A 57671-nucleotide genomic window follows, 5' to 3' on the forward strand; every position below is an offset into this window, starting at 1 on the left:
AGTTCTCAAGGAACGGTCGCTTCCTTTGTACTCACCCTCTCGGGCTTTCCTCCGGGCGCTTCCCTTCGGTCTTGCGTTTCCGACTCTATCAGATCTTTTCTCGATCCGATTTCCTCGGTGCTTTCCAGGTTTCCGCTTCCGCGTTTCCCTTTCCGGCGACTCCGACTTTATCAGAAGTTCTGAGTCGGAATTCCACCCGGTCCGGGGACACAGGTGTCCAGCACGTGAAGTACTGGGGTTCCCGACCGGGCGGAGTCGTAAACGTACTGGAGCGGAGCACCTCGATGCAAATCGAGGGCTCCGCTCCAGGTTCGCGCCCAAGAGGGGCCGTACGACCGGGTCTTGGGCCGGTCAGACCTCCACGACGACCGGGAGGATCATCGGCCTGCGCCGATAGGTGTCCGAGACCCACTTGCCCAGGGTCCGGCGGATCAGTTGCTGCAGCTGGTGCGGTTCCACGACGCCGTCCTGGGCCGACCGCTCCAGCACTTCGGTGATCTTCGGGACGACGTCCGCGAAGGCCGAGTCCTCGATGCCGGAACCGCGGGCGTGGACGTGCGGGCCGCCCGTGATCTTGCCGGTGGAGGAGTCCACCACCACGAAGACCGAGATGATGCCCTCGTCGCCGAGGATCTTGCGGTCCTTCAGGGCCGGCTCGCCGACATCGCCGACCGAGAGGCCGTCGACGTACACATAGCCGGCCTGAACCTTGCCGGAGATCTTCGCCTTGCCCTCGACGAGGTCGACCACGACGCCGTCCTCCGCGATGACGATGCGGTCGTGCGGAACGCCCGTGAGGGCGCCGAGTTCGGCGTTGGCCCGCAGGTGGCGCCATTCGCCGTGCACCGGCATCAGGTTCTTCGGGCGGCAGATGTTGTAGAAGTACAGCAGCTCGCCCGCGGACGCGTGGCCGGAAACATGCACCTTGGCATTGCCCTTGTGGACGACGTTCGCGCCCCATCGGGTCAGGCCGTTGATGACGCGGTAGACCGCGTTCTCGTTTCCGGGGATGAGGGACGAGGCCAGGATGACCGTGTCGCCGTCGACGATGCGGATCTGGTGGTCGCGGTTGGCCATGCGGGACAGGGCCGCCATCGGTTCGCCCTGGGAGCCCGTGCAGACCAGGACCACCTCGCTGTCCGGCAGGTCGTCGAGCGTCTTGACGTCCACCACCAGGCCCGGCGGGACCTTGAGGTAGCCCAGGTCCCGGGCGATGCCCATGTTGCGGACCATGGAGCGGCCGACGAACGCGACCCGGCGGCCGTACTCGTGCGCCGCGTCCAGGATCTGCTGGATGCGGTGGACGTGGCTGGCGAAGCTCGCCACGATGATCCGCTTGCGGGCACTGGCGAAGACCTGGCGCAGGACGTTGGAGATGTCCCGCTCGTGCGGGGTGAAGCCGGGGACCTCGGCGTTCGTGGAGTCGCTGAGGAGGAGGTCGATGCCTTCCTCGCTCAGCCGTGCGAACGCGTGCAGGTCCGTCAGCCGGTTGTCCAGCGGCAGCTGGTCCATCTTGAAGTCGCCCGTGTGGACCACCATGCCGGCGGGCGTGCGGATGGCCACGGCCAGGGCGTCGGGAATGGAGTGGTTGACGGCGACGAACTCGCAGTCGAAGGGGCCGATGCGCTCGCGGTTCCCCTCGGCCACTTCGAGGGTGTAGGGCCGGATGCGGTGCTCCTGGAGCTTCGCCTCGATCAGGGCGAGGGTCAGCTTGGAGCCGATCAGCGGGATGTCCGGCTTCTCGCGGAGCAGGAAGGGGACGCCACCGATGTGGTCCTCGTGGCCGTGGGTCAGGACGATGCCCTCGACGTCGTCGAGGCGGTCCCGGACGGACGAGAAGTCCGGCAGGATCAGGTCGATTCCGGGCTGCTCCTCCTCGGGGAAGAGCACTCCGCAGTCGACGATCAGTAGGCGGCCGCCGTACTCGAAGACCGTCATGTTTCGGCCGATCTCGCCGAGACCGCCGAGCGGGGTGACCCTCAGGCCGCCTTCGGGGAGCGGCGGGGGCGGGCCCAGTTCAGGATGCGGATGACTCAAAAGACTCTCCTCACCACACGCGCCACGTACCGGTGGGGCACGTGGCGCGCATGACGTTCGTGCAGAAGCAGTTGTCGTTGTGGGGTGCAGGCACCGGTGTCCTGCCTATTCAGTTGTGAAGTCTGGTGTTAGAGCTGTACCCCGCCGGCGGCAAGATCGATCTTGAGCTGGGCGATCTCCTCGGGCGTGCACTCGACCATGGGTGCGCGCAGCGGCCCGGCGGGCAGACCCTGGAGGGCGAGCGCGGCCTTCGTCGTCATGACGCCCTGGGTGCGGAACATGCCCGTGTAGACGGGGAGCAGCTTCTGGTGGATCTCGGTGGCCTTCTGGACGTCGCCGGAGGTGAAGGCCTCGACCAGGGCCCGCAGGTCCGGCGTGACCAGGTGGCCGACGACCGAGACGAAGCCGACCGCGCCCACGGAGAGCAGCGGCAGGTTGAGCATGTCGTCGCCGGAGTACCAGGCCAGGCCCGACTGGGCGATGGCCCAGCTGGCGCGGCCGAGGTCGCCCTTGGCGTCCTTGTTGGCGACGATTCTCGGGTGCTCGGCGAGGCGGACGAGCGTCTCCGTGTTGATGGGGACACCGCTGCGGCCCGGGATGTCGTACAGCATGACCGGCAGTCCGGCGGCGTCGGCGACGGCCGTGAAGTGCCGGTACAGGCCCTCCTGCGGGGGCTTGTTGTAGTACGGCGTGACGACCAGGAGGCCGTGTGCGCCCACCCGCTCGGCGGCGCGCGCCAGCTCGATGCTGTGGTGGGTGTCGTTGGTTCCGACGCCGGCCACGATGTGGGCCCGGTCGCCGACGGCTTCCAGTACGGCCCGTACGAGGTCCGATTTCTCCGCGTCGCTGGTGGTGGGCGACTCGCCGGTGGTGCCGTTGATGATCAGGCCGTCGTTGCCTGCGTCCACCAGGTGGGTGGCGAGCCGCTGCGCGCCGTCGAGGTCAAGTGCGCCGTCCGCCGTGAAGGGCGTGACCATGGCGGTGAGGACCCGCCCGAAGGGGGTCTGCGGAGTGGAGGTCGGAGCCATGGGTAACACGCTACTCGCTGCTCAATGCGTGGTCTGCCCTTGGGGTGCCGGGAAAGTCAGGACAAATATGGAGCCCGGCACTGCCTGCTCGGGGGTTCAGGCAGTGCCGGGTCCGTTTGATCAGGCTAGATGAACTTCCACAAATGCCGCAATACGGACACTTCACGAGGCTGACCCGTACATGCGTGCCCGACCGCGAAACCGGTGCGCGTTACGGGGCGACGCGGCCGTTGGCGTTGAAGGCGGCGTACGTCAGCGGCATGAGCTCGGCCCACGCGGCCTCCATCTTCTCGCCCACCATCTCGATCTCCCGCTGCGGGAAGGACGGCACCTTGGCGAGTTCGTGCTGGGTGCGCAGGCCGAGGAAGTGCATCAGCGAGCGGGCGTTGCAGGTGGCGTACATCGAGGAGAACAGGCCCACCGGGAGGACCGCACGGGCCACCTCGCGGGCGACGCCGGCGGCGAGCATCTCCTGGTACGCGTCGTACGCGTGGACGTACGAGTCCTCCATGACGCGGCCGACCAGCTCCTGCTGGGCCTGGGTGCCCTCGACGAAGACGTACTTGCCCGGGCGGCCCTCCTGGACCAGCTTGCGGGACTCGTCCGGGACGTAGAAGACCGGCTGGAGCTCGCGGTAACGGCCGCTCTCCTCGTTGTACGACCAGCCCACCCGGTGCCGCATGAACTCGCGGAAGACGAAGATCGGGGCGCTGATGAAGAACGTCATCGAGTTGTGCTCGAAGGGGCTGCCGTGCCGGTCCCGCATCAAGTAGTTGATCAGGCCCTTGGAACGCTCCGGGTCCTTGTTCAGCTCGTCCAGGGACTGCTCGCCGACGGTCGAGACGCGGGCGGCGAACAGCACGTCGGCGTCCGACGCGGTGTGCTTGACCAGCTCGACGGTGACGTCGCTGCGGAAGCTCGGCTTGAGGTCGTCGGCGGGGGTGTCGGTCACGGCTCGGAGGGTCCTTCCATCACTTCTCTCGGGCGGCGCCCACTCTACGGCGCGGCTCTGACATCAGGGCGTTCGGTACCGGGACCCGACAGATTCGTCGAACTTCGGAAAACTTCTGTGAATTCGGGGCAAGCGGGCACCTTTTGTGACTCTCGCTCGTCTGTAGTGGTGACACCCACCCACTCGTTCGACCCCCGAAGGGAGACGCGCCCCGATGTTCCGTCGGCGCGAGCCCGTTCCGTTCGCCTTCGTCTCCGAAGCCGACAGGTTCCGCAGCAATGTCACTCCCCCGCCCCGTCAGCGGTCGTCCGTCGGACAGATCGCCGGCCGGTGGCTGCTGGGGCTCACCATCGTCGCCGGGCTCGTCGGCTCCCTGGTCCTCGGGATGCCGGCCCTGTCCACGCCCTCCGTGACGCAGACCCAGCAGTCACAGGCGTCCCAGGGGCACTGACCCTTCCGGACCCCCAAGGGTGGTGAGCGCGGACCCGGCCGGATAGCCTCACCGGGCACAGCCCATGCATGGAATGAGTGAGGACCAGCCGTGCCCCTGCCCTTCCTGACGGCCGACCGCACGTTCGAAGCAACCGACGACACGGCCCTGCCGCACGACGACCGCTCGCGCTGGCGCCGCCCCTACCGGCCCGGTCCCTGGCGCGTGGGCGGGGCTGCGCTGTGCCTGCTGCTCGCCTCGTTCGTGCTGTTCGCGGCGGTGCTGATCGCCCTGACCGGCTCGCCGTCCTCCGCCGGCGTCGTCTTCGGGCTCGCGCTGGCCGTGATCGCCAGTGCGCTGCGGCTGCTGCGCATGGGCGTGTGGGTGAGCATCCGCGGGCTGCGTCAGGTGAGCTTCCTCGTCACGCGTACGGTCACCTGGAACCGGGTGACCGCGGTGCGCACGGTGCAGCAGCCGGTGCGCTGGGTGGGGCTGCCGCGCACGGTGCAGGGGCAGGCGCTGATCGTCGCGCGCAAGGACCGCGCGGCCCAGGAGACGCCGCCGCTGATGACCACGCACGGTCTCGACTTCGTGGGGCGCGCCTCGGCCTTCGACCGGGCCTCGGACGCCGTGGAGGCGTGGGCGGCGGAGTGCGCGCGGCGCTGACGCCGCAGACGAACGGGAAGGGGCCGGTCCGCGGCGATGCGGGCCGGCCCCTTCGTCGTGCTCCGGAGGCCTTCCGCACGGGCGTGCGCGGCCTTCACGCGGGCAGGTGTGCCGCTCCTCGCGCACGCGTGCGTGCGGCCTTCTCGTAGGCCCGCGTACGGCCCTTCCCGCGGGCATACGGCCGGGCGTACGGTCAGGCGTGGCTCAGGCCTGGACGGGCTTGCCGTCGTGCAGGGCGATCGCCCGCTGCATCGCCTTGCGGGCGCGCGGGGTGTCGCGGGCGTCGTGGTAGGCGACGGCGAGGCGGAACCAGCTGCGCCAGTCGTCCGGGGACGCCTCCGTCTCGGCCTTGCGCTTGGCGAACACCTCGTCGGCCGAGTCTCGGTCGATACGGCCGCCCGGGGTCCGCTTCAGCTCGTCGACGGGCAGTGCGCCCTCGGCGTCGAGTTCGGCGGCCAGCGCGTTGGCCCTGCGGACGAACTGGGTGTTCTTCCACAGGAACCACAGGCCGATGACCGGCAGGATCAGCACCGCCACGCCGAAGGTGACGGTCAGGAGCGTGCCGGACTGGATGAGCATGACGCCGCGGCTGCCGACCAGGACGAAGTAGAAGAGCAGGACGGCGGCCGTGACGGCGTAGGAGAGCTTCGCGCGCATGTCTGGGATTCCCCGGGTCAGCCGAGGTCCAGGAAGTGCTCCAGGCCGAAGGTCAGGCCCGGGGTCGACACCACGCGTCGCACGCCGAGCAGGATGCCCGGCATGAAGCTGCTGTGGTGCAGGGAGTCGTGACGGATGGTGAGGGTCTCGCCCTCGCCGCCGAGCAGCACCTCCTGGTGGGCGAGCAGCCCGCGCAGGCGTACGGCGTGCACCGGGACCCCGTCGACGTCGGCGCCGCGGGCTCCCTCCAGGGCGGTGACGGTGGCGTCCGGCGCCGGGGCGCTGCCGGCGGCGCGGCGGGCCGCGGCGATGAGCTGGGCGGTGCGCGTGGCGGTCCCCGAGGGGGCGTCGACCTTGTTGGGGTGGTGCAGCTCGACGACCTCGACCGACTCGAAGTACGGCGCGGCGATCTGCGCGAACTTCATGGTGAGGACGGCGCCGATGGAGAAGTTCGGCGCGATGAGCACGCCGGTCTCCGGGGACTGGTCGAGCCAGCCCGTCAGCTGCGCGAGGCGCTCCTCGGTCCAGCCGGTCGTCCCGACGACGGCGTGGATGCCGTGGCGCACGCAGAAGTCGAGGTTGCCCATGACCGAGGCCGGCGTGGTCAGTTCGACCGCGACCTGGGCCCCGGCGTCCGCCAGCGTCTCCAGCTTGTCGCCCCGGCCGAGGGCGGCGACCAGTTCCAGGTCCTCGGCGGCCTGGACGGCCCGTACCGCCTCGGACCCGATCCGGCCCTGGGCACCGAGGACCGCCACGCGCAGCTTGCTCATCTGTTGCTTCCTTACCGGAGGGGTTTAGGCGACGGCGTCGTGCAGCCGCGAGGCCTGCTTGTCCTTGAGTGGGCCGATGACCGACAGCGACGGGCGCTGTCCCAGGATGTCGCGAGCGACGGACCGGACCTCGTCCGGGGTCACCGCGGCTATCCGGGCCAGCATGTCGTCGACGGACATCTGCTCGCCCCAGCACAGCTCGCTCTTGCCGATACGGTTCATCAGCGCGCCCGTGTCCTCAAGACCCAGGACCGTGGAGCCCTGCAGCTGCCCTATGGCGCGGCCGATCTCGTCGTCGGACAGACCGTTCCCGGCGACGTGGTCGAGCTCGTCGCGGCAGATCTTCAGTACGTCGTGCACCTGGCTGGGGCGGCAGCCCGCGTACACGCCGAACAGGCCGCAGTCGGCGAAGCCGGAGGTGTACGAGTACACGCTGTAGGCCAGGCCGCGCTTCTCACGGACCTCCTGGAACAGGCGGGAGGACATGCCGCCGCCGAGGGCCGTGTTCAGCACGCCGAGCGCCCAGCGGCGGTCGTCCGTGCGGGCTAGGCCGGGCATGCCGAGGACGACGTGGGCCTGCTCGGTCTTGCGGCCCAGCAGCTCGACGCGGCCCGCGGTGCGGATGGTGCGCCGGCCGTCGCGCGGGGCGATGGGCGAGGCGTCCGCGCTCTTGAAGGCGCCCGCCTTCTCGAAGGCCGCGCGGACCTGTCGTACGACCTTGTTGTGGTCGATGTTGCCGGCGCAGGCGACCACGAGGTGCGTCGGGTCGTAGTGCTTCTTGTAGAAGCGGCGGATGCGGTCGGCCGTCAGGGCGTTGACCGTGTCGACGGTGCCGAGGACCGGGCGGCCGAGGGCGTTGTCGCCGAACATGGTGTGCGCGAACAGGTCGTGCACGCAGTCGCCCGGGTCGTCCTCGGTCATCGCGATCTCTTCGAGGATCGCGCCGCGCTCGACGTTGACGTCCTCTTCGAGGATCAGCGAGCCGGTCAGCATGTCGCAGACGACGTCGATGGCGAGCGGCAGGTCGGTGTCGAGCACGCGCGCGTAGTAGCACGTGTACTCCTTCGCCGTGAACGCGTTCATCTCGCCGCCGACCGCGTCGATGGCGGAGGAGATGTCCAGGGCGGACCTGCGAGTGGTCCCCTTGAAGAGCAGGTGCTCCAGGTAGTGCGTGGCACCGTTCAGGGCGGGCGTCTCGTCGCGGGAGCCGACGTGCGCCCAGATACCGAAGGTCGCCGAGCGCACGGAGGGCAGCGTCTCGGTGACGATGCGCAGGCCGCCCGGGAGGGTGGTCTTGCGGACCGTACCGATGCCGCCGGTGCCCTTGACGAGGGTTTGGGTACGGGCGACGGCCCGCGCCTCCGAAGAGGTGCGGGCCGTCGCCTTGGAGCTACGGGACGTCACTTGTCGGCGTCGTCCTTCTGCTCGTCGGCGGAGCCGGACTCTTCCTCGCCCTCGATCACCGGAACGAGGGACAGCTTGCCGCGGGAGTCGATCTCGGCGATCTCGACCTGGACCTTCTGGCCCACACCGAGGACGTCCTCGACGTTCTCCACGCGCTTGCCGCCGGCCAGCTTGCGGATCTGCGAGATGTGCAGCAGACCGTCCTTGCCGGGCATCAGGGAGACGAACGCGCCGAAGGTGGTCGTCTTCACGACCGTGCCCAGGTAGCGCTCCCCGACCTCGGGCATCGTCGGGTTGGCGATGCTGTTGATCGTGGCGCGGGCGGCCTCGGCGGCCGGGCCGTCGGAGGCGCCGATGTAGATGGTGCCGTCGTCCTCGATCGTGATCTCGGCGCCGGTGTCCTCCTGGATCTGGTTGATCATCTTGCCCTTGGGGCCGATGACCTCACCGATCTTGTCTACCGGGATCTTGACGGTGATGATCCGCGGAGCGTTCGGAGACATCTCGTCCGGACGGTCGATGGCCTCCATCATCACGTCCAGGATGTGCAGGCGGGCGTCACGGGCCTGCTTGAGGGCCGCGGCCAGGACGGAGGCCGGGATGCCGTCCAGCTTGGTGTCGAGCTGGAGGGCGGTCACGAACTCCTTGGTGCCGGCGACCTTGAAGTCCATGTCGCCGAAGGCGTCCTCCGCACCGAGGATGTCGGTGAGGGCGACGTAGTGCGTCTCGCCGTTGACCTCCTGGGAGATCAGGCCCATGGCGATACCGGCGACCGGGGCCTTCAGGGGCACACCGGCGTTCAGCAGCGACATGGTGGAGGCGCAGACCGAGCCCATGGACGTCGAACCGTTGGAACCGAGGGCCTCGGACACCTGACGGATCGCGTAGGGGAACTCCTCGCGCGTCGGCAGCACCGGCACGATGGCGCGCTCGGCGAGGGCGCCGTGGCCGATCTCGCGGCGCTTGGGGGAGCCGACGCGGCCGGTCTCACCGACGGAGTACGGCGGGAAGTTGTAGTTGTGCATGTAGCGCTTGCGGGTCACCGGGGAAAGGGTGTCCAGCTGCTGCTCCATGCGGAGCATGTTGAGGGTGGTGACGCCCAGGATCTGGGTCTCGCCACGCTCGAACAGGGCCGAACCGTGAACCCGCGGGATGGCCTCGACCTCGGCGGCGAGCGTACGGATGTCCGTCACGCCACGGCCGTCGATGCGCTTCTTCTCGTTGATCACGCGCTCGCGGACCAACTGCTTGGTGAGCGAGCGGTACGCGGCGGAGATCTCCTTCTCGCGGCCCTCGAACTCCGGCAGGAGCTTCTCGGCGGCGAGCGCCTTGACGCGGTCCAGCTCGGCCTCGCGGTCCTGCTTGCCCGCGATGGTCAGCGCGGAGGTGAGCTCCGGGCGGACGGCGGCGGACAGCGCCTCCAGGATGTCGTCCTGGTAGTCGAGGAAGACCGGGAACTCGCCGGTCGGCTTGGCGGCCTTCGACGCGAGGTCGGCCTGGGCCTTGCAGAGGACCTTGATGAAGGGCTTCGCGGCGTCCAGACCGGCGGCGACGACCTCCTCGGTCGGCGCCTCGGCGCCGCCCGCGACCAGCTGGATGGTCTTGTCGGTGGCCTCGGCCTCGACCATCATGATCGCGACGTCGCCGTCCTCCAGGACGCGGCCGGCGACCACCATGTCGAAGACGGCGTCCTCGAGCTCGGTGTGCGTCGGGAAGGCGACCCACTGGCCGCGGATCAGCGCGACGCGGACGCCGCCGATCGGGCCGGAGAAGGGCAGGCCGGCCAGCTGCGTGGACGCGGACGCGGCGTTGATCGCCACGACGTCGTACAGGTGGTCGGGGTTGAGGGCCATGATCGTCGCGACGACCTGGATCTCGTTGCGCAGGCCCTTCTTGAAGGACGGGCGCAGCGGGCGGTCGATGAGGCGGCAGGTGAGGACGGCGTCCTCGGAGGGCCGGCCCTCACGGCGGAAGAAGCTGCCGGGGATCTTGCCGGCGGCGTACATCCGCTCCTCGACGTCCACCGTGAGCGGGAAGAAGTCGAGCTGGTCCTTGGGGTTCTTGGAGGCGGTGGTGGCCGACAGCACCATCGTGTCGTCGTCCAGGTACGCCACGGCGGAACCGGCGGCCTGCTTGGCCAGGCGGCCCGTCTCGAAGCGGATGGTACGGGTGCCGAAGGCGCCATTGTCGATGACGGCCTCGGCGTAGTGGGTCTCGTTCTCCACTAGCGTTTTCTCCTCGTCTTCGTCCCGTCGCTGCCCGTGTGGCAGGGGGACTGTTGCGGAGAAGCGCGCCGGGCTGTGCGGGCCGGTCTTCGATCGAAGCACCCGGGGCTCGCTTCCCCCCGGGGGCCACTACCGAGGACCGGCGGCGGCGAGGTGCACTTCTCCTGTTCGTTGTCGTGCTGTGTCGTGCGTAATGCGTTGTGCTACCACACTACAAAGCGTGAGTGACACTCCGCACGTTTCCGCACGTACGGCAAAGGGAGCGGCCCCCGATGATCTCGGGAACCGCTCCCTTCACGGCGTGTTACTTGGCGCCCGCCGCACCGCGGCGGATGCCGAGACGGTCGACCAGCGTACGGAAGCGCTGGATGTCCTTCTTGGCCAGGTACTGCAGCAGCCGGCGGCGCTGACCGACCAGGATCAGCAGACCACGGCGGGAGTGGTGGTCGTGCTTGTGGGTCTTGAGGTGCTCCGTCAGGTCGGAGATCCGACGCGAGAGCATGGCGACCTGGACCTCGGGGGAGCCGGTGTCGCCCTCCTTGGTACCGAACTCGGAGATGATCTGCTTCTTCGTAGCGGCGTCGAGCGACACGCGTTACTCCTCGTAGTCTGATGTGGCCACCGAGTGCCCCCGGTCTTTGTCTCGGGGGAGCTTCCGTTACTCGGGAGGCGGGGATCCGCTGAGCGCGGCCTCCAGGGGGTGAGCCCCGGGGGTGCGTACACGAACGGCCGTCACTCAGGGTACCAGTGCGGACGGGGGGCTCCGTCCCCGGCCCCGAGCGGCCCCGCATACCAGGTGTGGCGTGGCGGCGTGCGCTCAACCGTGAAGGACGGGCGGGAGCGTTTCGTGGGCCACTAGTGTGACCGGGTACAGCGTTCGGACGTCCGGAAGGGGTCGCTGCGGCATGGCGGAGACGGCTGAGGAGATCAAGGCGCGCAAGGAGCGCGAGCGGGACGAGCTCTACGCCCTCGACATCTCCGGCGTCGAATGGCACTGCGCGCCGGGTACGGAGGAGCACGAGGAGCGGGTCGAGATCGCGTACCTCCCCGAGGGGGCCGTGGCCATGCGCTCGTCCCTCGACCCCGGCACCGTGCTGCGCTACACCGAAGCCGAGTGGCGGGCCTTCGTCCTGGGGGCGCGGGACGGGGAGTTCGATCTGGAGCCCGCTCCGCCGCACGGCAGCCCCGCCTCCGAGTAGCCCTCGGCACCGCGGGGCGCTCAGTGCTTCAGTCCCGCGCTGCCCACTCCGATCACGGACAGCACCGAGTCCGTCGGGTACTTGTCGTCCCGGACCAGCTCGCGGCGCGCGAAGAAGGCGTGCCCCTTCTCGACCACCATCTCCGTCCGCTCCGGGTCGCTGAGTTCGTACTCGTCGTCCTCCGGGAGCTGGAAGAGGAGGTACGGGGTCTCCTTGTCGGTGCGCGGGTTCCAGCTCACGACGGCGGCCGGGTCGACGGAGCTGCCACTGCGCCGGTAGACGAGCAGCTCGTCGCCGCTCATGCGCAGCGGGACGACCATCTGGGACTCCCGGCCGTCGAACTTCCCCGCCGACTTGCCCTCCTTCAGGTCGAACGCCACGATCCAGTCCGAGGGCTGGTCGTTGGCGATGTTCTCCTTGCTCATGACGAAGACCTGTGTGCGGCCCACGACCAGGCCGTCGCAGTTGTCGACCACACCGAAGAATGGCGAGAAGTAGTACCGCCGGCCGCACTTGGGGTCGTAGCCGTCCATCGAGATCGTGGCGCGGCGCTCTCCGGAGGCGGGGTCGAGGGTGATCAGGTCGGTCACCTCGCTGTCGCCCGCCTCGACGGCGAGGACCGGTGGGTCGGAGGAGGGCAGGTAGACGCCCTCGACACCGCGGGCCAGCCGGTACGTCCACTGCGCCTTGCCGGTGCGGGTGTTCAGCTTCTCCACCCGGTAGGTGGCGTTGGTGGACTCGCCGCAGGCCACCAGGACGAGCAGCGCGCGGCCGCCGGCGAAGCCCTTGTCCTCGCACTGGGACAGGGTCGTGCTGTTCCACAGCCGCCGGCCGCTCTTCATGTCGTACGCCACCGAGCCCCGGCCCCAGGCGACGGCCACGACGCCCTTGGTCAGGGTGAGGTTGGTGTTGGAGACGTAGGCGAAGTCGGCGGCGGGCATCTTCTTCTGCCAGAGCTTCTCGCCGGTGTCGACGTCGAAGAACACCACCTCGTCGCAGACGCCCTCCTTGGCGGAGCCCTTGGCGTGCGCGGGCTGGACGACCACGGCGGTACGGCCGTCGGCGGTGACGTCCCTGCTGGTGGCGCAGATGTGGCCGTCGAGCTTGAGGGTCCAGGCCGTCTCGTCGTACTTGGGCTCGATCTTGTAGCCCTCGATACGGTTGGCGACGCCCCGCGCGAGGATCTTGCCGGTGGCCCAGGTGCCGGGCGCGTAACGCGGCTTCGCCTCCGTGTTCTTGGAGAGCTTCTCCTCGTCGTGCTCCACGACGACCCAGCCCTCGGGCGAGACGGGGGGCCGCTCGACGGTCGTGCGTATCTCGTCCGGGGCCTGGACGGCCGCCGGTACCGCCTTGTGCGTGGTTCCGCCGTCCTGGAGGTACCACACCGACCCGGCGACCAGGCCGAGGACGACGGCCACCGCGGCGGTCGTCACGCCCAGTACGCGTCTGCGGCGTCTCGTCCGTGTCTTGTCCGCCGCCAGCGCGGACTCGGTGTAGACGGACGGTGGCGGGCCGAAGCTCACGCTGACGGATCCTTTCGATGACGGTGACGTGGATCGAGCGCGGGGAGAAACCTGTGCCCTCGCCGGTTCAGGCCGCGCGTGCACGCCTCTTCGCGAACGTGCAGATGTTGTGTGCGTCCCGTCGTGTCGCCATGCGTGTCCGACTCTCCCCGTAACCACAGGCGGGGAGGTGCGCTCCCGCCTGCGATGTCAGACCGGCCACCTACTATGCATGGTGTCGGGGGAGACGACCGAAGCGGGTCGGGTACCGGGACCTTCCAGGGGTCTGAACGGGCCCTCCGTTGCGGTGAGTCGGCAGCAAACGGGGGGAGGCACCGCGTCATGACATCGGGAACGCGGACGCGCACGGCGGACCGCGCCATGACCGCTTTGTACGCCAATGGTTCGCCAAGAGGCCACCTGTGTACGTCACTTCTGGGCACGGTGTGCGCAGGTGGGCGGATGCTGAGAGGTGGACGGGCCTGCCGGGGCGCGGCTACTGGTGATTAGGCTGGTACCGGGCGCGATGCCAGAGACCCGTGGAACGGGCGTCGGCGGCCCGGGGGGAGAGCCGGTGGGTCGATTGCTCGGACTGCTTGGACTGCCTCGAACGACTACGGACGACTGAGAACGACACGAACTGGTCGCCCCGGCACGGCTTGAGGGGGCTCGACCACACCAGGAGGAACTGTGAGCAGCGATCGGGACGGGATCCGCGGGGGCTGGGCCACACCCGGCGATGACCAGCCCGACGCGGAGTCCGCCATCGAGACGACCGGCGAGTTCACCATCGACTACGCCCCGCCCGCCTGGTACACGCAGAACGCGTCCGGCGGTTCGGGAGCGTCGGGGGGCTCCGACCAAGGGGCGGGCGCGAGCGGGGCGTCGGGACCGGCGTCCGGTACGTCGGCTCCGCCTGCCGGTGCGGCACCTTCGCCCGCCGGTACGTCTCCTTCCGCGTTTCCGGGACCGGGGGTTTCTCCGTTCCCTCCGGGTGCTCCCATTCCGGGCCTGACGCCTCCTCCGCACGCGACGCGGGCGGCCGGGGCCCCGGGGGCGCCTGTTCCCGGTGCTCCGGCTCCGGGGGCTCCGTTCACGCCGCCTCCGCCCGCGCCGACGCCCGGTGCGCCCTTCACTCCGCCGGCTCCTACGGCCCCTGCGCCGGGGGCGCCTTTCACGCCGGCCGCGCCTCCGACCGCGGGGCCTGGTGCTCCGTTCACTCCTCCCGCTCCCCCGGCTGCCGGTCCCGGGGCGCCGTTCGCTCCCCCCGCCCCTCAGGCTGCCGGTCCCGGGGCGCCGTTCGCTCCCCCCGCCCCTCAGGCTGCCGGCCCTGGCGCTCCGTTCACGCCGCCCGCGCCGCCGAGCGGGAGCCCCGTCGCGGTGCCGAAGCTGCCGGTGGGGAGCGGGTTCGAACCGCAGGGACCGACGGCGGAACCTGCCGCGGCCGAGTCCGGTGCGGCCGCGTCGCCCGCGGCCGTGCCGAACATGCCGATGGGCGGGGCCCAGTCGCCGTGGGCCGCGTCGGCTCCGGCCGCTCCGACGACCCCGCCGGCTGCCGCCCCCGCTCCGTCCGTGCCTGAGCCCGAGTTCGGGAGCGGGGACCTGGAGAGCGGCGCGACCATGCGGTTCTCCGCGGCCGCCCTGAAGCGGGAGATCGCCGAGGTCGCCGAGCGCACGGCTGCCGCCGAGGGCGAGGCCGCCGAGGCTCCGGCTGCCACGGAGGCGGCTGAGGAGAGCGACGGGGCGGATGTGATCGAGCTCCGTAGTGTTGCCACGGCTGTTGACGACACGGATGACGATGACGACGACAGCGCCGCCGCCCACGTGAATGGGGCGGCGGAGGTGAGCGAGCTTGGGGACGCTCCTGAGCTGTCGGTGACGGATGAGGACACCGAGTCGGGGGAGACGGAGGCCGAGGCTGGGGCTGAGGCCGAGAAGGTCGCGCCGGAGAGCGTGGCGTCGAGTGACGACGCCGGGGACGCGGACGGCGAGCCTTCGGAGGCTGTGCGGGCGGACGCCGTGGTGGACGCCGACTCCGGCTCCGGCTCCGGCACTGTGGAGGCGGAAGCGGAGGCGGAGGCCACGTTCGAGTCCGCCGAGATCGAGCCGGTGGACGGACCGTCTGCCCAGGACGACTCCGTTCGGGTGAACGCCGAGGCTGCGGCTGACGCGGACGCCGGGGACGAGGACGAGGACGAGGTGACGTCGGAGGCCGAGGAGGCCCCGGCGGCCGAGGCCGTCGCAGACGCCACGCCCCAGGACGCCGCCCCTGCCGACGTGAAGCCCGAGGACGCGGAGCCCTCCGACGCCGTACCGCAGGACAGCGTGCCCCAGGACGCCGTGTCGGCCGCGCCTGCCGAACCGCAGGACGCGCCGCCCGCCTGGGCGCCCCCGCCGGCGCCGCAGGGCGGGCTGCCGCCGCTGCCGCCGTCGTACCAGCCCGCGGCGCCCGCTCCGGCGGCCCAGTGGCCGGTGCAGCCCGCGCCGCAGGCGCCGGCCCCGATGCCCGCCCAGCCGGAGCCGATGGCCGCGCAGGGACCCGGTGCCGTGCCGGGCCAGCAGCAGCCGTTCCACCCCCAGGCACCGCAGCCCGCACCCGCCGCCTGGAACCAGCCCGGCCAGCCGTACGCCCTGGGCGCCCCGACGGCCCCGCAGCCTCCGGCCCCGCAGGCACCACCCGCGCCCAACGCGCAGGGCGCCTACGGCTTCCCGCAGCCCGGCGCCCCGGCCCCGGCACCGCAGGGCGCTCAGCCCCAGGCACCGCTGCCGACCGACGCCGCCGCTCCCATGCCCAACCCGCAGGGCAGCTACGGCTTCCCGCAGCCCGGCGCTCCGGCTCCCCACACCCCCGGCGCCCAACCGCCGGTCGGTGCGCCCGCGCCCGCTCCCGCTCCCGCCCCCAACGCACCCGCCGGTTACGGCTTCCCGCAGCCCGGGGCTCCCACGCCGCCGGTGCCGGGCGGTTACGGCTTCCCTCAGGCCGGCGCTGGGGCCCAGGCCGCTCCCGGAGTTCAGGCCCCGCAGGGGCCGGCCGCTCCCCCGGCGCCCGAAGGGGCCCAGGGGCCCGGGCAACCCGCCGGGTACGGCTTCCCGCAGCCCAGCGGCGCCACGGGTGCACCCGGTGTGCCCAACCCCCCTGCTCAGCCCGGCGGTTACGGGTTCCCGCAGCCGCCTGCCCAGCAGGGACAGCCGGGGCACCCCGGTCAGCCGCAGCAGGCCCAGCAGCCCGCCCCGGCGGCGCAGGACCCGCAGGGTCCGCACGCGGCCCAGCCTCCGCACGACCCGCAGGCACCGCAGGCACCGCAGGCTCCGCAGGCACCCCAGGCGCCGCAGCAGCCTGTCGACCCCCGTCTCGGTGCCGCCTGGCCGCAGCCCATACAGCACGACCAGCGGCAGCCCACCAACCCGGGTGCGGCGCCGCTCGGTTACACCGCGGCCGTGGAGTTGTCCTCGGACCGGCTGCTGAACAACAAGAAGCAGAAGGCGAAGAGCGGACGCCCCGCGGCGGCGCCGAGCCGGTTCAAGATCGGCGGCAAGAAGGAGGAGGCCGAGCGGCAGCGCAAGCTCGACCTGATCCGGACGCCGGTGCTGTCCTGCTACCGGATAGCGGTCATCAGCCTCAAGGGCGGTGTCGGCAAGACCACCACGACCACCGCGCTCGGCTCGACCCTCGCCAGCGAGCGGCAGGACAAGATCCTGGCCATCGACGCCAACCCCGACGCGGGCACGCTCGGGCGCCGTGTGCGCCGGGAGACCGGGGCCACCATCCGTGACCTCGTCCAGGCGATCCCGTACCTCAACTCGTACATGGACATCCGGCGGTTCACCTCCCAGGCGCCCTCCGGACTGGAGATCATCGCCAACGACGTCGACCCGGCCGTGTCCACGACGTTCAACGACGAGGACTACCGGCGCGCGATCGACGTGCTGGGCAGGCAGTACCCCGTCATCCTCACCGACTCCGGTACCGGTCTGCTGTACAGCGCCATGCGCGGTGTGCTCGACCTCGCCGACCAGCTGATCATCATCTCGACGCCGTCCGTGGACGGTGCGAGCAGCGCCAGTACGACGCTGGACTGGCTGTCCGCGCACGGGTACGCCGACCTGGTCTCCCGGTCGATCACCGTCATCAGCGGGGTGCGCGAGACCGGCAAGACGATCAAGGTCGAGGACATCGTGTCCCACTTCGAGACCCGGTGCCGGGGCGTCGTGGTGGTGCCCTTCGACGAGCACCTCGCCGCCGGTGCCGAGGTCGACCTCGACATGATGCGGCCCAAGGTGCGCGAGGCGTACTTCAACCTCGCGGCGATGGTCGCCGAGGACTTCGTACGCCACCAGCAGGCGCACGGCCTGTGGACCAACGACGGCAACCCGCCGCCGGTGGCCGCGCCGCCCATGCCGGGCCAGCCCTTCCCCGGCCAGCCGCCGGTCCAGGGCCAGATGCCGGTCCAAGGCCAGCCGTACGCGCAGGCTCCGGACCAGCAGTACCCGCAGTACCCGCAGCAGCCGGGACAGCCGTACGCCCAGCAGCCGGGACAGCCTTACCCGCCGCAGCAGCCCGGTCAGCCCTATCCGCAGCAGCCGGGCCAGCCCTACCAGCAGGTACCCCAGGCTCCCCAGGCCCCGGGCCAGCCGTATCCGCCCCAGCAGGGGCAGCCGCAGCAGGGGCAGCCGTACCCGCCGCAGCCCGACTACCCCCAGCCCGGCCAGCAGCCCCAGCCCGGCCAGCCGCAGGCACAGCCCCCGCAGGCTCCGCCGCAGCAGTAGGACGCAGGAATGACGAAGGGCGGCCGGTGCCTCACAGCACCGGCCGCCCTTCGGCGTCCTAGGGGGGCCTCGTCGCGCCTAGTCCTCCGCCGCGATCAGCTCCCGGCAGCGCTTCACGTCCTCGGCCATCTGCTCCAGCAGGGCCTCCAGCGTCTCGAACTTCGCCTGTCCGCGCACGTACGCCAGGAAGTCGACGGCGACATGCAGGCCGTACAGGTCGAGGCCGACGCGGTCGATGGCGTACGCCTCCACCGTGCGCTCGGTGCCGTCGAACTGCGGGTTCGTGCCGACGGAGATCGCGGCCGGCATCGCCTCGCCCTCGACGTGCAGATAGCCGGCGTACACGCCGTCGGCCGGGATCGCGGTGTGCGGGAGCGTCTCGACGTTGGCCGTCGGGAAGCCCAGTTCGCGGCCGCGCTGGGCGCCGCGGACGACCACGCCCTCCACGCGGTGCGGGCGGCCCAGGATCTCGCGGGTGCCCTCGACGTCGCCCGCGGCGACCAGGCGCCGGGTGAGGGTCGAGGAGAAGGGCTCGCCGCCGCCCGCCGCGCCGGACACGTACAGGTCGACGACCTCGACCTCGAAGTCGTACACCTCGCCCTGCTCGGCGAGGAACTCCACGGTGCCCGCGGCCTTGTGGCCGAAGCGGAAGTTCGGGCCCTCGACGACCGCCTTGGCGTGCAGCTTGTCGACCAGCACCTTGACCACGAAGTCGGCCGGCGACAGCTTCGAGAACTCCGTGGTGAACGGCAGGATGAGCACCGCGTCCACGCCCAGCTCCGCCATCAGCTCGGCGCGGCGGTGGTGCGCGGCGAGCAGGGGCGGGTGGCTGCCGGGGCGCACGACCTCGCTGGGATGCGGGTCGAAGGTCACCACGACGGAGGGGATGCCCAGCTCACGGGCACGGTCCACGGCATGCTTGATGATCAGCTGGTGGCCGCGGTGGACTCCGTCGTAGGAGCCGATGGTGACGACGCTGCGCCCCCAGTCCTGGGGGATGTCCTCCAAGCCACGCCAGCGCTGCACTGTGACCGCTCCTCGAACCCGTGTCCGTATGTACCGATGCCTGTTACGCAGATCTAAGGGTGCCATGCCGAGTGCCTCGGGCCGTCATCGGCATCGGGGCTGTGACAGGGCGCACGTCCTCAGGCGGGCACGCGTACCCCCGCGAGGTTCCCCAGCATCCGGCGGGTGCTGGGACCCACCACCGCGGCCCACTCGTCCGGTGTGTCGGTGAGCCACCGGGCCATGAGCGCGGCGAAGCCGGGGACGTGCCGTCCCAGGTCGACCAGGCCGCGGTCGAGGCGGGTCGCGCCGTCCGGGGTGCGCACGAGCAGGAGGCCGGTCCGGTGGACGAGGTCGCGGACGTCGTCGTCGCCGCGGTAGGCGGCCGCGTGCAGCAGGGCGTCCAGGACGGCGGGCGCACGCTCGTGGGCGAGCAGGAACTCCAGGAGCTCGCGGCGCAGGGGTCTGGAGGCCGGGGCGCCCGGGGCGGCCAGGACGACCGCGAGTGCGGCGCGCACCCGCTCGGGACCGCCGTCGAGCAGGCCGGTGACCAGGGGCAGGAGTACGGCGCGGGCGGCGGGGCCGTGGTCGAGGCGCCGGTCGATGTACTCGGCCACCTGCCCGGCGGGCTCCGGCCGCAGGTCCGCGGCCTCGCGGACCAGCGCGGCGACCCGGCGGGCAAGCCGGGGTGTGGTGACGTCGGCGAGTGTGCGCAGCGTGTCGCCCACGTCGGGCCCGGCGCTCAGACGGGTCCGGAAGGCGTCGAGGACCGGGTCGGGGTGGGTGGCCAGGGCCGGGGCGAGGGCGCTCGGCGGGAACTGCGGGTCGCCGGAGGCGAACCGGCGCAGGGCCTGGGGGAGGTGGCGGGCGCGGGTCTGCGGGTCCTGGACGAGGAGGGCGAGCGCGCCGCCGTGCAGGCTGCAGTCGGCGGGGCGGGAGAGCAGGGCGAGGGCGGCGTAGCGCAGCAGCTCGCGGTCCGCCTCGGTACGGACGTGCGGCGCGGCGCGCAGCCCGTACGCCACCGCCGCCACCCGCCGGGCGGGCCGCTCGTCGTGTGCCCACCGGTCGACCGCCCGGCAGACGGCCGACGGCTCGTCCTCGGCGAGCACGACGAGCAGCTCGTCGGCCCTGCGGTGTCCACAGCCCACGAGCACCTCGGTGAGGTCGTCCAGGGCCCGGTGCCGGTGTGTGTGCAGCAGGGCCTGCGCGGACGTGGCCACCGTCGCGTGCGGCGTCGCGGGCAACGGCCGCTCGTCGTCGAACCAGCTGATCAGCAGCGGTTGTACGACCCCGGGCTCGGCGGCGAGCAGCCGAGCCACGGCGTCGAGGTACCGGGGGGTGGTGTGAGGGCCCGCCTCACAGGCTCCGGCTCCGGGGGCATCGGCCCCGGAAGGCCCGTCGCCATCGGCAACGTCGACGTCCCCCTGACGCACGCTGCCGATCCCTCGAAGGGAAACCTCCCGGAATCCACGGCCCTGCTCCTCGCCCGCGCCCTCGCGGTCGGGGCCCGCCTCTCCCCCCTCCGACAGCGCCTCGTCCGCCACGACCAGGCGGCGCAGGAGGTCGAGGCGGTCGGAGGCGGGCAGGGGCAGGTCGGTCCAGAAGGAGGGGCCGAACTCGCCGGGTACGGGGCGCTGTTGGCGGCGCCAGGTGACGATGCGGTCGGCCAGGAGGTGCAGGACGCCGGTGTACGGGGTCGCGTCGGGGACGCGCAGGAGCGCCTGGGCGAGCAGGCGGGCGGCCCACCAGGAGGTCGTGTCGGCGTCGACGGCGTGGGTCAGGTCCTCCAGTCGGCGGGCGAGTTGGCTGGTGCCGTGCTGGCGGGCGAGCAGGAGCAGCGCCTGGACGACGGGGCCGACGCGATGGTGCGGGACGGGCACGGGGTGGGGGGTCTGCGCGGTGCGCCTGCGGTGGACCAGGGCGTGCAGGGCCTCGTCCAGGTCGAGGTGCATGCCTTCGATCCAGTCGGCGAGTTCCTCGTGGGCAAAGCGGTAGCCGTTGCCGGCCGGGACCAGGAGACCCTCGGTGAGGACGGCGGACGCCCAGCCGGAGCCGCCGCGGATCCGGGCCACGGCCGGTCCCCAGGGGAACACCGCCTCGAAGGCCTCCCGGTCCAGCTCGCCCTGTCCGGGACCCAGGCTGCGCCGGGCCGCCTCGTGGACCTGTCCGGAGACCCGGGCCGCGAGCCGGCGCACGGCCGTGCCGCGCAGCCCGTTCTCGGCGGCGAGCCGGACCGCGACGCGCAGGCACATCAGGTCGAGGTAGGCGGAGAGGACGTCGTGGCGGTCGAGGCCGGTGAGGGCCGGGGCGTCGGGCAGGGCGGCGCGGACCTCCGAGAGGAGGCGGATGGTGAGGGGGTGGCGGGCGTCCCGGTCGGTGAGCGCGTCGTCGGGGACGGCGTAGCGGGAGCGGGCGCGCCGGGCCTCGTCGGGGGTGAGGTCGGTCAGGCGCACGCAGGGCGGCAGGGGGTGCGCGGCAGCGGCGGCGGGCGTGTGCAGCAGCTCCCGCGGGAACTGCGCCCCGGCGCCCTCCCAGTACTCCTCCCGGCAGGCGACCACCAGGCGCGCCCCGGTCTCGCGCAGCCAGGCCGCGGTGCCCGCCGTCCACTCGCTCAGCCGGTGGGCGAGGACGGGTGGCATCTCTTCGGGCCCGTCGAGGAGGAGGAGCAGGGGGCGGCCGGACCGTCCGGCGAGGCGGGCGAGGCGTTCCGGGCCGATGTCGCCGAGGTCGGCGGGCGGACGGGACTGCGACGCCGCGACGATACGGCCCGCCCGTTCCAGGGCGCGGCACGCCGCGTCGGCGACCGAGCCGTCGGTGTCGTTCAGGTCGGCGCCGCGCAGCCACAGCGTGGGGGCCGGTGCGGTACCGCGGTTGCGGCGGGCGACGAGGGACGCGAGTTCCGTCGTACGACCGCTGCCGGGGGCGCCGACGAGGCCGAGCACGGTGGCGTCGCCCTCGGTGAAGGAGGTCAACTCCCCCACCGCGTCGATGCGTTCGACCGCTTCCACCGGTCCGAGGCCACCGGCGCCGACCCGGCCGACATACCCGGTGAGCGCGCCCGGCGGGCCGTCCTGGCCCACCGAGGTGGCCGTCAGTTCCAGGACGCCGGCCGGGTTGAGGTCGGCGCCGTAGGCGGGCACGGTGGCCGCGTTGCGGGCGAGCAGATCGGCGAGGGGGCCGGCGAGCGCGCCGACGGCGGGACTCAGGGGTACCGCGAAGCCGACGTCCTGGTGGTCGGACCGCAGCGCGGTGCCGAGGACGCCGACCACGGCGCCGGTCTCCGCGTCGAGCACCGGTCCCCCGGCCGCCCCGCCGCCCAGCCGCAGCGCGTCCCGGCCGTCCGTGCCGATGGCCAGCTCCAGCGCGTCGCCGAGGGGGTGGAAGCGGTCCGTTGCCGTGTACGTCACCCGGGTGGCGCCGAGGACCCGGGCCTCGCGCCAGCGGCCCGCGGCGATCCGCACGTACGTGCCGCTGTCGACGCGGTCCCGCACGGTGACGGGAAGCGGTTCGACGCCGAGGCCCTCGGTGCGAACCAGGGCGAGGTCCAGGGCGGGCAACGGGGTGATGGCGTCGGCGGCCACCACGCAGGTCCGCTCGCCGACGGTGTGCAGGACCAGCCGGGGCAGGCCGTCGACGGCCTCGTGGCTGGTGATCACCGTGCCGTGGTGGTCCGCCACGAAGCCGACGCCGCGCGGACGGCCGGCCAGGTCGCGGATCCGCACCAGGGCGTCGTCCGGCGCATGGTCCGTTCGATTCGCGCCGTCGACGGGACTCGTCCCGCTCGGACGGTCCGCCGCCCGGCGCCCGCCCCCCGTCCGCGGGCCCCGCACCGCCATGGTCGAACCTCCCCGCCCGTACCTCCCGTGCCCTGCCTTCGACGGTAGGCGCGGAATGATCAGCGGGACAGATCAGGCGACGAAAGCGCCCCCTTCCGCTCCCCTGGTTCACTCCGAGCGCCTGCCCAGTCGGGTGAATAGGCGGGGGCGGCTGGATACACCCTAGGAGTGGGGGAACCGAGGGGGGACCGTGGAGCGGCGGGCAGTGGAAACACCCCGTGGTTCGCCGCTCCACGGGCAAAGGCGTCAGCCGAAGACGGCCAGGCTCTTCGCCTTGCCCTTCTGTTCCTCCACGAGCGCGAGGAAGCGGCCCTCGGGATCGAAGACGGCGACGGGGCCGGTGCCCGCGTACTGGTCGGGCATGTCCAGGCGCACGCCGTTGGTGAGCAGCTTGGCGCGCCTGGTGTCCACGTCCCAGCGCGGGAACGCGGCCGCGGCCGCCTGAGCGATCGGCATCACGCTCAGCTCCTGCTGGAGCTGGTCGAGGGTGCGCGCCGAGTCGAGCTTGTACGGTCCGACGCGCGTGCGGCGCAGCGCGGTGAGGTGGCCGCCGACGCCCAGATCGGCGCCCAGGTCCCGGGCCAGGGCCCGGATGTAGGTGCCGGAGGAGCAGACCACCGAGACGACCAGGTCGAGCACCGGGGTGCCGTCCTCGGCGACCGCGTCCCGGACGTCGTACACCGCGAAGGACGAGACGGTGACGGGCCGCGCGGGGATCTCGAAGTCCTCACCCTCGCGCGCCCGCTTGTACGACCGCACGCCGTCGATCTTGATGGCGCTGACCTTGGACGGCACCTGCATGATGTCGCCGGTCAGCTTGGTGATGCCGGCGTCGATCGCGGCGCGGGCGATCCCGGACGCGTCGGTGGAGGAGGTGATGTCCCCCTCGGCGTCGTCCGTGACCGTGTTCTGCCCGAGGCGGATGGTCCCCAGGTACTCCTTCTCGGTCAGCGCGAGGTGTCCGAGAAGCTTCGTCGCCTTCTCGACACCGAGGACGAGCACGCCCGTCGCCATGGGGTCGAGGGTGCCGGCGTGCCCGACCCGGCGGGTCCGGGCGATGCCGCGCATCTTGGCGACGACGTCGTGCGAAGTGAAGCCCGACGGCTTGTCGACGATGACAAGGCCGTCGGGCGGGGTGGGCTTGCTGGTCATTCGGCGGCGTCGTCCGTCTCGTCGGAGTCCTCGTCCGCACCCGGCTTCTTGTACGGGTCGGCGTCACCGGCGTACACGGCGCCCGCGGACACCTCACGCACCTTGGCGTCGGACTGGCGCGCCTTGTCGAGGAGGTCCTCGATGGTCCGGGCGGTGTCCGGGAGGGCGTCCGCGACGAAGGTGAGGGTCGGCGTGAACTTCACACCGGCCGCGCGGCCGACCTCGGAGCGCAGGATGCCCTTGGCGCTCTCCAGTCCGGCGGCCGCGGCCTGCCGCTCCTCGTCGTCGCCGTACACCGTGTAGAAGACGGTCGCCTCCCGCAGGTCCCCGGTGACCCGGGTGTCCGTGATGGTGACGTGTGAGCCGAGCCGCGGGTCCTTGATCCCGCGCTGCAGCTTCTGGGCCACCACCTCTCGGATGAGGTCCGCCAGCCTTTTCGCCCGCGCGTTGTCGGCCACTGGTCCGTCTCCCGTTCTTTCTTCTTCTACGTTCTGCGTTCTAGTCGTCGTCGCCGTGGAGGCGCCGTCGGACGGACAGCAGCTCCACCTCGGGGCGGCCGGCGACCAGCCGTTCGCACCGGTCGAGTACGTCGGTGAGATGCCCCGCGTCGCCCGAGACCACCGCCAGGCCGATGCCGGCCCTGCGATGAAGGTCCATGTGGTCGACCTCGGCAGCGCTGACCGCGTACTTCCGCTGGAGTTCGGCGACGATCGGGCGGACGACGGAGCGCTTCTCCTTCAGCGACCGCACGTCGCCGAGGAGGAGGTCGAAGGACAGAGTCCCCACGTACATGTGTGTATCCGGTTAACCCGCCGGTACGGGATCGATGGCCCTGCCATCGGAATCGGCAGGGGCATCAAGAACGGTACCGCGAACCCGCTGGGGGCTCGACGGAGTTTCCGCTCGGCAAACGGCGCGCTGGCCGACGGAACCGAAGTCCCGTCGGCCAGCGCGAACCGGAGGCTGTTACACCCGCGGCTTCTCCCGCATCTCGTACGTCGCGATGACGTCGTCCACCTTGATGTCGTTGAAGTTTCCGAGGTTGATACCACCCTCGTAGCCTTCGCGGATCTCGGTGACGTCGTCCTTGAAGCGACGCAGGCCCTCGATGTTGAGGTTCTCCGCGACCACCTTGCCGTCGCGGATGAGGCGCGCCTTGGTGTTGCGCTTGACCTCGCCCGAGCGGATGAGGACACCGGCGATGTTGCCCAGCTTGGACGACTTGAAGACCTCGCGGATCTCCGCCGTACCGAGCTCGACCTCTTCGTACTCCGGCTTGAGCATGCCCTTGAGGGCCGCCTCGATCTCCTCGATCGCCTGGTAGATGACCGAGTAGTACCGGACGTCCACGCCCTCGCGCTCGGCCATCTGCGCCGCGCGGCCGGCCGCGCGGACGTTGAAGCCGATCACGATGGCGTCGGAGCCCATCGCCAGGTCGATGTCGGACTCCGTGACCGCACCGACGCCGCGGTGCAGGACGCGGATGTCGACCTCTTCGCCGACGTCCAGCTGCAGCAGGGAGGACTCCAGGGCCTCGACCGAACCAGAAGCGTCACCCTTGATGATCAGGTTCAGCTGCTGGACCTCGCCGGCCTTCAGCACCTTGTCCAGGTCCTCCAGCGACACGCGGCGCGTGCGCTTGGCGAACGCGGCGTTGCGCTCACGGGCGGCACGCTTCTCGGCGATCTGACGGGCCGTACGGTCCTCGTCGACCACCAGGAAGTTGTCGCCCGCACCCGGGACGTTGGTCAGGCCCAGGACCTGGACCGGCGTCGACGGGCCCGCCTCGGCGACGTTGTTGCCGTTGTCGTCGAGCATGGCGCGGACTCGGCCGTAGGCGTCGCCCACGACCATCGTGTCGCCGACCCGCAGCGTTCCTCGCTGGACGAGGACCGTCGCCACGGCACCGCGGCCGCGGTCGAGACGGGACTCGATCGAGATGCCCTGCGCGTCCTGGTGCGGGTTGGCCCGCAGGTCGAGCGAGGCGTCCGCGGTGAGGACGACGGCCTCCAGGAGGCTGTCGATGTGCAGACCCTGCTTGGCGGAGATGTCGACGAACATCGTGTCGCCGCCGTACTCCTCGGCCACCAGGCCGTACTCGGTCAGCTGACCGCGCACCTTGGTCGGGTCGGCGCCCTCGACGTCGATCTTGTTGACCGCGACGACGATCGGCACGTCGGCCGCCTTCGCGTGGTTGAGCGCCTCGACCGTCTGCGGCATGACGCCGTCGTTGGCCGCGACGACCAGGATCGCGATGTCGGTCGACTTCGCACCACGGGCACGCATGGCGGTGAACGCCTCGTGACCCGGGGTGTCGATGAAGGTGATCTTCCGCTCTTCGTCGTTGACCTCGGTCGAGACCTGGTAGGCACCGATGTGCTGGGTGATGCCGCCGGCCTCGCCCGCGATGACGTTCGTCTTGCGGATGGCGTCGAGCAGTCGGGTCTTACCGTGGTCGACGTGACCCATGACGGTGACGACCGGCGGACGGACCACCAGGTCCTCCTCGTCGCCCTCGTCCTCGCCGAACTCGATGTCGAAGGACTCGAGCAGCTCGCGGTCCTCCTCCTCGGGGCTGACGATCTGAACGGCGTAGTTCATCTCGCCGGCGAGGAGCTGCAGCGTCTCGTCGGAGACGGACTGCGTCGCGGTGACCATCTCGCCGAGGTTCATCATGACCGCGACGAGCGACGCCGGGTTGGCGTTGATCTTCTCCGCGAAGTCGGTGAGCGACGCACCGCGCGACAGGCGAATGGTCTCGCCGTTGCCGCGAGGCAGCATCACACCGCCGACCGACGGGGCCTGCATGGCCTCGTACTCCTGGCGCCTCTGCCGCTTCGACTTGCGACCACGACGCGCGGGACCGCCGGGACGACCGAAGGCGCCCTGCGTGCCACCACGGCCACCGGGACCGCCGGGACGGCCACCGAAGCCGGGACGACCGCCGCCGCCGGCACCCGCGGGACCACCGGGACGACCGGCGAAGCCGCCACCGCCACCGCCACCGGGACCACCGGGGCGACCGGCGAAGCCGCCACCGCCACCGCCACCGGGACGACCGGCGAAGCCGCCGCCGCCCGGACGACCGCCACCGCCACCGGGACGACCGCCACCGCCACCGGGACCACGGCCGCCGGGGCCACCGCCACCGGGACGCGGGCCGGCAGCCGGACGCTGCGGCATCATGCCGGGGTTCGGACGCGGACCCGCGGAACCGCCGCCGGGACGCGGACCGCCCTGCGGACGGGGCATGCCGGAGGGCGACGGACGACCGGCGCCTCCGCCGTGACCGCCCGGAGCCTGCGGACGCGGACCGCCGCCCTGACCGCCGGGCGCCTGCGGACGCGGACCGGCGCCGGGGGCACCGGGGCCACCGGGACGCGGGCCGCCCTGCGGACGGGGCGCCTGCGGGCGCGCCATGCCGGTGGAGCCACCGGACGTGAAGGGGTTGTTCCCCGGACGCGGACCGGCCGGACGGGCACCCGGACGCGGGGCCTGGCCACCGGGACGGGGCGCGCCCTGACCCGGACGACCACCCTGACGCTGGTCGCGGTCGGCACCTGCCGGACGGCCACCGGGCTTGGGAGCACCCGGACGGGCACCCGGACGCGGGGCCTGGGCGGCCGGCGCCTGCGGGGGCGCGGCGGCGGCCGGCGGAGCGGTGAACTCCGGGGCGGCCGGTGCCGGACGCGGCGCGGGCTTCGGACCCGGACGCGGGCCCGGGGCCGGCGACGAGGCCGCCGGAGCGACGGGGGTCACCGGAGCCGGAGCCGGCGGCTGCGGGGCCGTCGGAGGCTTGGGGGCGGCCGGCTTCGGCGCGGCCGGACGCGCCGCCTGCGCCGGAGAGGGCGCGGCGGGCCTTGGGGCAGCCTTACGGGGGGCCGGCTTCGCGGACTTGCCGCTGCCGCCCTCGAAGGCGTCAGTCAGTTTGCGTACAACGGGCGCCTCGATCGTGGAGGACGCCGAACGGACGAATTCACCGAGTTCCTGGAGCTTGGCCATGACGACCTTGCTCTCAACCCCGAACTCCTTGGCGAGTTCGTATACCCGGACCTTAGCCACTTCGCTCCTTTTAGGTCCGGGTGCGTCCGGACCGTTGCTACTTCATGGGCGTACTCATCGCGTGCTCATCGAGTGCTCATCGCAATCTCGACCTACTTCCAACTCGCGGGGTACCAGAGCCGCGCGGACGTTCCGTGCGACGCTTCTTACGGTGTTGCCTGCTCGGCAACTGTCGTCTGCTCGACGTACTGGCGCAACGCCTTTGTGTCGAGCGCTCCGGGGGCGCGCAGCGCCCTCGTGAACGCCCGGCGGCGTACCGCCTGGTCGAGACAGACCAAGACAGGGTGCACATAGGCACCCCGGCCGGGCAGCGTACCGCGAAGATCGGGGACGCAGGCGTCCTCGATCGCCACGATGCGCAGCAGCTGCGTCTTGGCCGACCGCTCCCGGCACCCCACACAGGTGCGTTCAGGGCATGCTCGGGCGTCGATCCGGCCAGACACAGCTAAGTCTACCTCCCCGCGGCGACCTCACCCTTTTGGGTATGGACTCGAACAGTTGCCGCGTTGTAACTGACGAGATCTGAACCACTACAGGCTGAGATCTATTCCTCCGACTGCTCGGTGTCGGGACGGATGTCGATCCGCCAGCCGGTGAGGCGGGCGGCGAGGCGGGCGTTCTGGCCCTCCTTGCCGATCGCCAGCGACAGCTGGTAGTCGGGCACGGTCACCCGGGCGGACCGGGAGGCCATGTCCACGACCTCCACCTTGGAGACCCGGGCGGGCGACAGGGCGTTCGCCACCATCTCGGCCGGGTCGTCCGACCAGTCGACGATGTCGATCTTCTCGCCGTTGAGCTCGCCCATCACGTTGCGCACCCGGCCGCCCATGGGGCCGATGCAGGCGCCCTTGGCGTTCAGGCCCGATCGGGTGGATCGGACGGCGATCTTGGTGCGGTGACCGGCCTCGCGGGCGATGGCGGCGATCTCGACGGAACCGTCGGCGATCTCCGGCACCTCCAGGGCGAAGAGCTTCTTCACCAGATTGGGGTGCGTGCGCGAAAGGGTGACGGAGGGACCGCGGACGCCCTTCGCCACCCGGACGACGTACGAGCGCAGGCGCATGCCATGCTGGTAGGACTCCCCCGGCACCTGCTCCTGCACCGGCAGGATGGCCTCCAGCTTGCCGATGTCGACGAGCACGTTCTTGGGGTCGCGGCCCTGCTGGACCACACCGGTGACGATGTCGCCCTCGCGGCCGGCGTACTCGCCGAGCGTCGCGTCGTCCTCGGCGTCGCGCAGCCGCTGCAGGATCACCTGCTTGGCGGTGGTGGCGGCGATACGGCCGAAGCCGGACGGGGTGTCGTCGAACTCGCGGGGCTCCTGGCCCTCTTCGAGGTCCTCGGGGTCCTCCTTCGCCCACACGGTCACATGTCCGGTCTCCCGGTTGAGCTCCACGCGCGCGTGCCGGCGGCTTCCCTCGGTGCGGTGATAGGCGATGAGGAGGGCCGACTCGATCGCCTCGACCAGCAGGTCGAAGGAGATCTCCTTCTCCCGTACCAAGCCCCGCAGGGCGCTCATGTCGATGTCCACGGCTACGCCTCCTCTTCCTTCTTGTTGTCCTTGCGGCTGAATTCGACCTGGACGCGCGCCCGGGCGATCTCCGGGAAGGCGAGTCTGCGGGAGGTGGCCTTGCGGCCCTTGACCCCGGGGACCTCCACGTCGAGACCCTCGTCGTCGACGTCCAGGATCCGGGCGACCAGTTCGTCGCCCTCGGCCAGCTGGAACTTGACCAGCCGGTCGACGGCGCGCACATAGTGGCGGTGCTCCGTCAGAAGGCGCTCCGCGCCCGGGGTGCCGACCTCCAGGTCGTACGCGCCCTCGCCCATCGCGTTCGTCTCGTCGAGCTTCGCCGAGAGCGCGCGGCTCACATCGGCGATCTGGTCCAGGTCCGCACCGGAGTCGGAGTCGACGACGACGCGCAGCACCCGCTTGCGTCCGACGGAGTCCACGGCGATCTCTTCGAGATCGAGGCCCTGTGAGGTGACGAGCGGTTCCAGAAGTTCTCGCAGCCTCTCGCTCTGGGTGGTGCTCATCCGGGTGACTCCTCGGCCGCGTGTGCTGTTGTGGGATGGGTCGCGTGTCTGGTCAAAGGGTATCCGGTCGCGGGGAGTGTTGCCGTCCACCTGTGCATGGGCGGTGCCGGTGAGTGGTGCCGGGCCGCCGCGCGGGTACCGTGATCACGGGCGCGCCCGCCCCTTTCTTCGTACGAGTTCCCCGAGGACGTCTGCCGTGCCGTTCCCCTCGCCGTCGCGCACCCCCTCGGGCGTGCGCAGAAGGAGCCTGTTCGCCTCGGCGGCCTCGGCCGCCCTGCTCGCGGGCTGTGCCGCCGAACCCCGTCCCGACGCAGGTCGCAGCGGCCCGTCGGCCGTCGACCGGGCACGCGCGCGTGCGGCCCGGGACAGCCGGGGGCTGCTGGAGCAGTACGACGCGGTGATCGCCGCGCACCCGGCGCTCGCGGAGCGGCTCGCGCCGTTGCGCGCGACGGTCGCGGCGCACGCGGCGGCGTTCGAGGACGGCACGCCCTCCCCGTCGGCCACCTCGCGGTCCGCGTCTGCCGCGTCTGCCGGGGCGTCCGCGACGGCGTCCGCCTCCCCCGCCGTCCCCACGCGGGAGAAGGACGCCCTCGCCGGCCTCGCGGCGGCCGAGCGCGCCCTCGCCGACCGGCGCGCCAAGGCCCTCCCGGACCTGCCGGGAGAGCCGGCGCGGCTGCTGGCGTCGGTGGCGGCGGCCGGGGCGGCGCACGCGTATCTGCTGACGGAGCGTGGCGCATGAGCGGAACGCGGGAGCGGGAGGGCGCGGCTCTCCGGGTGCGGAAGGAGACCGCCGAATGAGCGACGAGGCCAAGGCAGCCGAACTGAAGGCGCTGCAGGCGGCGCTGGCTGCCGAACACGCGGCCGTGTACGGGTACGGGGTCGTCGGCGGACGGATCAGCCAGGCGCGCCGGGTGGCGGCGCGGTCCGCGTACGACGGGCACCGGGCGCAGCGGGACGCGCTGACCCGCGAGGTCCGCGACCTGGGCGGCACGCCGGTCCCCGCGAGTGCCGGCTACGCGCTGCCGTTCCCGGTGCAGGACGCGGCCGCGGCGGTCCGGCTCGCCGCCGAGCTGGAGAACCGGGTGGCCGGAGTGTACTCCGACCTGGTGCGGGCGACCGCGGGCGCGCGGCGGGTCGCCGCCGCCGCGTCGCTCCGGCAGGCCGCGGTGCTGGCGGCACGCTGGAGCGGGGAGAGCGTAGCCTTCCCTGGTCTGGCCGAGCGGACCGGCGAGGCGGCCGGTGCGACCGGTGCGACGGGCACAGCCCCGGCCTCCGGTACGGCTCCGGCCTCGCCTTCGGCGACACCGACGGCCTGACCCCGTGGCGTGACAGGCGGCGTGAGCGCGGTACGCGACTCCGCGCCACACAAGGCCCGTAACGCCGGAAGGCCCGTACAACCGGAAGGCCCGTACAACAGGCCCGTTCAGCAGGAAGGAAACGACTCGCGCATGGCTTTCGAACCGCCGCAGCGCCTCATCAGGGCACTCGGTGAGACGGCACCCAAGGGTGACGACTGGTTGGAGAAGCTGCCCGAGGCGGTGCGGCAGGCCGTCGCGCTGCGCGAGTTGACCGTGGAGCGGGTTCAGGTGCCGGGCGGGCGCAGCAGCCTGGTCGTGCTGGTGCGGCGGGCCGACGGGACCCCGGCCGTGCTGAAACTGGCACCGCCGCGGGCCCGGCCGGAGAGCGAGCGGGCCGCGCTCACGCGCTGGGAGGGCCTGGGCGCCGTACAGCTGCTGGAGTCCGACGCCCCGACCGAGGGCGTCCTGCTGCTCGAACGGCTGCACCCGGACGTGTCCGTGCGCTCGCTGCCGGAGGCGAAGGCGCTGCTGGAGGCCGCGGGGACGCTGCGGCGGCTGTGGGTGGAGCCGTCCGCCGACGACACCGCCCACCGCTTCGAGACCGTCGCCGAGCGGACCGGGCGGCAGGCGGCGGCGATGCGGGCGGGCGCCGAGACCGACCCCGAGGCGGCACCGCTGGTGGACGCGGCGCTCGCGGCCCGCGAGGAACTGCTGGCCGCGCCGCCCGAGCACCGGCTGCTGCACGGCACGTTCCGGCAGAGCAAGGTGCTCGCCGGGGAGCGGATGCCCTGGCTGGCGGTGGGTCCGGACCCGGTGGTCGGCGAGTGCGCCTTCGACCTGGCGCGGCTGGTGCGCGACCGGGTGGAGGACCTGATCGCCTCGCCGTCGGGCGCCTCGACCACCCGGCGGCGGGTGAAGCGCCTGGCCGAGTCCCTGGACGTGGACCAGGAACGGCTGCGCGGCTGGACCCTGTTCCGGGCGGTGGAGTCCGGTGTACGGGCCCGCCGCGTCGGCCGCGAAAAGGACGCGGAACTACTGCTGGAGTTCGCGAGCTGGCTCTGAGGCCCGTCCGTCGGACAGGACAGGACAGGACAGGCCAGGAGCCGCCAGGACGGGCCTGGGCCGGAGTCACGACCGAGGGCTGTCGCCCGTCAGGACGGCGAAGGCCGTTCCCCTCGCGCCGGCGCTGTCTCGCGTCGTGCGGTCGGGGAACGGCCCGCGGTTCACGCCGTCATGAGGGGGTCACGCCGTCAGGCGGGCGATCGCCTCGTCCACGGTCAGCTCCTCGCGCTCACCGGTCTTGCGGTCCTTGAGCTCCAGGACGCCCTCGGCGGAGCGGCGGCCGGCCACCAGGATCTGCGGTACGCCGATGAGCTCGGCGTCGGTGAACTTCACGCCGGGGGAGACGCCGGCCCGGTCGTCGACCAGGACGCGCAGCCCGGCGGCGCGCAGCTTCTCGGAGACATCGAGGGCCAGTTCGGTCTGGAGGGCCTTGCCCGCGGCGACGACGTGCACATCGGCCGGGGCGACCTCGCGGGGCCACACCAGGCCCTTGTCGTCGGCGGTCTGCTCGGCGAGGGCGGCGACCGCACGGGAGACGCCGATGCCGTACGAGCCCATGGTGACGCGGACCGGCTTGCCCTGCTGGCCGAGCACGTCGAGCTTGAGGGCGTCGGCGTACTTGCGGCCCAGCTGGAAGATGTGGCCGATCTCGATGGCGCGGTCCAGCTTCAGTCCGGTGCCGCACTTCGGGCAGGGGTCGCCCTCCTGGACCACCACGACGTCGACGTACTGGTCGACCTCGAAGTCACGGCCCGCGACGACGTTCTTCGCGTGCATGCCCTCCTTGTTGGCACCGGTGATCCAGGAGGTGCCGGGAGCCACGCGCGGGTCGGCGATGTACGTGACCTTCTCCAGGCCCTGCGGACCGACGTAGCCGCGGACCAGGTCGGGACGGGCGGCGAAGTCGGTCTCGGTGACCAGCTCGACGGTGGCCGGAGCGAAGTGCGCCTCGACCTTGTCCATGTCGACCTCGCGGTCGCCGGGCACGCCCACGGCGACGATCTCGCCGTCGACCTTGACGAGGAGGTTCTTCAGGGTGGCGGAGGCCGGGACGCCGAGGTGGGCGGCGAGGGTCTCGATGGTCGGGGTGTCCGGGGTCGGGATCTCCTCGGCCGCGGGCACACCGGCGGCGTCCACCGGCTTCAGCTCGTAGGTGATCGCCTCGGTGTTCGCCGCGAAGTCGCAGTTCGGGCAGTCCGCGAAGGTGTCCTCGCCGGCCTCGGCCGGGGCGAGGAACTCCTCGGACTTGGAGCCGCCCATGGCGCCGGCGGTGGCGGCGCAGATGCGGTAGTCGAGGCCGAGGCGCTCGAAGATGCGCTGGTACGCCTCACGGTGCAGGGCGTAGGAGGCGCCGAGACCCTCGTCGTCCAGGTCGAAGGAGTACGAGTCCTTCATCTGGAACTCGCGGCCGCGCAGGATGCCGGCGCGGGGGCGGGCCTCGTCACGGAACTTGGTCTGGATCTGGTAGAGGATCACGGGCAGGTCCTTGTAGGACGTGCACTGGTCCTTGACCAGGAGGGTGAAGATCTCCTCGTGGGTGGGGCCGAGGAGGTAGTCGCCGCCCCTGCGGTCCTTGAGCCGGAACAGCTCCTGGCCGTACTCGTCCCAGCGGCCGGTCGCCTCGTACGGCTCGCGCGGCAGGAGGGCGGGGAGCAGCACCTCCTGGGCGCCGATGGCGTCCATCTCCTCGCGGACGATCCGCTCCACGTTGGAGAAGACCTTCTTGCCGAGGGGCAGCCAGCTCCAGATGCCGGCCGCGGTGCGGCGGACGTAACCGGCGCGGACGAGGAGCTTGTGGCTGAGGACCTCGGCGTCCGCCGGGTCGTCGCGCAACGTCTTGGCCATCAACTGGGACATGCGCTGGACCGGTGCGTTCGCCATGGTTCTCGTACTCCTGCCGGGAAAGGTTGATGGCTAGGAGGTTAGCCGGGCTCGCTGTGCCGGTGGAAATCGGTTAAAGCATGTCCTGGCGGCGGCGCAGCGGGAGCGGGGCGCCCATGACGGCGTACGGCTTGGGGGCGCTGGGGAACAGGACCTGGCGGGCCAGGTCCTGGTAGCCCAGGGAGTGGTACAGGCCGCGGGCGGGGCTGTCGGTGTCGATCGCGGAGAGGATCGAGCGGGGTTCGGACGCGCTGTCGGTGATGATCGTGATCAGGGCGCGGCCGATGCCGCGGTTCTGGTAGCGCGGGTGGACGTGCAGCTCGGTGATGACGAAGGAGTCGTCGAGCCACTGGTCGTGTCCCTGGGCGCGCAGGTACGGCTCGACGACGGTGGACCACCAGTGGGTGCGGTCGTTGGGCATGCCGTAGACGAATCCGGCCAGGCTGCCGTCGTGGGTGATGGCGCCGAGGGCGCGGGCGCCCGGGTAGGTCATGTGCCGCAGCACGATCTGGCGGCGCACGGCGACCTCGTCGGCGCCGAGCCCGAAGGCGACGGCCTGCACCGCGAGGGCCTCGTCGACCCGCGCCGACAGGTCGAGGGGGCCGATCACGATGTCGTCGGGTTGGCGGTGGCCATGACCGTGACCGGGAAAGCGCAGCATGCGGGGAGACTACAGGGCTGGCCCAGGGCTCAGAACAGAGCTGCGAGGCGCGACTGGAACGGCACGCTCGTCCGCGCCGGCACGGCGACCGGGAACGGCGCGCTCGGGCGAACCCGCCGGGCTCCCTAGAACAGCACGCTCATGAAGGCGCCGACCTCGCGGAAGCCCACACGGTGGTACGTCCTGCGCGCCGCCGTGTTGAAGTCGTTGACGTACAGGCTCACCATCGGGGCGACATCGGCCAGCGCGTAGCGCAGCACCGCCGCCATCGCGGGCGCCGCGAGCCCCCTGCCCCGGTACTCGGGTGCCATCCACACGCCCTGGATCTGGCAGGCCTGGGCCGTCGCCGCGCCGATCTCCGCCTTGAAGACGACCTTGCCGTTCTCGTCGATGCGGGCGAAGGAACGGCCCGAGCCGACGAGTTCGGCGACGCGGGCCTGGTAGAGCAGCCCGCCGTCACCGGCGAGCGGCGAGATGCCCACCTCCTCGGTGAACATCGCCACGCACGCCGGCATGATCGTCTCCATCTCGTCCTTGCGGATGCGACGGACGTAGGGATCCGGGGCGATGTCGGCGGGCATGCGGTCGGTGACCATGAGCGGCTGCTGGCCGCGGACCTCGCGGGCCGGGCCCCAGTGCGGTTCCAGCAGGCGCCACAGCACGGAGGTGGGCTCGGCGGGGCCGACGATGGAGGAGCAGCGGCGGCCGGCCCTGCGCGCGCGGTCCGCGAAGGCCCGTACGGCTCGGGGGGTGGCGCAGATGGGGACGAGGTTGGCCCCCGCGTAGCACAGGGACGTGAGCATGCCGTCCTCGTACCAGCCCCACATCTCGCCGCCGAGCCGCCACGGGTCGAGGCCCGCGACCTGGACCCGGGACGTCACGAAGGCATTCACGACGGGCTCGCGGTCGAGGACCGCGAGCGCCGCGTCCAGGTCGCTCGGTTCGAGCACCCGTGAGGTGGTCTGGGTCAACACGTGCGGGGCCTCACCCTGAGGTTCTGCTGATCTCCGCACTATAGCTGCGCTGCTTTGGCGGTGCGCTTTTGAGCTCGGGGGTTCCGGATCGCGGGCGGCTGCCACGCCGTCCGTGGCTGGTCGCGCCCACGCGGCGGAGCCGCATATCGGTACAGCCCCGCGCCCCTTTGGGGCGCTCAGCCCGCCACCGAGATGGACGGTTCACCGGAGGCCACGCCCTCCGCCTCCATCTTCTCGGCGAGCTTCATGGCCTCCTCGATGAGGGTCTCCACGATCTTGGACTCGGGGACGGTCTTGATGACCTCGCCTTTGACGAAGATCTGGCCCTTGCCGTTGCCGGAGGCGACGCCGAGGTCGGCCTCGCGGGCCTCGCCGGGGCCGTTCACCACACAGCCCATGACGGCGACGCGGAGCGGGACCTCCATGCCGGTGAGGCCGACGGTGACCTCCTCGGCCAGCTTGTAGACGTCGACCTGGGCGCGGCCGCAGGACGGGCAGGAGACGATCTCCAGGCCGCGCTGCTTGAGGTTCAGGGACTCCAGGATCTGGTTGCCGACCTTGACCTCCTCGACGGGAGGCGCGGACAGGGACACGCGGATGGTGTCGCCGATGCCCTGGGAGAGGAGCGCGCCGAAGGCGACGGCCGACTTGATCGTGCCCTGGAAGGCCGGGCCGGCCTCGGTGACGCCGAGGTGGAGCGGGTAGTCGCACTGGGCGGCGAGCTGCCGGTACGCCTCGATCATCACGACCGGGTCGTTGTGCTTCACGGAGATCTTGATGTCCCGGAAGTCGTGCTCCTCGAAGAGGGACGCCTCCCACAGCGCCGACTCGACGAGGGCCTCCGGGGTCGCCTTGCCGTACTTCTGCAGCAGACGCCGGTCCAGGGAGCCCGCGTTCACACCGATGCGGATCGGCGTGCCGTGGTCCTTCGCCGCCTTGGCGATCTCCTTGACCTTGTCGTCAAACTGCTTGATGTTGCCCGGGTTCACACGGACGGCCGCGCAGCCCGCCTCGATCGCGGCGAACACGTACTTCGGCTGGAAGTGGATGTCCGCGATCACCGGGATCTGCGACTTGCGCGCGATCGTCGCCAGCGCGTCGGCGTCGTCCTGCGTCGGACAGGCCACGCGAACGATCTGGCAGCCGGACGCGGTCAGCTCGGCGATCTGCTGGAGCGTGGCGCCGATGTCGGACGTACGGGTCGTCGTCATCGACTGCACCGACACCGGCGCGTCCCCGCCGACCGCCACGGACCCGACCATGATCTGCCGGCTCTTGCGGCGCTCGGCGAGCTTGGTCGGAACGGACGGCATGCCGAGAGAAATCGCAGTCATCTGCTGTGCAACCCCAAGTCGTGGATCAAGGTCCGGTCCCGTGACCGGCGGGCTCCAGGGTTCGAGATTACGGCACTGGCCGAGGCCCGGGCACATCCCACCCGGTTGGGCCCACCCAATGGGAGGCGGCCCGGAGCTCAGGGTTCCGGGCCGCCTCGAACGTGATGTGGCTAGGAGATTTTCACCGGGTTAACCACGTCGGCGATCAGCACCAGGATCGTGAAGCAGATGAAGATCCCGGCCACCACGTAGGCCACCGGCATCAGCTTCGCCACGTCGAACGGACCGGGGTCCGGGCGGCGCAGCACCTGCGCGAGCCGGCGGCGCAGCGACTCCCACAGGGCGCCCGCGATGTGCCCGCCGTCGAGCGGGAGCAGCGGGAGCATGTTGAAGAGGAACAGGGACAGGTTGAAGCCCGCGACCAGCATCAGGGCCATGGCCAGCTGCTGGGTGGGCGGGATGTCGAGCGTGAAGATCTCGCCGCCGACCCGGGCCGCGCCGACCACGCCCATCGGCGAGTCGGGCTGGCGCGGGGCGCCGTCGAAGGCCGCGTTCCACAGGGCCGGGATCTTGCCGGGCAGGCTCGCGATGGAGTCGACGGCCTCGCCGAGCCGGTCGCCCATCCAGGTCACGGACTGGCCGAAGTCCTGGCGGACGATGCCGGTGGCGGCGCTGAAGCCGAGGAAGCCGGCGTAGGTGTAGCCGTTGACGAGCTGCCCGTGGGAGTCCTTCTTCGCGACCTTGTTCCGCACGAGCTTGGCGTGCAGGGTCACCTCCTGACCCCCCCGCTCGACGACCATGGAGACGTTCTTGTCCGGGTTGGCCCGGATCAGGTCGGAGAGCTGGTTCCAGCTCTCGGTCTTCACCCCGTTGAAGGAGACGATCTTGTCGCCCGCCTTGAGTCCCGCGGCGGCGGCCGGGGAGACCGGGTCGGTCTTCTTGCAGGTGTCGCGCTTCTCGGTCTGCGAGATCACGCACTGGGAGACCGAGCTGACGCTGGTGGTCTGTTGCGAGATGCCGAAGCCCATGAGGACCGTGAGGAACAGCGCGACCGCGAGGATCAGGTTCATGAAGGGGCCCGCGAACATCACGATGACCCGCTTCCACGGCTTGCGCGTGTAGAAGAGGCGGGTCTCGTCGCCCGGCTGGAGCTCCTCGAACGCCGCCGAACGGGCGTCCTCGATCATGCTGCGCCAGGGCGAGGTGGACCGCGCGGTGATCCGCCCGTCCTCGCCCGGCGGGAACATGCCGATCATCCGGATGTAGCCGCCGGCCGGGATCGCCTTGATCCCGTACTCCGTCTCGCCCTTCTTGCGCGACCAGATGGTGGGCCCGAAGCCGACCATGTACTGCGGCACGCGAATGCCGAAGAGCTTGGCGGTGGACAGATGCCCCAGCTCGTGCCAGGCAATCGAGACCAGCAGGCCGACCACGAAGACGACTATGCCGAGGATCATCATCAAGGCTGTCATGCACGCGCCTCCGCGGTCGCCGTGTGCGCTGTCAGTTCCCGGGCCCGGGCTCGTGCCCAGGTCTCCGCTTCGAGGACGTCCGACACCGTGAACGAGGTTCCCGTACGCGGCATGCCGTGCTCCTCGACCACCCGTGTGACGGTCTCCATGATCCCGTTGAAGGGCAGGGCACCGCTACGGAACGCCTCGACGCACTCCTCGTTCGCCGCGTTGAACACCGCGGGGGCCGTGCCCCCGAGCTCCCCCACGTGCCGGGCGAGGTTCACCGAGGGGAAGGCCTCGTTGTCGAGCGGGAAGAACTCCCAGGTCGACGCCGTGCTCCAGTCGAAGGCGGGCGCCGCGTCCGGGATGCGCTCGGGCCAGCCCAGACCGATGGCGATCGGCCCGCGCATGTCGGGGGGCGTCGCCTGGGCGAGCGTGGATCCGTCGGTGAACTCAACCATCGAGTGGACATACGACTGCGGGTGCACGACGACCTCAATGCGATCGAAGGGAATGTCGTACAGCAGGTGCGCCTCGATGACCTCCAGGCCCTTGTTCACGAGGGTCGCGGAGTTGATCGTGATCACCGGGCCCATGGCCCAGGTGGGGTGCGCCAGGGCGTCCTCGACCGTCACGTCGGCCAGCTGCGCCTTCGTACGGCCGCGGAAGGGGCCGCCGGAGGCGGTGACGACCAGCTTGCGCACATCGGCCCGGGTCCCGGCGGCCAGCGCCTGGAAGAGCGCGGCGTGCTCGGAGTCGACCGGGATGATCTGGCCGGGCTTGGCGAGCTCCTTGACCAGCGGGCCGCCGACGATGAGCGACTCCTTGTTGGCGAGCGCGAGGGTGCGACCCGCCTCCAGGGCGGCGAGGGTCGGGGCGAGGCCGATCGAGCCGGTGATGCCGTTCAGGACGGTGTGGGAGTCGGACGCGGCCACCTGGGTGGCGGCGTCCGCTCCGGCGAGGATCTCGGGGAGCGGCTCACCGGGGCCGTACTGCGCGGAGAGCGCCTCGCGCAGGGCCGGTACGACGTCCTCGCGGGCGACCGCGACGGTCCGCACCCGCAGTCGGTACGCCTGCTCGGCGAGGAGGGCGACCCGTCCGCCGTTGGCGGAGAGGGCGGTGACCCGGAAGCGGTCGGGGTTGCGCAGCACGAGATCGATGGCCTGGGTGCCGATGGACCCGGTGGAACCGAGGATCACCACGTCCTTGGGGCCGTCGCCCGCTAGGGGGTCGTAGACGAGGTGCGGGTCGGCGAGGGGTGCTGGACTGTCGCTCATCCCTCCATTGTTGCCGCAACCGGCACCGGGAAGGACAGCGAGTCCCTCGGCCGGGTGCCTTATCAGTTCTTGGTGGCGCATGGAGCGAAATCCCCGTTGTGAAACTGCGGTGAAGATCGTGTGATAACACTTCAGTCCTGGCCGGGCGGACGACCGGCCGTGGGACGACATCCTGGGGGGATTTCTCCATGCGCAAGCCGCGGATTCGCACCGCGCTGCCCGCTCTCGCGGGCGCCGCCCTGCTCACGGGCACCGTGCTCAGCACTCCGGCCGAGGCCGCCGGTGGCGTGACGATCTACCACGTCTGGTTCGACAGCCCCGGCTCGGACAACCGCTCCAACACGAGCCTGAACGGCGAGTGGGTGCAGATCAAGAACACCAGTCGCTCGGCGATCTCCGTCAACGGGTGGATCCTGAAGGACGCCTCGAACCACAAGTACGTCTTCCCGAACGTCAAGATCGGTGCGGGGAAGTACATGCGGATCCGCACCGGCAAGGGCACGGACACCGCGTCGAACAAGTACCAGAACCGCCGTGCCTACGTGTGGAACAACACCAGCGACACGGCCACGCTGACCAAGGCGAGCGGCGCCAAGGTCGACTCCTGTTCCTGGACGACGCGGGATCCGAGCGACAAGTACTGCTGAGCTACCTGATCGGGCGGTGCACGTTCTCCCGCTGTGACGGTCCGGGGGTCGCGTCGGCGATCCACGGGCCGTCCCCGGACGGGTCGACGATCCCCTGCTCCAGCCACTCGTAGGCCCCGCCGAGGACCCCCTTGACCACCTTGCGGTCGAGGTCGTCGGTGTTGGTCCACAGCCGCGCGAACAGCTCGTCGACCCGGATGCGGGCCTGGCGGCAGAACGCGTCGGCGAGCTGGTAGGCCTCGCGGCCGTGGTCGCCGCGGCCGCGCAGGTGCTCGGCCCGCACGCAGGCCGCGCTCATCGCGAACAGCTCGGCGCCGATGTCCACGATCCGGCCGAGGAAGCCCTGCTTGGTCTCCATCCGGCCCTGCCAGCGGGACATGGCGTAGAAGGTGGAGCGGGCGAGCTTGCGGGCGTGCCGCTCGACGTAGCGCAGGTGCCCGGAGAGGTCGACCTCACGCTTGAACTGGCTGTACGAGACGGGCAGTTGCCCGGGGCCCGCGACCAGCTTCGGCAGCCACTTGGCGTAGAAGACGCCGGCGTTCGCGCCCGCCTTGGCCTTGTCCGACAGGGACTTGTCGGGGTCGATGAGGTCACCGGCGACCGAGAGGTGGGCGTCGACGGCCTCGCGCGCGATCAGCAGGTGCATGATCTCGGTGGAGCCCTCGAAGATGCGATTGATCCGCAGGTCGCGCAGCAACTGCTCGGCCGGGACCGCCCGCTCGCCGCGGGCCGCCAGCGACTCGGCGGTCTCGAACCCGCGCCCGCCGCGGATCTGGACCAGCTCGTCGGCCATCAGCCAGGCCATCTCGGAGCCGTAGAGCTTGGCGAGGGCGGCCTCGATGCGGATGTCGTTGCGGTTCTCGTCCGCCATCTGCGAGGACAGGTCGAGCACGGCCTCCAGCGCGAAGGTGGTGGCGGCGATGAAGCTGATCTTCGAGCCGACCGCCTCGTGCAACGCGACCGGCTTGCCCCACTGCTCGCGCACCGCCGACCACTCGCGGGCGATCTTCAGGCACCACTTGCCCGAGCCCACGCACATCGCGGGCAGCGACAGCCGGCCGGTGTTCAGGGTGGTCAGGGCGATCTTCAGACCCGCGCCCTCGGGGCCGATCCGGTTGGCGGCCGGGACCCGGACCTGGTGGAACCGGGTGACGCCGTTCTCGATGCCGCGCAGGCCCATGAAGGCGTTGCGGTTCTCGACCGTGATGCCCTCCGAGCCGGCCTCGACGACGAACGCCGTGATGCCGCCCTTGTGCCCCTCGGACTTCGGCACCCGCGCCATGACGACGAGGAGATCGGCGACGACGCCGTTGGTCGTCCAGAGCTTCACGCCGTCGAGGACGTAGTCGTCCCCGTCCGGGACGGCGGTGGTGGCCAGCCGGGCCGGGTCGGAGCCGACGTCCGGCTCGGTGAGCAGGAACGCCGAGATGTCGGTGCGGGCGCAGCGCGGCAGGAAGGTGTCCTTCTGCTCCTGGGTGCCGAAGATCTTCAGCGGCTGCGGTACGCCGATCGACTGATGGGCGGAGAGCAGGGCGCCGATCGCCGGGCTGGCGGAGCCCGCCAGGGCGAGGGCCTTGTTGTAGTACACCTGGGTGAGGCCGAGGCCGCCGTACTTGGTGTCGATCTTCATGCCGAGCGCGCCGAGCTCCTTGAGCCCGTCGATGACCTCGTCCGGGATCCGCGCGTCGCGCTCGATGCGGGCCGAGTCGATCTGCGTCTCGCAGAAGTCGCGCAGTTTGGCGAGGAATTCCTCGCCGCGCTGGACGGCGTCGTCGTCCGGCAGCGGATGGGGATGGATGAGGTCGAGCCGGAGGCGGCCGAGGAACAGTTCCTTGGCGAAGCTGGGCTTGCGCCAGTCCTGTTCCCGGGCGGCCTCCGCCACCTGGCGGGCCTCCCGCTCAGTGACCGTGGGTTTGCTGGTGGGGGCGGACATGAGGCTCACCTCGCCGCGAAGAGGGATGTTGAGGACCGTTCGTTACCGACCAGTTGCTACTGGATCGTTGGTACCCGAAACGGGGCGCCCCCACCAGTCCTCGCGCGATCGTTGGGTGCCGGTCTCAGCCGATCGCGACGGAGCGGGACATCGGTTCCGGGCGCCCGGAACCGTGGAAAACCTCGGTTCCGGACTCGATCCCGAGGACGCACGTGTCCCGGCCGAGCGGATTGCGCCGAACGAGTGCCTGGATGAAGTCGTCCGGGTTCAGCGCGGCGGCGGCCGACCTGGGCCCTGGGCGAGCGGGCGGAGCTCGCCTCGACGTCCCCCTGTCCGCCCTCGGTCGCTGGGGCGTGGCGGGACCGGTGGCGGGGGAGCCCGGCCCCTACGAGCTGCCGGCCGGCGCATCCGGCGAGGACGTGCGGCCGCGGACGACGGTGGCCCCCGACGGCGAGCCCGCGATGCCGCGCCCGCTCCTGCTCCGCGGCCTGGACGCGGCCGCCTTCGACGAGCGGTCCGGCATCGCTCCGGTGGGCCGTACGAAGCTGTCGGCAGACGCGGTGACGCCGGCGGACGGTGACTTGGTGACGGCCGTCCTGACCCGCTGCGGCTCGCGCGTGTCGGCTTCTCCGGTTGAGGGTCCGGGCGAGGTCGGCGGACAGAAGGGGCCCGGCACCGGAAGGCAACGGTGCCGGGCCCCTTCGGGGAACCTATATGGAAATGGTTCCCATCAACTAGAGGGCGAGGCCGGTGAGGACCAGCACGCGCTCGTAGGTGTAGTCGTCCATCGCGAACTTGACGCCCTCACGGCCGACGCCGGACTGCTTGGCGCCGCCGTACGGCATCTGGTCGGCGCGGTAGGAGGGCACGTCGCCGATGACCACGCCGCCGACCTCCAGCACGCGGTGGGCGCGGAAGGCGACCTGGAGGTCGTGGGTGAACACGCCCGCCTGGAGGCCGTACTTGGAGGAGTTGACGGCGGCGAAGGCCTCGGCCTCGCCGTCCACCTTCTGCACGGTGAGGACAGGTCCGAAGATCTCCTCGCAGGCGACGTTGGTGTCGGCCGGTACGTCGGTGAGGACGGTCGGCGCGTAGGAGGCGCCGTCGCGGTCACCGCCGGTGAGCAGGGTGGCGCCGGCCTCGACGGCCTCCTTCACCCAGGACTCGACGCGCTCGGCGGCGGCCTCGCTGACCAGCGGGCCGACGTCGGTCTTGTCGTCGGACGGGTCGCCGGTGGCCTGGGCCTCGACGGCGGCGACGATCCGCGGCAGCAGACGGTCGTAGACGGAGGCGTCCGCGATCACGCGCTGCACGGAGATGCAGGACTGGCCGCCCTGGTAGTTCGAGAAGGTCGCGATGCGGGTCGCGGCCCAGTCCAGGTCCGCGTCGCTCGCGAAGTCGCCGAGGACGACGGCCGCGCCGTTGCCGCCCAGCTCCAGGGTGCAGTGCTTGCGCGGCACCGAGTCCATGATCGCGTAGCCGACCTTCTCGGATCCGGTGAAGGAGATGACCGGCAGGCGCTCGTCCTGGACCAGCGCGGGCATCTTCTCGTTGGCGACCGGGAGGATCGACCAGGAGCCGACGGGCAGCTCGGTCTCGGCGAGCAGGTCACCGATGATCAGGCCGGACAGCGGGGTCGCGGGCGCCGGCTTCAGGATGATCGGGGCACCGGCGGCGATGGCCGGGGCGACCTTGTGGGCGCACAGGTTCAGCGGGAAGTTGAACGGCGCGATGCCGAGGACGACGCCCTTCGGGAAGCGGCGGGTCAGCGCGAGGCGGCCCTGGCCGCCGAGGTCGGTGTCGAGGCGCTGGGCCTCGCCGCCGTTGAACCGCCGGGCCTCCTCGGCCGCGAACCGGAACACGGACACCGCGCGGCCGACCTCGCCGCGGGCCCACTTGATCGGCTTGCCGTTCTCGGCGGAGATCAGCTGGGCGATCTCCTCGGTGCGCTCGACCAGACGCTTGCTGACGTGGTCCAGGGCGGCGGCGCGCACGTGCGCCGGGGTGGCGGCGAACTCGTCCCGCACGGCGTACGCGGCGGCCACGGCCTCCTCGACCTGGGCGTCCGTCGGCACGCTGACCTTGCCGACCAGTCGCCCGTCCCACGGGGAGGTGACGTCGAAGGTGTCCTCGCCGGTGACCTGGCGGCCGGCGAGCCAGAAGGCGTGGGTGGCCCCCACATTGTTTTTCTGGGGCATGTGCGAGTCCCGGCCCTTCCGCGTTGAGGGAGTTCTGCTGCTGTCTCATCCACGGTAGGACGGACGCGCGCGAGGGTCGTTTGTCCGAGTCGGAGAAGTGAACACCGGAGGCACGCCGCTTTGTCCTACGCGGCGGGCCGGAAGAGGCCGACTCGGGCGAGGCCGGTCCGGAAGAGGCCTCAGTCCGCCGACGTCGCCTTCAGGGCCAGCCAGAGTTCCATCCGGACGTCCGGGTCGTCCAGGGACCGCGCGAGGATCTCCTCGACCCGGCGCATCCGGTACCGCAGCGTGTGCCGGTGCACCCCCAGATCGGCCGCCGCCGCGTCCCACTGCCCGTGCCGGGACAGCCACGCCCGCAGCGAGGCCACCAGGTCACCCCGTCCGGTCGCGTCGTGCTCGTACAGCGGCCTGAGCAGCCCGTCGGCGAACGCCTTCACCGCGTCGTCCGCCAGCAGCGGCACCACGGACCCGGCCGCCAGCTGCTCGTGCTCCACGAGCACCCGGCCCCGCCGCCGGGCCACCGACAGCGCCTGCTCGGCCTGCTTGTAGGCCGCCGCCGCGGCGATCGGCCCCACCGGCGCCGACAGCCCCACGACCAGCTCGTCCTCCTCCGTCGCGCCCTGCTCGGGTACGGACCGTGCCGCCTCCAGCGCGCTCGCGTAGTCGGCACAGGCGGCGGCCGCCGCACCGCCGTCGGCGGCCAGCACCACCAGCCGCTCCCCCTCCGGCACCACCAGCACGGCCTCCCCGGCCCGCGCCGCGGCCGACTCCACGATCTCCGCGAGGCCGCCCAGCGGGTCGCCGCCCGCGTCGGCAGCGGCCACCGCGGGGGACGGACTCGGCTTGGCCCCGTGCACCTGCGCGTGCGCGTCGGCGTGCGCCCGCGCGGCCGACGCGGACACCGACTCGGCCACGATCATCCGGAAGGGCGCGTCGAGCAGCCCGCCGTACAGGTCCCCGGCGACGGCCCGCGCGTGGTCCGGCTCCCCGGCGAGCAGCATGCGCAGCACGGCAGCGCCGACCCGCTGCTCGGCGGCGTGCAGTGAACGGGAGCGCTCGGTGGTGAGCGTGAGGAGCGCGATGGCGGAGTGGACGGCGTACCGCTCGGCGGTGCCGAGGGCGGAGGCGGTGCCCACGGCGAGCGCCGCCCGCGGCCGCCGTCCGGTCCCCAGGGTGTGCAGTTCGACGCGGTCCTCGTTCTCCGGCCCGCCGACCACCGACGAGGCGGGCGCGGGCCGTTCCCGCAGCCGCTCGACGTCCGGGGTGATCCGGGCCGCCCTGCGGCCCGCCCAGTCCGGCGCGGTGGCCACCACGGCGCCCGAGGCGTCGTACAGGGCCGCCCAGCCGTTGACCTGCCCGGCGAGCGCGGCCAGGAGCCCCTCCGGGCCGGCGACCAGCGTCTGCTTGGTGAGCTCCCGCTGTGCGGCGAAACCGGCCGTCACCGCCCGGTACTGGTCGGCGGCGATGGCGGCGGACACCGCCTTGCTGATCGCGAGGAAGGGGGTGCGGCGCGGCACCTCCAGCAGGGGCAGCCCCTCCTGCTCGGCCGCGGCGACGAGGGCCTCGGGGATCTCGTCGTAGTTGACGCCGACCGCGAAGCCGAGCCCGACGACGCCCGCTCCGACGAGCCGCTTCACATAGCGGCTCATCGCCTCCGGATCCTCCGCGTCCAGCTTGAGCGCGGTGATCAGCAGCAGCTCCCCGCCCTCCATGTACGGGACCGGGTCGGCCAGTTCGCTGACGTGCGCCCAGCGGACGGGCACGTCCAGGCGCTCCTCGCCCGCGCGCACGGTGAGTTTGAGCGCGGAATGGTGGACGAGCGAGGCGAGCGTCGGGGGCATGTGGCCTTCAGGTCTGGGGAGATCGGGTGATCCTTGTGATCAATTGGCCGCCACGTATGAACAGCCTATGCCGATTCTGCCTCACCGTACGGTCCGGAGGGGACCGGATATTCAACCCTCGGCCACCCTCAGCCGCGGAGGTCCACCAGGAGCGGCGGCGCGTGCTCGCCCTTCACGTTCGTCAGCGAGAGCACCGCGTGCCCCGGCGCCACCCCGTGCGCCAGCTCGGACGCGGACCAGCGTTCCCGCTCGACCTGCCGGACGGTCACGGCCCGCGCGGTCGGCGCCTTACCGGTGATCACCCGGCGCAGCACGTGCACGGCCTTGCCCGCCGGGGTCTCGGCGATGATCTGCCGGTCGGTCACGTCCCGGGTCTCGGTCCACTCCTTGCCCCACACCTCGGCGAAGTCCTGCCCGTCCCACGGGGTGAGCCCGGACAGCGCCATCCGGCAGCCGGCGGCGCCGAGCAGCGGCCCGCGCAGCGGCCGGGGTACGTCGTCCAGGGTGCGCAGGGTGAGCACGGCGCCGGCGTTGGCCGACCGCAGCCGCTGGATCCCGCGCACGGCGTCCGGGGTGACGGCCCCCGTCGCGTCGTCCAGCACCAGGCAGGCGAACAGCGACCGGTCCTCCCGTACCGAGACGCTCGCCGTGAACTGGGCGAGCACCAGCCGGGCCAGGATCCGCGAGGCGTCGGCGTGCCCGCGCTCGGGCAGGTCGATGCGGACCCGGACGGGATGGTCGAGGGCCTTCAGCGAGAACGGCCGGGACTGCCCGGAGGTGTCGAAAAACCCGGCGAAGGCGGGCCGGTCGAGCAGCGCGATCCGGTCGGCCAGGACCGCGCCGATGTCTCCCGGATGCCCCATCTGCCGCTCCCGCGCGTCGAGTTCGCGCAGCAGCGAGTCCCGCCCGGTGTCCTGCAGCGCCTTGCGCAGCGCGGCCAGCGGGCCGGGCGTGCCGTCGAGGAGCTGCCGCAGCTCGGGTACCGAGGGGAAGCGGTCGTGGACCGCCCGGAACGGGCCGAGCAGCTGGGCCAGGACGGTGGTGGAGCGGCGGCTGTCGCTGCCGGGGTGCGGGTCGGCGAGGTCACCGACGAGGGCCTCGGCGAGTATGGCCGCGGCCTCGTCCGGGTCGGTGGTGCCGCCGTACAGGTCGAGGTCGTACACCGAGTCGGGGTGCGCGATCCGTACGACGACGTCGTACGCGTCGGCCGGGCCCACGCCCGCGCCCGCCGCGCCGACCACCACGACGGCGGCCCGTCCGGCGAGCGCGTGCAGGCACAGCGACTCGGCGAGCGGCCGCACGACCGTGCCCGTCTTGCCGGAGCCGGCCGGTCCGACGGCGAGCAGCGAGGTGCCGAGCAGCTCGGGGCCGAGGGCGAGGCCGGCGCCGCGGTAGTGGTACGGGTTGCGCGGATCGTCGGCGGTCGTGCCCAGCCGGACCTGGCCGGTGACCAGATCGTGCTGCGCGAGCCGGCCCGGCAGGTCGCGCTCGCCCGACGGGTGCAGACAGGCGGCGGCGCCGTCCTTCACCACGGCGGCGGTGAACGTGGCCAGACTGTGCCGCCCGCTGCGCACGCCCTGCCAGGCCCGCGCGATCCGCGCGTGATCGACGTCCCGCATGAGCCCGGTACGGGCCTCGGCGGCGAGCCGGTCGGCGGCGTCGTGGGCACCGGCGGCCCGCAGCTGCGGCCACTGGGCGGGGTCGTCCTCGGCCGGCGGGACGACCTCCCGCTCGGGCTTGTGGTCGAAGCGCGCGACGACGAAGCGCCGCCACACCTCGCCCCAGCGGCCCAGTCGCCCGACTCCGATCATGATCACGGCCGCGACGACCACGTACCAGACATAGCCGACGACCGCCGCGCGCGTGGACTGGGGCGGGGCCCACGAGTCGGGGATCATGGCGAAGAGCGGCAGAATCCACCAGCCGCCGAGATAGCCGTTGTAGAGCAGCGACCAGATCAGCCAGCCCACCAGGAACGCGATCAGCGCACCGCTCAGCAGCTGGCGCGTCGGGATCTGTTCGGGTTCCGCCTCCGGCCGCGGCTGGTAGCGGAACCGCCAGACCCCGGGCGCCGCCTGTGGCCGCGGGGCGCGCAGCCAGGTCAGGAACGTCGTACCGTCGGGCTTGGGCGGTGCCCCCGGCGGCACCGTCGGCATCGGCGGAACGGCGGAGCGTGCCCGCGGCACAGGATTCGCATGCGTACCCCGCGCGTCCCGCGTCCCGTCGCTGTCCATCGCCCTGCCCCCTGACCAGCCGTTCCCTGCACCGTCAGCGAGTCAATCTAATGCCCACGCAAGGGGAGTTCACCGCATACGCGGCCGAGAGAACCGCGCGGCTCGGAACTCGGCGTGGCCGCGGGCACCGGCCGATCGGCACCCCTCGCTATGTCCATCGCGGACAACGTCACTCTCCGACAACGCCCACATGGAGCATGCCCACCTCTCCTCACCGGCCCTAGCCTGCGAAGAAAGAAAGAAAGCGTCCGAAAACGCACCGCCCGGAACCGTCCGGGAACCGCCCGGTACGCAAGATCATCAGGGAGCCCCCATGACCGCACTTCCGCAGGAGCGCCGCGTCGTCACCGCCATCCCCGGCCCCAAGTCGCAGGAGCTGCAGGCCCGCCGCCTCGCCGCGGTCGCGCAGGGCGTGGGCTCCGTGCTGCCCGTGTTCACCGCGCGTGCCGGCGGCGGCATCATCGAGGACGTCGACGGCAACCGGCTGATCGACTTCGGCTCCGGCATCGCGGTGACCAGCGTCGGCGCCTCCGCCGAGGCCGTCGTACGCCGCGCGAGCGCCCAGCTGGCCGACTTCACCCACACGTGTTTCATGGTCACCCCGTACGAGGGCTACGTGGAGGTCGCCGAGGCCCTCGCCGAGCTCACCCCGGGTGACCACGCCAAGAAGTCCGCCCTGTTCAACTCGGGCGCCGAGGCCGTCGAGAACGCCGTCAAGATCGCCCGCGCGTACACCAAGCGCCAGGCGGTCGTCGTGTTCGACCACGGCTACCACGGCCGCACCAACCTGACCATGGCGCTGACCGCGAAGAACATGCCGTACAAGCACGGCTTCGGTCCGTTCGCCCCCGAGGTCTACCGCGTCCCGGTCGCCTACGCCTACCGCTGGCCGACCGGTCCGGAGAACGCGGGCCCCGAGGCCGCCAAGATGGCCATCGACCAGATCACCAAGCAGGTCGGTCCGGACAACGTGGCCGCGATCATCATCGAGCCGGTGCTCGGCGAGGGCGGCTTCATCGAGCCGGCCAAGGGCTTCCTGCCCGCGATCAGCGAGTTCGCCAAGGAAAACGGCATCGTCTTCGTCGCGGACGAGATCCAGTCCGGCTTCTGCCGCACCGGTCAGTGGTTCGCCTGTGAGGACGAGGGCATCGTCCCGGACCTGATCACCACCGCCAAGGGCATCGCGGGCGGTCTGCCGCTCGCCGCCGTGACCGGCCGCGCCGAGATCATGGACGCCGCGCACGCGGGCGGCCTCGGCGGCACCTACGGCGGCAACCCGGTCGCCTGCGCGGGTGCGCTCGGCGCGATCGAGACCATGAAGGAGCTCGACCTCAACGCCAAGGCGAAGAACATCGAGGCGATCATGAAGGCTCGCCTCACCGCCATGGCCGAGAAGTTCGACATCATCGGCGACGTCCGCGGCCGTGGCGCCATGATCGCCATCGAGCTGGTCAAGGACCGTACGACCAAGGAGCCAAACGCGGAGGCGACCGCCGCGCTGGCCAAGGCCTGCCACCAGGAGGGCCTGCTGGTCCTGACCTGTGGCACCTACGGCAACGTGCTGCGCTTCCTGCCCTCGCTGGTCATCGGCGAGGACCTGCTGAACGAGGGCCTGGACATCATCGAGCAGGCCTTCGCGCGCATCTGACGCACAGCGAACCCCCAGCTCAGGCACAGGGTTGACGCCACCTGAGCCCCACCCGCCCCAGTCCTTCGGAGCACCGCGCCTCCGGGGCCGGGGCGGCGAGCGTCAGGCCATGTGAAGAAGGTGTGCGAGGTGGATGGCGGGACGCGATTCCGCCTGTCTCAGGGCCACCCCCTGCCGTAGGTTCTACCCAGATGAGAGATACACCCGCTCACAGGGGACTGTGGGCGGTATCAGGCCGGGGCCTCCCCAGCTTCGACCTGGTCGTGCCCTCGCGCACATCACCGGGGCCCATGGCTCCGGATCTCCTCACCGATCGGACGGTCGCCCGCCCCAAACCCCCCGGGGCGCGCGGCGTTCCGATCCGGACGGCCGCCTCGGAACGCCCCCCCCTGTTCCGGGGCGGCCGACCTCCTTCTCACAGTTGGCGCAACACGTATGCGGCGCCGATCCCCACGCGGTGCTCATGGCCACCGCCCGCCGGGCACGCACCCGTCGGGCCGTTGCCGGCGAAGAACAGCCCGGCGCACTTGCGGCACACGAACCACTGGGCCTGCCCGCCCGGCCCGTTGGTCAGGTCGGGCGGCGCCTCCAGCCGGTAGATGCCTGAGCCCGTGATGTCGTGCCCCCCGCTCAGCCGACGGGAGTTCGGGCACTTGTTCACGGCCGGGCCGCCGGTCGACCAGCTCACGGACCACAGGGCCGCACACGTCGAGCACCAGTCCCGGTTCGTCTCTCCCGCACCGGGTTCGCCGTGAAACCGCAGGACGTAGTCGCCGCTCCCCGCGCTCCGGTGCGGATGGTCCCAGCCGAACACCCCACTGCCGACCGGGCAGTAGCCGGTACCACCGGCCAACGCGAGCAGACGGCGCCGTGACAGCGTCGAGCAATCACCGGATGACATCACATACCCCCCTCGCTCTCTCCGTGCCGGAATGCAGGAGAGCCGCCCGGCACGCTAAGGCCTGTCCGGCGGATCCGGCCGGAGCCGCGGGGGCTGGCACGCCCATCTGCGGCGTCCATGAGAGTCCGTTGCGTCTCTCCGACCTGATCCGCCGGACAGACCGTAGGCGGGCGGCCCGTCCCGGCACAGCGAGCGGCGAGGGCGCACCGGTGCAGCGGCGGGCGGCTCCGCGGACCGGCCCCCCGCGCATGCGCGCCGCCCGTGCTGACAGGCTGTCCCCCATGCTCCTCCTGCTCGGCCTCCCCGCCCTGTTCACCGTCCTCGTCGTGCTCATCACCTGGCAGGTCGTGGACGGCGGTCCGCTGGTGGGGCTGGACGAACGGGTGAGCCGGGCGCTGGTCCACCCGGACCGTGCCTCCCGACTCCTCGCCGACCTCGGCAGCATCCAGGTCGCCGTGCCGGTCCTCGTCCTCGTGCTCGGGTACGTGGCCTGGAGGGGTCGTGCCACCGGTCTGGACCGCTGGTGGCTGCCGCCGGTCGCCGCGGCGCTGCTGTTGGCGCTGGTGCCGGCGGTGATCGTCCCGCTCAAGGACTGGACCGCCCGCCCGGGCACCCCCGTCGTGCCACCCGCCGTCGGCTACTACCCCTCCGGCCACACGGCCACGGCCGCCATCGCCTACGGTGCCGCGACCCTGCTCCTCCTCCCCTGGCTGGACTCGGTCCGCGCTCGGCGGGTGCTGCTCCTGGCCTGCGCCGCGATCAACCTCGGCGTCGGCTTCGGGCTGGTCCGGTGCGGCTACCACTGGCCCCTGGACGTACTGGCCAGTTGGTGCCTGTGCGCGGTGCTCCTGTACGGGCTGTGGCTGTGCCTGGGCCGAATTGCGCTCAGCCGAAGTACGCGTCGAAGTTCTTCTGGAACTCCCAGTTCGCGAACCGGTCCCAGTTGACCGACCAGGTCATCAGGCCGCGCAGGCCCGGCCAGGTGCCGTGGGTGGTGTACGAGCCGCAGTTCGCCTTCTTCGTCAGGCAGTCGAGGGCCTTGGTGACCTCGGACGGGGACACATAGCCGTTGCCCGCGTTGGTGGACGCCGGCATGCCGATCGCGATCTGGTCGGGGCGCAGCGGCGGGAAGACGTTGTTCGCGTCGCCCGCGACCGGGAAGCCGGTCAGGAGCATGTCGGTCATGGCGATGTGGAAGTCGGCGCCGCCCATGGAGTGGTACTGGTTGTCGAGGCCCATGATCGGGCCCGAGTTGTAGTCCTGGACGTGCAGCAGGGTCAGGTCGTCGCGCAGGGCGTGGATGACGGGGAGGTACGCCCCGCAGCGCGGGTCCTGGCCGCCCCACTTGCCGGTGCCGTAGTACTGGTAGCCCATCTGCACGAAGAAGGTCTCGGGCGCCATGCTCAGCACGAACTTCGCGCCGTACTTGGCCTTGAGGGTCTTCAGCGCCGAGATCAGGTTGACGACCACGGGGGTGGTCGGGTTCCTGAAGTCCGTGTCGTTGGCGTTGAGTGACAGCGAGTGGCCCTCGAAGTCGACGTCCAGACCGTCGAGGCCGTAGTCGTCGATGATCTTCGAGACGGACGAGACGAAGGTGTCCCGGGCCGCCGTGCTGGTCAGCTGGACCTGGCCGTTCTGGCCGCCGATGGAGATCAGCACCTTCTTGCCGGCCGCCTGCTTGGCTTTGATCGCCGCCTTGAAGTCGGCGTCGCTCTCGACGTTCGGGCATTCGGTGACCGGGCAGCGGTTGAACCGGATGTCCCCGGAGGTGGCCGAGGTCGGCTCGCCGAAGGCCAGGTCGATGACGTCCCAGCTGTCGGGGACGTCGGCCAGGCGCGTGTACCCGGAGCCGTTGGCGAAGGTGGCGTGCAGATAGCCGACCAGGGCGTGGGTGGGCAGGTCGGTCGAGCCGCCGGATCCGGCGGTGGTGGTCGCGGTCACCGTCGCGGACCGCGCGGACTCGCCCGCGTCGTTGACGGCCGCGACCTGGAACGCGTACGCCGTGGCGGGCGACAGGCCGGTCACGGTGGCCGAAGTGCCGCTCACCGTCTGGACCTTGGCGCCGTCGCGGTAGACGGCGTAGCTTGTCGCGCCGCTGACGGCCGTCCAGGACAGGGCGACGCTGGAGGAGGTGACGGTGCCGGCCTTGAGGCCGGTCGGGGCGGCGGGCGGCTGCCCCGGGTCGACGCCGGGGCCGGTCAGGGAGATGTCGTCGGCGTAGTAGGCGCCGGTGCCGTACCAGCCGTGGGTGTAGAGCGTGACCCTGGTGGTGGCGGCGCCGGTGCGGAAGGTGGTCGTCAACTGCTGCCAGTTCGGCGCCGACTGGGTCCAGGTGGAGACGTCGGTGGTGGCGGTGCCGGTCGCGCCGAGGTAGACGTAGGAGCCGCGGACGTAGCCGGAGAGGGTGTACTGGGAGTCGGGCTTGACCGTGACGGTCTGCGTGCACTGGGCGTTGTCGCTGCCGGCCGGGGTGGCCTGGAGCGCCGAGGTGCCGCTGCGCACGGGTGTGGTGACGGTCGTACCGGCCGTGCAGGTCCAGCCGGCGAGGCCCGACTCGAAGCCACCGTTGCGGACGAGGTCCGCGTCGGCCGCGCGGGCGGCCGACGACAGTGCGGTGATGCCGGGCAGGGCCAGCAGCGCGGCCGTGAGCGCGGCGAGGACGGATCTGGTGCGCGGTCCGGTACGAGGGCTGGTGCGATCCACAACTGCCTCCGGGCATGGGGGAATCAGGAGGGTGGAGCGCGCTCAACTTGGTCCAGACCAATGCTGTTGTCAAGACCTCCGACGGCACGGGGTACCGGAACGCGGGCCGTCGGGCCGTCGGGCCGTCGGGCTGTCGGGCCGTCGGGCTGTCGGTCTTAGGGTCGTAGGGTCGTCGGCGGGTCCGCCCAGCCGCCCTCCCCCGCCGCGAGGCTCGCCGCGGCCTCGTGCATCGCCAGTTCCAGCAGGGCGGGATCGGTGAGGGTGCCGGAACCGTCCGGCGGGACCAGCCAGCGGACCGCGCCGGCCGTTCGGCCCGGATACGGCACGACGATCCAGGTGCCGGCCCCGGCGGTGCGGATGCCCGTGCCGAGCCAGCGAGCCGCCGTGCCGGACGGCACGAAGAAGCCCATGCGCGAGTCGCCGAAGTCGACCAGCACCGGGCCGGGTTGGTCGAGGATGCGGGTGAGCACGTCGAGCGTGGGATAGCCGAGCTCGCTCGGCAGGATCAGCACGTCCCAGGCCCTGCCCGCGGGCAGCAGCGCCACCCCCCGGGGATTGCGTTCCCACTCCCAGCGGCAGGCCTCGGGATCCGGCGCCACCGACACCAGCCACTCCACGGCCGCCCTCGCTCCGGTCATGAGAAAACCTCCCCGTCTCCCGTGGACGCGTGCGCGTCACAGGAGAGAGGGAGGTCTGCCGGGAGCGTTACGCGGATTTCCGGCCCCCCTTGGAGTGAACCGGATCACAGCGTCCGGCGGGCTCAGCTGTCGAAGCCGAGACCCAGTTTGTCCATGGCTCGCAGCCACAGGTTACGCCGTCCGTCGTGGGCGTCCGCGCGGGCCAGGGACCACTTGGTGAGCGCGATGCCGGTCCAGGCGAAGGGCTCGGGCGGGAAGGGGAGGGGTTTCTTGCGGACCATTTCGAGGCGCGTGCGCTCGGTCTCCTCGCCGGAGAGCAGGTCCAGCATCACGTCGGCGCCGAAGCGGGTGGCACCGACGCCGAGGCCCGTGTAGCCGGCCGCGTAGGCGACCTTGCCCTGGTGGGCGGTGCCGAAGAAGGCCGAGAAGCGCGAGCAGGTGTCGATCGCGCCGCCCCACGCGTGCGTGAAGCGGACGCCCTCCAGCTGCGGAAAGCAGGTGAAGAAGTGCCCGGCGAGCTTGGCGTACGTCTCCGGCCGGTCGTCGTACTCGGAGCGCACCCGGCCGCCGTAGTGGTGGACCGCGTCGTAACCGCCCCACAGGATCCGGTTGTCGGCGGACAGCCGGAAGTAGTGGAACTGGTTCGCCGAGTCCCCGAGCCCCTGGCGGTTGTGCCAGCCGATCGACGCCAGCTGGTCGGCGGTCAGCGGCTCGGTCATCAGCGCGTAGTCGTAGACCGGGACGGTGTACGAGCGGACGCGCCGCACCAGGTTCGGGAAGATGTTCGTGCCTAGCGCGACCTGGCGGGCCCGGACCGAGCCGTACGGGGTGCGTACGGCCATACCGGCGCCGTACGGCTTCAGGTCCAGGGCCGGAGTGTGCTCGTAGACGCGCACCCCCAGCTGGAGGCAGGCGCGCTTGAGGCCCCAGGCGAGCTTGGCCGGGTGGAGCATGGCCACTCCCCCGCGGTCCCACAGCCCCGCCTGGAAGGTGGGCGAGTCGACCTGCTCGCGCACCTGGTCGGCGTCCAGGAAGTCGACGCCGTCGGCCAGGCCCCTGTCCTGCATCTGCCGGTGCCAGTCGCGCAGTTCCCGGGCCTGGTAGGTCTCGGTCGCGACGTCGATCTCGCCGGTGCGCTCGAATTCGCAGTCGAGGGAGTGGCGGGCGACCGCCTTCTCGATCTCGTCGAGGTTGCGGGCGCCCAGCTCCTCCAGGGTGTGGATCTCGTCCGGCCAGCGGGCCAGTCCGTTGGGCAGTCCGTGCGTGAGGGAGGCGGCGCAGAAGCCTCCGTTGCGGCCCGAGGCGGCCCAGCCCACCTCACGGCCCTCCAGCAGCACCACGTCCCGCTGCGGGTCGCGCTCCTTGGCGTTGAGCGCGGTCCACAGTCCGCTGTAGCCGCCGCCCACGACCAGCAGGTCACAGGTCTCGGTGCCGGTGAGGGCGGGCTCGGCGTGGGGCTTGCCAGGGTCTTCGAGCCAGTACGGGACCGGCTGTGCTTCGGAAAGAGAAGTGATCCAACGGTTCATGGCGCTTGGGGCCATGATTTCAACTCCCTACAGAGTTCTTTCGGTCATGCCTTTTGCTTGTTGCGGCGATTCGTGATGACCATCGAGGTCAGCACGAACAGTACGGCGATGAGGAACATGGCCGTTCCGATGACATTGATCTGGACGGGGGTGCCGCGCTGCGCCGAACCCCACACGAACATGGGGAAGGTGACGGTCGAACCCGCGTTGAAATTGGTGATGATGAAATCGTCGAAGGAGAGCGCGAAGGAGAGCAGCGCGCCCGCCGCGATGCCGGGCGCCGCGATCGGCAGGGTGACGCGCAGGAACGTCTGCACCGGGCCGGCGTAGAGGTCCTGGGCGGCCTGCTCCAGGCGCGGGTCCATCGACATCACGCGCGCCTTGACCGCGGTGACCACGAAGCTGAGGCAGAACATGATGTGCGCGATCAGGATCGTCCAGAAGCCCAGCTGGGCACCCATGTTGAGGAACAGGGTGAGCAGCGAGGCCGCCATGACGACCTCGGGCATGGCCATGGGCAGGAAGATCAGCGAGTTCACGGCGCCGCGCGCCCGGAAGCGGTAGCGGACCAGCGCGAAGGCGATCATCGTGCCGAGGACCGTGGCGCCGACCGTCGCCCAGACCGCGATCTGGAGGCTGATCGACAGCGAGCCGCACATGTCCGCGACGCCGCACGGGTCCTTCCAGGCGTCCGTGGAGAACTGCTGCCATTCGTAGTTGAAGCGCCCCTTCGGTTTGTTGAAGGAGAACACCGTGACGATGACGTTCGGCAGCAGCAGATATCCGAGAGTCAGCAGTCCCGCGATGACGACGAGATGACGCTTGAGCCAGTTGACGAAGGGCATTTAGACCAGATCCTCCGTCCCCGACCTGCGGATGTAGAGAGTGACCATGAGAAGAATTCCGGCCATCAGGATGAAGGAGAGGGCCGCCGCGGTCGGATAGTCGAGGATCCGCAGGAACTGCGTCTGGATCACGTTGCCGATCATGCGGGTGTCGGTGGAGCCGAGGAGCTCCGCGTTGACGTAGTCGCCGGCCGCCGGGATGAAGGTCAGCAGCGTGCCGGAGACCACGCCCGGCATCGACAGCGGGAAGGTGACCTTGCGGAAGGTGGTCCACGGCCTGGCGTACAGGTCGCCGGCCGCCTCGTGCAGCCGCCCGTCGATGCGCTCCAGCGAGGTGTAGAGCGGAAGGATCATGAACGGGAGGAAGTTGTACGTCAGACCGCACACCACCGCCAGCGGTGTGGCCAGCACACGGTCGCCCGCGGTCCAGCCGAGCCAGTTGGTGACGTCGAGGATGTGCAGCGTGTTGAGGGCGCCGACGACCGGACCGCTGTCGGCGAGGATCGTCTTCCAGGCGAGGGTGCGGATCAGGAAGCTGGTGAAGAACGGCGCGATCACCAGGATCATGATCAGGTTCCGCCAGCGGCCGGCCCGGAAGGCGATCAGGTACGCCAGCGGGTAGCCCAGCACCAGGCACAGCACGGTCGCCGCGCCCGCGTAGAGGACGGAGCGCAGGAACTGCGGCCAGTACTCGCTCAGCGCGTCCCAGTACGTCGCGAAGTGCCAGGTGACCTTGTAGCCCTGCTCCAGGGAGCCCGTCTGCACGGACGTGGAGGCCTGGTAGATCATCGGCAGCGCGAAGAAGATGACCAGCCACAGGATGCCGGGCAGCAGCAGCCAGTACGGCGTGAAGCGGCCGCGCTTGCGCGGAGGCTTCTGCTCCGTCGAGG

The 57671-nt window shown here is 71.4% G+C and carries 44 protein-coding genes and 1 pseudogene (1 of these 45 running past the window's edge); 11 read left to right on the top strand and 34 right to left on the bottom strand.

Features of this window, described 5'->3' with window-relative positions:
• Positions 1-351: 351 nt before the first annotated feature.
• The 3 genes from ACWGKT_RS32895 to thyX all read right to left on the bottom strand — a co-directional run bounded on the left by ACWGKT_RS32895 (position 352) and on the right by thyX (position 4017).
• Positions 352-2037 carry a ribonuclease J gene (locus ACWGKT_RS32895; RefSeq protein ID WP_356155195.1) on the bottom strand — a complete coding sequence of 562 codons (1686 nt, stop codon included), beginning with the start codon at positions 2035-2037 and terminating at the stop codon, positions 352-354.
• 128 nt (positions 2038-2165) lie between these two features.
• Positions 2166-3065 carry a 4-hydroxy-tetrahydrodipicolinate synthase gene (gene dapA, locus ACWGKT_RS32900; protein WP_356155192.1) on the bottom strand — a complete coding sequence of 300 codons (900 nt, stop codon included), beginning with the start codon at positions 3063-3065 and terminating at the stop codon, positions 2166-2168.
• A 211-nt stretch (positions 3066-3276) separates the two neighbouring features.
• Complete coding sequence (gene thyX / locus ACWGKT_RS32905) at positions 3277-4017, bottom strand: FAD-dependent thymidylate synthase (protein WP_453276533.1); 741 nt, start codon at positions 4015-4017, stop codon at positions 3277-3279.
• 214 nt (positions 4018-4231) lie between these two features.
• Here thyX and ACWGKT_RS32910 point away from each other — a divergent pair, with 214 nt between their 5' ends.
• Together ACWGKT_RS32910 and ACWGKT_RS32915 are read left to right on the top strand one after the other, a co-directional pair.
• The gene (locus ACWGKT_RS32910; RefSeq protein WP_453276534.1) at positions 4232-4468 is read left to right on the top strand and encodes a hypothetical protein; all 237 of its coding nucleotides are present in this window, start codon (positions 4232-4234) and stop codon (positions 4466-4468) included.
• Positions 4469-4558: 90 nt separating this feature from the next.
• The gene (locus ACWGKT_RS32915) at positions 4559-5113 is read left to right on the top strand and encodes a hypothetical protein (RefSeq protein ID WP_453276535.1); all 555 of its coding nucleotides are present in this window, start codon (positions 4559-4561) and stop codon (positions 5111-5113) included.
• A 204-nt stretch (positions 5114-5317) separates the two neighbouring features.
• On the opposite strand, the gene ACWGKT_RS32920 is transcribed toward ACWGKT_RS32915, so the two are convergent.
• From ACWGKT_RS32920 to rpsO, 5 genes are all read right to left on the bottom strand, one after another.
• Positions 5318-5770, bottom strand: a complete 453-nt coding sequence (locus ACWGKT_RS32920) for a tetratricopeptide repeat protein (RefSeq protein WP_235458658.1) — start codon at positions 5768-5770, stop codon at positions 5318-5320.
• Positions 5771-5787: 17 nt separating this feature from the next.
• Positions 5788-6540, bottom strand: a complete 753-nt coding sequence (dapB, locus tag ACWGKT_RS32925) for a 4-hydroxy-tetrahydrodipicolinate reductase (protein WP_453276536.1) — start codon at positions 6538-6540, stop codon at positions 5788-5790.
• A gap of 24 nt (positions 6541-6564) precedes the next feature.
• A complete protein-coding gene (locus ACWGKT_RS32930; protein ID WP_356155182.1) occupies positions 6565-7944 on the bottom strand; it encodes a M16 family metallopeptidase in 1380 nt (459 codons plus the stop codon).
• On the bottom strand, positions 7941-10169 hold the full coding sequence (locus tag ACWGKT_RS32935) for a polyribonucleotide nucleotidyltransferase (RefSeq protein ID WP_356155179.1): 2229 nt from the start codon (positions 10167-10169) through the stop codon (positions 7941-7943). Before ACWGKT_RS32935 ends, ACWGKT_RS32930 begins: the two co-directional genes overlap by 4 nt.
• A 304-nt stretch (positions 10170-10473) precedes the next feature.
• On the bottom strand, positions 10474-10761 hold the full coding sequence (gene rpsO, locus ACWGKT_RS32940) for a 30S ribosomal protein S15 (RefSeq protein ID WP_033529274.1): 288 nt from the start codon (positions 10759-10761) through the stop codon (positions 10474-10476).
• Between the two features lie 313 nt (positions 10762-11074).
• Between rpsO and ACWGKT_RS32945 the strand changes: the two genes are divergently transcribed.
• Positions 11075-11368 (top strand): DUF397 domain-containing protein, encoded by a 294-nt coding sequence (locus ACWGKT_RS32945; RefSeq protein ID WP_235458653.1) that lies wholly within the window; start codon positions 11075-11077, stop codon positions 11366-11368.
• Between the two features lie 20 nt (positions 11369-11388).
• Here the strand turns inward: ACWGKT_RS32945 and ACWGKT_RS32950 are convergent, their stop codons facing one another.
• A complete protein-coding gene (locus ACWGKT_RS32950) occupies positions 11389-12891 on the bottom strand; it encodes an outer membrane protein assembly factor BamB family protein (RefSeq protein ID WP_453276537.1) in 1503 nt (500 codons plus the stop codon).
• 669 nt (positions 12892-13560) lie between these two features.
• On the opposite strand from ACWGKT_RS32950, the pseudogene ACWGKT_RS32955 reads away from it, so the two are divergent.
• A pseudogene (locus ACWGKT_RS32955) lies at positions 13561-13689 on the top strand (SCO5717 family growth-regulating ATPase); the annotation flags it as partial.
• 753 nt (positions 13690-14442) lie between these two features.
• Positions 14443-17637, top strand: a complete 3195-nt coding sequence (locus tag ACWGKT_RS32960) for a MinD/ParA family ATP-binding protein (protein ID WP_453276572.1) — start codon at positions 14443-14445, stop codon at positions 17635-17637.
• Positions 17638-17715: 78 nt separating this feature from the next.
• Here the strand turns inward: ACWGKT_RS32960 and ACWGKT_RS32965 are convergent, their stop codons facing one another.
• The 9 genes from ACWGKT_RS32965 to rimP form a co-directional block, all read right to left on the bottom strand.
• Positions 17716-18663: a bifunctional riboflavin kinase/FAD synthetase gene (locus ACWGKT_RS32965; RefSeq protein ID WP_235458650.1), complete on the bottom strand. Its 948-nt coding sequence runs from the start codon at positions 18661-18663 to the stop codon at positions 17716-17718.
• A 119-nt stretch (positions 18664-18782) separates the two neighbouring features.
• Positions 18783-22478, bottom strand: coding sequence for a trypsin-like peptidase domain-containing protein (locus ACWGKT_RS32970; protein WP_453276538.1), 3696 nt, complete (start codon positions 22476-22478; stop codon positions 18783-18785).
• A 246-nt stretch (positions 22479-22724) separates the two neighbouring features.
• Positions 22725-23630, bottom strand: a complete 906-nt coding sequence (gene truB / locus ACWGKT_RS32975; RefSeq protein ID WP_356155169.1) for a tRNA pseudouridine(55) synthase TruB — start codon at positions 23628-23630, stop codon at positions 22725-22727.
• Entirely contained in the window at positions 23627-24088 is a 462-nt protein-coding gene (rbfA, locus tag ACWGKT_RS32980; protein WP_235458647.1) for a 30S ribosome-binding factor RbfA, read from the bottom strand. Before rbfA ends, truB begins: the two co-directional genes overlap by 4 nt.
• A gap of 40 nt (positions 24089-24128) precedes the next feature.
• Entirely contained in the window at positions 24129-24422 is a 294-nt protein-coding gene (locus ACWGKT_RS32985; RefSeq protein WP_356155165.1) for a DUF503 domain-containing protein, read from the bottom strand.
• A 174-nt stretch (positions 24423-24596) separates the two neighbouring features.
• On the bottom strand, positions 24597-27692 hold the full coding sequence (gene infB / locus ACWGKT_RS32990; protein ID WP_356155163.1) for a translation initiation factor IF-2: 3096 nt from the start codon (positions 27690-27692) through the stop codon (positions 24597-24599).
• A 146-nt stretch (positions 27693-27838) separates the two neighbouring features.
• Positions 27839-28135, bottom strand: a complete 297-nt coding sequence (locus ACWGKT_RS32995; RefSeq protein ID WP_235458644.1) for a YlxR family protein — start codon at positions 28133-28135, stop codon at positions 27839-27841.
• Positions 28136-28236: 101 nt separating this feature from the next.
• Positions 28237-29223, bottom strand: a complete 987-nt coding sequence (nusA, locus tag ACWGKT_RS33000; RefSeq protein ID WP_235458643.1) for a transcription termination factor NusA — start codon at positions 29221-29223, stop codon at positions 28237-28239.
• Positions 29224-29225: 2 nt separating this feature from the next.
• Complete coding sequence (rimP, locus tag ACWGKT_RS33005) at positions 29226-29726, bottom strand: ribosome maturation factor RimP (RefSeq protein ID WP_453276539.1); 501 nt, start codon at positions 29724-29726, stop codon at positions 29226-29228.
• Between the two features lie 196 nt (positions 29727-29922).
• Between rimP and ACWGKT_RS33010 the strand changes: the two genes are divergently transcribed.
• The 3 genes from ACWGKT_RS33010 (at position 29923) to ACWGKT_RS33020 (ending at position 32086) form a co-directional block, all read left to right on the top strand.
• A complete protein-coding gene (locus tag ACWGKT_RS33010; protein WP_356155156.1) occupies positions 29923-30465 on the top strand; it encodes a hypothetical protein in 543 nt (180 codons plus the stop codon).
• A 55-nt stretch (positions 30466-30520) separates the two neighbouring features.
• Complete coding sequence (locus ACWGKT_RS33015; RefSeq protein WP_356155154.1) at positions 30521-31042, top strand: ferritin-like domain-containing protein; 522 nt, start codon at positions 30521-30523, stop codon at positions 31040-31042.
• Between the two features lie 132 nt (positions 31043-31174).
• Positions 31175-32086 (top strand): aminoglycoside phosphotransferase family protein, encoded by a 912-nt coding sequence (locus tag ACWGKT_RS33020; protein WP_453276540.1) that lies wholly within the window; start codon positions 31175-31177, stop codon positions 32084-32086.
• A gap of 180 nt (positions 32087-32266) precedes the next feature.
• Here the strand turns inward: ACWGKT_RS33020 and ACWGKT_RS33025 are convergent, their stop codons facing one another.
• The 6 genes from ACWGKT_RS33025 to dxr form a co-directional block, all read right to left on the bottom strand.
• The gene (locus ACWGKT_RS33025) at positions 32267-33967 is read right to left on the bottom strand and encodes a proline--tRNA ligase (protein WP_356155149.1); all 1701 of its coding nucleotides are present in this window, start codon (positions 33965-33967) and stop codon (positions 32267-32269) included.
• A 73-nt stretch (positions 33968-34040) separates the two neighbouring features.
• The gene (locus ACWGKT_RS33030) at positions 34041-34628 is read right to left on the bottom strand and encodes a GNAT family N-acetyltransferase (RefSeq protein WP_453276541.1); all 588 of its coding nucleotides are present in this window, start codon (positions 34626-34628) and stop codon (positions 34041-34043) included.
• A 125-nt stretch (positions 34629-34753) separates the two neighbouring features.
• Entirely contained in the window at positions 34754-35602 is an 849-nt protein-coding gene (locus ACWGKT_RS33035) for a GNAT family N-acetyltransferase (RefSeq protein WP_453276542.1), read from the bottom strand.
• Positions 35603-35778: 176 nt separating this feature from the next.
• Positions 35779-36936 carry a flavodoxin-dependent (E)-4-hydroxy-3-methylbut-2-enyl-diphosphate synthase gene (gene ispG / locus ACWGKT_RS33040; protein ID WP_453276543.1) on the bottom strand — a complete coding sequence of 386 codons (1158 nt, stop codon included), beginning with the start codon at positions 36934-36936 and terminating at the stop codon, positions 35779-35781.
• Positions 36937-37106: 170 nt separating this feature from the next.
• On the bottom strand, positions 37107-38396 hold the full coding sequence (locus ACWGKT_RS33045) for a M50 family metallopeptidase (RefSeq protein ID WP_356159326.1): 1290 nt from the start codon (positions 38394-38396) through the stop codon (positions 37107-37109).
• Positions 38397-38404: 8 nt separating this feature from the next.
• Positions 38405-39667: a 1-deoxy-D-xylulose-5-phosphate reductoisomerase gene (dxr, locus tag ACWGKT_RS33050; protein ID WP_453276544.1), complete on the bottom strand. Its 1263-nt coding sequence runs from the start codon at positions 39665-39667 to the stop codon at positions 38405-38407.
• Positions 39668-39855: 188 nt separating this feature from the next.
• Here dxr and ACWGKT_RS33055 point away from each other — a divergent pair, with 188 nt between their 5' ends.
• Entirely contained in the window at positions 39856-40314 is a 459-nt protein-coding gene (locus ACWGKT_RS33055; protein ID WP_453276545.1) for a lamin tail domain-containing protein, read from the top strand.
• A 1-nt stretch (position 40315) separates the two neighbouring features.
• Here the strand turns inward: ACWGKT_RS33055 and ACWGKT_RS33060 are convergent, their stop codons facing one another.
• The 4 genes from ACWGKT_RS33060 to ACWGKT_RS33075 all read right to left on the bottom strand — a co-directional run bounded on the left by ACWGKT_RS33060 (position 40316) and on the right by ACWGKT_RS33075 (position 48520).
• On the bottom strand, positions 40316-42247 hold the full coding sequence (locus ACWGKT_RS33060; protein WP_356159314.1) for an acyl-CoA dehydrogenase family protein: 1932 nt from the start codon (positions 42245-42247) through the stop codon (positions 40316-40318).
• A gap of 734 nt (positions 42248-42981) precedes the next feature.
• On the bottom strand, positions 42982-44427 hold the full coding sequence (locus ACWGKT_RS33065) for an aldehyde dehydrogenase family protein (RefSeq protein ID WP_453276573.1): 1446 nt from the start codon (positions 44425-44427) through the stop codon (positions 42982-42984).
• A gap of 197 nt (positions 44428-44624) precedes the next feature.
• Complete coding sequence (locus tag ACWGKT_RS33070; protein ID WP_453276546.1) at positions 44625-46286, bottom strand: PucR family transcriptional regulator; 1662 nt, start codon at positions 46284-46286, stop codon at positions 44625-44627.
• Positions 46287-46414: 128 nt separating this feature from the next.
• Complete coding sequence (locus ACWGKT_RS33075; RefSeq protein ID WP_356154197.1) at positions 46415-48520, bottom strand: ATP-binding protein; 2106 nt, start codon at positions 48518-48520, stop codon at positions 46415-46417.
• A gap of 313 nt (positions 48521-48833) precedes the next feature.
• Here ACWGKT_RS33075 and gabT point away from each other — a divergent pair, with 313 nt between their 5' ends.
• Positions 48834-50168, top strand: a complete 1335-nt coding sequence (gabT, locus tag ACWGKT_RS33080; RefSeq protein ID WP_356154200.1) for a 4-aminobutyrate--2-oxoglutarate transaminase — start codon at positions 48834-48836, stop codon at positions 50166-50168.
• Positions 50169-50583: 415 nt separating this feature from the next.
• Here the strand turns inward: gabT and ACWGKT_RS33085 are convergent, their stop codons facing one another.
• The gene (locus ACWGKT_RS33085) at positions 50584-51069 is read right to left on the bottom strand and encodes a hypothetical protein (RefSeq protein WP_453276547.1); all 486 of its coding nucleotides are present in this window, start codon (positions 51067-51069) and stop codon (positions 50584-50586) included.
• Positions 51070-51350: 281 nt separating this feature from the next.
• Between ACWGKT_RS33085 and ACWGKT_RS33090 the strand changes: the two genes are divergently transcribed.
• Positions 51351-52016 (top strand): phosphatase PAP2 family protein, encoded by a 666-nt coding sequence (locus ACWGKT_RS33090; protein WP_453276548.1) that lies wholly within the window; start codon positions 51351-51353, stop codon positions 52014-52016.
• On the opposite strand, the gene ACWGKT_RS33095 is transcribed toward ACWGKT_RS33090, so the two are convergent.
• From ACWGKT_RS33095 to ACWGKT_RS33115, 5 genes are all read right to left on the bottom strand, one after another.
• On the bottom strand, positions 51955-53772 hold the full coding sequence (locus tag ACWGKT_RS33095) for a chitinase (RefSeq protein ID WP_453276549.1): 1818 nt from the start codon (positions 53770-53772) through the stop codon (positions 51955-51957). The genes ACWGKT_RS33090 and ACWGKT_RS33095 overlap by 62 nt on opposite strands.
• A gap of 155 nt (positions 53773-53927) precedes the next feature.
• Complete coding sequence (locus ACWGKT_RS33100) at positions 53928-54410, bottom strand: bifunctional DNA primase/polymerase (RefSeq protein ID WP_356154209.1); 483 nt, start codon at positions 54408-54410, stop codon at positions 53928-53930.
• 122 nt (positions 54411-54532) lie between these two features.
• Positions 54533-55951: an NAD(P)/FAD-dependent oxidoreductase gene (locus tag ACWGKT_RS33105; RefSeq protein ID WP_453276550.1), complete on the bottom strand. Its 1419-nt coding sequence runs from the start codon at positions 55949-55951 to the stop codon at positions 54533-54535.
• Between the two features lie 29 nt (positions 55952-55980).
• On the bottom strand, positions 55981-56781 hold the full coding sequence (locus ACWGKT_RS33110; RefSeq protein ID WP_356154214.1) for an ABC transporter permease: 801 nt from the start codon (positions 56779-56781) through the stop codon (positions 55981-55983).
• On the bottom strand, positions 56782-57671 hold the 3' portion of the coding sequence (locus ACWGKT_RS33115) for an ABC transporter permease (protein WP_356154217.1). It continues 40 nt past the right edge of the window; only the last 890 of its 930 coding nucleotides appear in the window; its start codon lies off the right edge, out of view; its stop codon occupies positions 56782-56784.

The sequence above is a fragment of the Streptomyces sp. NPDC054794 genome, assembly GCF_053611585.1.

Bases quoted from the DNA above. Each gene is read 5' to 3' on its own strand.
- ACWGKT_RS33015 (WP_356155154.1), top strand. From the start codon at position 30,521: ATGAGCGACGAGGCCAAGGCAGCCGAACTGAAGGCGCTGCAGGCGGCG.
- ACWGKT_RS33090 (WP_453276548.1), top strand. From the start codon at position 51,351: ATGCTCCTCCTGCTCGGCCTCCCCGCCCTGTTCACCGTCCTCGTCGTG.
- dxr (WP_453276544.1), bottom strand. From the start codon at position 39,667: ATGAGCGACAGTCCAGCACCCCTCGCCGACCCGCACCTCGTCTACGAC.
- ACWGKT_RS33110 (WP_356154214.1), bottom strand. From the start codon at position 56,781: ATGCCCTTCGTCAACTGGCTCAAGCGTCATCTCGTCGTCATCGCGGGA.
- ACWGKT_RS33030 (WP_453276541.1), bottom strand. From the start codon at position 34,628: ATGCTGCGCTTTCCCGGTCACGGTCATGGCCACCGCCAACCCGACGAC.
- ACWGKT_RS33060 (WP_356159314.1), bottom strand. From the start codon at position 42,247: ATGTCCGCCCCCACCAGCAAACCCACGGTCACTGAGCGGGAGGCCCGC.
- ACWGKT_RS32910 (WP_453276534.1), top strand. From the start codon at position 4,232: ATGTTCCGTCGGCGCGAGCCCGTTCCGTTCGCCTTCGTCTCCGAAGCC.
- ACWGKT_RS33045 (WP_356159326.1), bottom strand. From the start codon at position 38,396: ATGATGATCCTCGGCATAGTCGTCTTCGTGGTCGGCCTGCTGGTCTCG.
- ACWGKT_RS33025 (WP_356155149.1), bottom strand. From the start codon at position 33,967: ATGGCGAACGCACCGGTCCAGCGCATGTCCCAGTTGATGGCCAAGACG.
- ACWGKT_RS33020 (WP_453276540.1), top strand. From the start codon at position 31,175: ATGGCTTTCGAACCGCCGCAGCGCCTCATCAGGGCACTCGGTGAGACG.
- ACWGKT_RS32970 (WP_453276538.1), bottom strand. From the start codon at position 22,478: ATGGCGGTGCGGGGCCCGCGGACGGGGGGCGGGCGCCGGGCGGCGGAC.
- ACWGKT_RS32945 (WP_235458653.1), top strand. From the start codon at position 11,075: ATGGCGGAGACGGCTGAGGAGATCAAGGCGCGCAAGGAGCGCGAGCGG.
- dapB (WP_453276536.1), bottom strand. From the start codon at position 6,540: ATGAGCAAGCTGCGCGTGGCGGTCCTCGGTGCCCAGGGCCGGATCGGG.
- ACWGKT_RS33075 (WP_356154197.1), bottom strand. From the start codon at position 48,520: ATGGACAGCGACGGGACGCGGGACGCGCGGGGTACGCATGCGAATCCT.
- rimP (WP_453276539.1), bottom strand. From the start codon at position 29,726: ATGAGCACCACCCAGAGCGAGAGGCTGCGAGAACTTCTGGAACCGCTC.
- ACWGKT_RS33100 (WP_356154209.1), bottom strand. From the start codon at position 54,410: ATGACCGGAGCGAGGGCGGCCGTGGAGTGGCTGGTGTCGGTGGCGCCG.
- ACWGKT_RS32985 (WP_356155165.1), bottom strand. From the start codon at position 24,422: ATGTACGTGGGGACTCTGTCCTTCGACCTCCTCCTCGGCGACGTGCGG.
- ACWGKT_RS33055 (WP_453276545.1), top strand. From the start codon at position 39,856: ATGCGCAAGCCGCGGATTCGCACCGCGCTGCCCGCTCTCGCGGGCGCC.
- ispG (WP_453276543.1), bottom strand. From the start codon at position 36,936: ATGACTGCGATTTCTCTCGGCATGCCGTCCGTTCCGACCAAGCTCGCC.
- gabT (WP_356154200.1), top strand. From the start codon at position 48,834: ATGACCGCACTTCCGCAGGAGCGCCGCGTCGTCACCGCCATCCCCGGC.
- truB (WP_356155169.1), bottom strand. From the start codon at position 23,630: ATGACCAGCAAGCCCACCCCGCCCGACGGCCTTGTCATCGTCGACAAG.
- ACWGKT_RS33105 (WP_453276550.1), bottom strand. From the start codon at position 55,951: ATGGCCCCAAGCGCCATGAACCGTTGGATCACTTCTCTTTCCGAAGCA.
- dapA (WP_356155192.1), bottom strand. From the start codon at position 3,065: ATGGCTCCGACCTCCACTCCGCAGACCCCCTTCGGGCGGGTCCTCACC.
- ACWGKT_RS32920 (WP_235458658.1), bottom strand. From the start codon at position 5,770: ATGCGCGCGAAGCTCTCCTACGCCGTCACGGCCGCCGTCCTGCTCTTC.
- ACWGKT_RS33085 (WP_453276547.1), bottom strand. From the start codon at position 51,069: ATGTCATCCGGTGATTGCTCGACGCTGTCACGGCGCCGTCTGCTCGCG.
- ACWGKT_RS33070 (WP_453276546.1), bottom strand. From the start codon at position 46,286: ATGCCCCCGACGCTCGCCTCGCTCGTCCACCATTCCGCGCTCAAACTC.